The following is a 55,250-nucleotide window of genomic DNA, read 5'->3' as shown; positions in this document are numbered from 1 at the left end:
AGTTTTTTACGTACGCGTATTTCTGCACATAGTCGTAGAGCTTGAGCGGGCGTGCCGCGCCCGAGCTGGGCGCGGGCTGCATCTCGCTTGTGATTCCACCCCAGCTATTATGCGCGTAGTCTGTCTGATTACCCTTGGCGTCTCTGGCCCAGATCGGCTTTGCGCAATTCTGCGGTGTGTTGGGGCTCGTCGAGCAATCGGTCGGATAGCTCGTCGAGGTTGTGATGTCCGCCAGGCTCGAGCCGGACTTAGCGATGAGCTTCTCCTGCGTGACCATGCGGCGCACGTTGCTATACTGCGCTTGATATTTGTTCCCTTCGGGAAGCGTGGCCTCAACAAGCGCTGCGCCATAATGAATACCGGTGCAGTCCGGCGTCGTCTCGGAATAATGGTATTGGGCGAAGCAGCCGCCAAGGAACCGGTATTCGGTAGTACGGTTGTTAGCGTCCGTGACCGAATAGGGGGATGACATCACAAAGCTGTATGTGCTGACCTTGTTGTTGGGGTCCGTCACGGTGGCCGTGAAGGTGGGCTCCAGGTCAACATACTGCTCGGGACTCCGCAGTGTGCTGCCATCGCCTGAGTACGAATAGCTCCAAACCGCGCCGTCGGCTAATGTCTGGGACACGACCTGCCATGGATAGGGGGTACCGGTGCTATAAGTGTTGGCGACTTTGCACGTGGTGTACCCAGGCGGCTTCACGCAAAAGCCGGCGGTTGGATATTCGTACGTGGTCACGCCGCTCAATCCATCGGTCACGCTGGTGAGCTTCGAGCTGGTATAGCCATAGGTGACGCTAAGGGTGGCACCGCTGCACGTGGAGGAGGACGAGACATAGGTGGCTGCCGTGTCGTAGCCGCAGGCTTTCGAAACTAGATTGCTGCCGTTATATTCGAATACGATGGCGGAGCCGGAGCTATCGATCACGACCTTGAGATAGTTTCCCGAATAGTAGAAATCCTGCCGCCGGCCGTTAGTGAACTGGATGTTAGCAACACGCTTCGATGACGAAGAGCCATTAGCCGACACGGATGTGCTAAACGTATAAACGTCTCCGTCCTTGTTCGTGTAGACATACGCTCCACTCGATAGGACGAGATCGCCTGCCATATTATCGTCGTTCGAGGGCAAAATTACCGTCCCGCCTTGATAAAAATTCGCTGCCGAACGCCCGATGTGCACGACCGGTCTTTTGTATGTTAAACACGATCCAGGGCTGCACTCTGTCCGGTTCGCTGCTGTCACGTAAATGTCGAAGTTATGGCTCGTCCGATATCCGAAGGCGGGATTATTCGGGTCTCGCTCTCCGCCCTGATGATAGCGTTCGAGCTTCAGGGCGCCGATCGCGAGGTCAACATCCGTTGACGTATAGGTGCCGTCGGAGAGATTCACTCCCGTTGGAGTCATCGTGTAGATCGCAGGCGGCACGATATCCTGAGCCGTCGCATGGCTACATAAGAGCGTGAGCGGGCTCGCACACGCTAACAGAAACAATCGATGGTTCTTCAAATTCGCCCCCTGATGTCTCGGATCGAAGCGGACAGATATCCGCAATCTAGATTTGTCCCGTTCGAAGGACTCAAGGTGACGGAGTGGGAGTCGGAGACGGCGTGGGGCACGTTGAGGGCGCCGATGTAGCCATGTCGTATCGCATTCGATTCCCGGCGCGATCAAAGCAGGTACCGGTCCGTTGCGTGTTGTTAGGACCACCGGTGATGGTGCTACCTGTCAGGCGACCCAGTTCGTCATAGGTGTACGTCACCGACTCGTTTCCAAGTTCGGAACCGGAGCTATTTGCGGCGGCGGCCACACACGCCAGCGTTACCGCTAGTAACGTCACCTCGCCAAACTTGCGCATGCGATAGTCCCCCGAATCGAAATTCTTCAGGACCGATTAAAGGGTTTGAAACCCTACATTGCAAGCGCAAGTTTGCACTTGGGCAAACTAAAATCTGTGTAAGAATTTATCTCCGCATTGCCTATTGGTCGGTGCAAGATAATTGAGCCCGAGGAGCACTTCTGTAGCGAACCTATAACGATAATTAGTCCGTTTGTTTGCGCTTACTTCCGGTAGGAAATCCAGCATCTCACGGCCACATCATGGAGCGCGCAATCTCAATCCCAATCTCCCTCTCAGAACATGCTGGCTCCGGCGCAATCGTCGCAGCGGTTCGATGGATCGAGAGCACGATGCTTGGGGCCACAGCCACCGGTGTCGCGTTGTCGCCGTTGCAGGCATCGGATACATGGTGATGGCAGGTCATCTGTCCTGCAAGCGCGGTATCATGGTGATCGCGGACAGCTTCATCCTATTTGGGGGTCTCCGCCTTGCACCATGATTGCTGGAGCGCGTAGTCGCCGTCTTTGAGAAGGTCTGATACGGAGCGCATTGCGTAACCGAGATACTCCTCGTCCATTACCGCTGCGCCGAAGCGGCCCTGCCAGAGGTGCACAGTCTGGCGATGGCGGGCGTTGATAAACCGGGTGTAATGGCGATGTGCCTCGGTAGATTGCGATTGTGGAAATGCCTTACCGCGCCAGATCATCGAACAGCCGGGATGCTCCCATCTGAAAATGGGTCAGCACCAGAGCGGCGGCGCAAAACATGGCCATCCGCCGATCCTCGCTTTGCCATGCCTTTCGTGGCTTCGGCATTCGGTAACCGAGCGCGTCGATTGTTCGCGCCACCGTTTCGGCGATTTCCTGACGGGTGCGTGCACCCGCGCTTGCGAAGCACGTCTTTACATCGCCGAGCGAATAGATCGCAATGTCGATGCCGCGGCTCGTGCACAGCGCAACGATGGCCTTGTACAAACGAAGGATCCGATCACTACGGTTGGCAACGCTCTTGGCCTCTTCGAGTAACAGCGTTTCCGGCGTGAAGCGCTCCAGCATCTTTTCAAGCTTGTGCAAGCAGATCGCGTTCTTGTCGCCGCGGGCGACGACGGTGCCCCAGTCATAGGGTGCGAATGGCCCCTCAAACGCGACATAGCCGAAGCCGCGCGAGGTGGCATGGAGCGCGAAGATTAGGGGGTTCTTCGCGATCATAGCTCGTCGGGTTGAGTGGTCGCGCGCTTGACCATGGCGCTGAGCGTCCGCAGTTTGCGCTGGGACTTCGCATCGGTTTTGTGCCGGAGCTTTTCATCAAGTTCCGCAGCGCGCGCCATGACTGCGGTTTCAATTTTTGCGTATAGCGCGGCGAACATATGACGTGGTTGCATGCCAAAGACGACCTGGAGCGCGAGCGCGGTTTCAAGTCGAGTTGTCTCGGCCAGCAATTCCATTTCGCTGAGCGTGGATTGCGAAAGGTCGAGAAGGTCGACCAGCTCGTCCTGGGTGAGGGCGGAACGGATACGATAGAACCGTATTAAATTTGGGTGCGGCATAAAGAGCTGGGTTAAGGTTTTCGGCCCAAGCGGCCGCTCCCTTCATCATCGCGTTAAGCGAGCGCTCGCAGGAGGCGGCACAATATCGGTCAGGCCGATATTTTTGCGCTTCGCGCAAGAAATCCCCGGCACCGCAATTTCGGCGTCATTATTGGCACATCGGCCGGCAATCCGTACCGCATCGCGAGACTGTCTATCTTCCCTCGTTCGCTTTGCGGGATCACGGACACACCGCGCGTCTTCGTCGTCTCGACCCCCAGCTTGCCGCGCACCATCCATCCCACGGCTTTTGCCGATAGCGGCAGCTCCCCACGTATCGCAGTCACGTCATTGTAAAGCACGGTGACATCGGCAAGCGTCAGATACGGAGTCGCTGCGTTTGCGAACATGCTGCTCAATATCCTGACCATCGTGGCCTCCGGTGAGGCGGCGCGTTTTGTTGACACACGCGCCTCGCTGGCCACGAGGTCGTCCGCGACGCTCCCGCGGATTCTCGGGTCGTCAATGAGCGACAGCAAGGCCAGCACAGTCTGGTTGGAACGTGGCGTGATGTCATCTATGAGGCGTGAGGGATTCGGCGCGACGGCGCTCCGAGCATAAAAACGCCATGCCAGCAGGCTGTTGCGAAGCGCCTGAGCCTCCGTCTTCATCGCGTCGGGCAGATGGATCGAAATATCCTTCCGCAACGTGCGGCCGCCGGTGTCGTGGGTGAGGAATCGGCTTTCCAGCGCATCGTCGGCAAAGCTCTCACGCATCGCAATGATCTTCGGGCCGAACACCTTGAAGGCTTGGGGATTCAGTTCCCGGTGGCGGTTCGTCATCGTTCGCAGCACCGGCAGCCCCTTCATCGTGCCGTTGTTTAGAATCTTGGTCAGATCGGCGGTCGCATCCGAGAAACGCAGATCGGCTTCGTCGAGAATCAGCGTGCCGCCAAAGGCATCGAGGAGGTGGAAGATCGGAGAGACGGTCGATGCCCCCGAGGCAAAGATCGGCTTGTATGAAATCGATCCGATGGCAAGCAGCGCTCGCGTCTTTCCCGATCCCGGCATGCCTTTGAACCTGAGGTAGCCCAGCTCGTTGAAGGCGTCATGCACCCACGTAAGCAGGACGTAGTGGGCGGCGATATCCTCGTACAGTTCCGGGAGATCGACATATCGATGGATATAGGATTTGATCTGCGCGAGGAGTTCTGGCTTTTCGAGAAGCGCGCCCACGTTTGACGGCAGCAGCACACATCCCGACGTCAGCAGATTGTTCCCGGGGGTGTACGGGACAAGCCGCTCACCAGTAGCCAGATCGACCTGGCTCTCGATTGCGACCGTTCCGTCGGGTGCGCGAACAGCGAGCGAGGTGGTTGCGGCGATGCTGTCATAGAGCAGTTCAATCAGCGTGCCGTCGGGGCACACGCGGGAAATCGTCGGCGTCGGGGCATCTGATTTATCGGGGGTCATATCCCCAGAATGAACGTGGGGGCCTTTTACCGGCAGGGGGCACACTATCGGTCCGGCGGATATTATGCCCACTGCCGATACGTCGGCAGACGATGGACACTGGGGATAACGCGATTCGCCTGAATCCGATTCACCGCGTAGGATTCACGTCGTTCCCCTCTTATGCTGCCCCCCTACCCCATCGACATCACAGGCGTTCCTAGTCGCTGCCAATTTGGCGAGCGATGCGGCGGTGTGTCGGAGGGACTTAGGGACGTAGGGGACGTATTTCGCCGGTTATGAAGTATTTTCTCTACTGCCGAAAATCGTCAGAATCCGAGGACCGTCAAGTGCTGTCGCTCGAATCCCAGCAGCAGGCAATGGAGCGCTCATTCGGATTGCGCGACGACATCCAGATCGTAGAGACCTTCGTGGAATCGCGGAGCGCAAAATCCCCTGGCCGACCGATTTTCGCTGAGATGCTCGCGCGCATCAAGAAGGGCGAAGCCGAAGGTATCGTGGCCTGGGCACCCGACCGTCTGGCGCGCAACTCGATCGACGGCGGACAGATCGTCTACCTGCTAGACTGCGGAGTGCTCCGCGATCTCAAATTCTCCACCTACACCTTCGAAAACAACTCGCAGGGCAAGTTCATGCTGTCGATCATGTTCGGCCAGTCGAAATACTATAGCGACGCTCTATCCGAGAACGTCAAACGCGGCAATCAGACCAAGCTCGAAAAAGGTTGGCGACCCAACCACGCGCCACTCGGCTATCTCAACTGCCCCGTCACGCGAACTATCCTGCCCGATCCTATCCATTTCTCCTTGGTGCGGCGGATATTCGAGCTCTTTTTAAGCGGTGCGTTTTCGCCGCGTCAGATCGCGACCATGGCGCGCGACGAATGGGGGTTCTTGACTCCGAGGAAGCGGCGGAGCGGCGGCAAGCCACTGGTGCTGGGCACGGTCTACAAGATGCTCGGGAATCGTTTTACAATGGGAGTATCCTTTGGAAAGGCGAGAGATATGTCGGTCAGCATCAACCAGTCGTCACCCGCGACGAGTTCGACCAGGTCCAGCGACTTCTGCGTCGTGAGGGCCGTGCGAGACCCTCACGCCATCACTTCGCGTTCACGGGCCTGATCCGCTGCGGGTCATGCGGCATGATGGTAACGGCCGAACAAAAGACCAATAAATACGGCTCCCGGTACGTCTATTATCATTGCTCCAGACAATCCCTGGGGCCAAAGTGCGTAGAGCCCGCTATCCAGCAGGGCGCTCTGGAGCAGCAGTTTGTTAGCTTCCTGTCCTCGCTCGTTATCGATCCTTGTATCGAGACATGGGCGCTCGAAACGCTTGCGAGCGAGGATGCTTCGAACCGGGAAACATTGGCGGCCCAGCAGCGGTCAGTTGCCGCGGCGATCGACGAAAACCTTGCGCAGCAGCGCGAGCTGACCGTGCTCCGTCTGCGCCGGATGCTGTCTGATACCGAGTTTGTCCTTGAAAAGAAGAGGCTCGAAACCGAGGGCACCACCCTCCGAAAAGCGCTCGCCCCGGCCGCCTTGGCAGATCGGTTCGAACTTTTGCGCGAAGTGATTTCGTTCAGCAGGTGTGCGGTGGATTGGTTTTTGCGCGGCGACAAAGCCGCTCAGCTCCTCATCGTCAAAACGGTCGGTTCGAACTTTTTTCTGAAGGGCAAAAAACTAAGCATCCAGGCCCTGAAACCATTCTCCGTAGACCCCTCTTTTGCCCTAATTCAACGTCGGTGCACTGTCGTAGAGGATGTTCGAACTTTTCGAACATCCGCGAGTCCTCGGGTTGATCGCCTTGTGAAGGACATATCGGAAAGTCTAAACGACCCTGATACCCTTGCCATGCTATCCAACATGAAAACTCTTCGCGATCGTTTTGAGCCGCAGCCATTGCCGCTTGGGGCAGCGGCTGCGTGATTAGCTGATAGACATGGAGGGTACGATCGGGCGCGCACGGAACGCCATGCTTGGTGTGCTCCACCACGACGCGCAGGTAACCTGAAGTGACGCAATTCACGTGGACGAAATTTCGCCAGCGTGATAAATGGAGAGCCAGATATCACCCAAGGAGCGTGCCATGAAGCCTCTTGTGCTCGCGTCAGCCTTCATGCTGCTACCTGCGGCGTCGGCACAGTATGTCAGCTCAGGACTGCTGGATTTCCCGCTAAAGCATAAGGATGTGGCAAAGATGAAGCCATATTCCGACAGAGCCTATACTCCCGCGTCGATAAACACTGTCTTAGATCACAACATGGGCGTGAACAGCAGCAACAACTATTACGACTATGGAACGTACGCCAAGGGTACGGCAAATGGGATAATCCAAGCGTTCAATGGTGAGAGCGTATCTGCATTCGATCCGAAGGAACCCAAAAAGCTACTGTCGAATGGAATTAAGGACGGAAACTGCATCAGAGGCTGGATCACTCTGAAGCTAGACAACAGCAGTAAGGGGATGACACGTGCGATAGCGGAATGTGGGGGTTATACGTCGTACGACGACCATCCCGGATATGATTACGAGGGAGCGGATGGTGTTCCGGTTTATGCAGCTGACACGGGTACGGTTCTAAATATAGAATATAATGGAAAGAAGAAGCAGCGCTGTATCATCCTCAATATGCCTGATTATTGCGACGACTGGGGCGCTGTTGGAATTCAACACAAGAGCGGATACATCACGCAGTATCTTCACATGAGGAACATCCAGGTCGCTGCGGGACAAGTCATCTCCCAGCCCGGAACTTTGATTGGCTATGTCAGCGGTAAGGCCCCATCTAAGTCATTAGGCCCCCATCTGCACTTTGAGGTTTTGATCAAATCTGGGAGCAAGTACTATTTTGTAGACCCATATGGTTGGACCGGCGGCAAGGGCATAAAGGACGAACTTACCGCCCGGTCAGGCGTAGGAGCAAAGCGGCTGTGGAGCGGGAAATGAGGTCAGTTTTGCGGGAGCGATAAAGCGCGCTCCCCGATTTTTCGAGGCAACGTACTGGGCAATGGGTCCCCATCTTCGTCATAGCCATCGATCCGGTCCATCTCCGTTGTGCTGAATACCGCGAGCGTGAGTTGCCGGTCGGTATGCGTGAGCCGGGGCGTCAAGAGCGATCTGCCTTGGCTATCATATGATTCGTAGCGGCTAAGTTGTGATCCTGGCAGCATCATGATTGTGGGGCTGTCCCGACGATAGTAGCGCACGTCGCCCGGACCCACGAAGACGACGAAATCTCCAACATCGACATCATAGGTTCCGGCTTCGACGCGATCGGCAACGCGTCTTAGGAGCAGGTCCACCAGGAAGCTCGAGGTGACGCCCCCGGGACCGGGGCGGGTGATGAGCACGTAACGCTCTCCAGACACTCGAATAGCACTTTCGCTCCAATAGAGCTCCCCCATCAGCTCTTCACTGTCGAGAATCATTCGTGCCGACATCAATGGATCAGTGGGATCCACGCCTTGAGTCAGCGTGGAGGTATTGGTGGATACGGGCACGTCACTCGGCACAATCTGGTTTGCAATTATTACCTCTCCATCACTCTGAGGTCCGCCAGAGGTGATAAAGAGCGACACGAGCGCTGCACCAAGGATTGCTAGCGCCGGGATCAGCCATGAACGATTCTGAGAGGACATTATGATGAGAATACCATTCTCGCGAACCTGTCGCCATCGGCGATGGGCTCAGCTCGCTGCCCCAGCTGACCACGCTTGGTTTGCGCTGCATGCTGTCCGATATCAGATTACTTCGGGATCGATTTGAGCCGGAGCCGTTGCACCATCTGGAAGAGGCCGCGTGACTAGCCGGTAAACATCGAGCACCCGGGTCGCGATCGGGCTCGCCTCTTCGCGCGAGAGGCGCTCGCCATAGACACGCTCGTAGCGGTCGATGAAATCGTCGAGACGGTCGTCCGGAAGGATCATGATGGCATCATTCTCGGACGCTCCGCATGAAGCGGCACGGCGTCATTTTACCGACCATGGAAATGAGCTCGGCCGGAACGGCATCGGCATGTTTGCCGGAATACGTCCCTAACGTCCCCCAAGTCCCCCGGCTCACGGCGAACCACCGGCCAGAGCGATATTGTGACGCCGTGTGAGACGCGACCGCCTGCCCCACACTGACTCTCGGACCCTCCCGCGCATTCGGGAGCGCCGCGATCATGCGGCTCTCCCGCCTTGCGCAGGAGGAAGTTATGAATGCCGAAGTACCTTCAAACACGCGGTTCGACGTATATCGCGCCGTCACCGACAGCATCATCGCCGCCATTGAAGCCGGGGTCGGTGAATTCGTCATGCCTTGGCACGGAGATGGCGTTGCTATCGCCAAGCCCCAAAATGCGCTGACCCAGATGGAATACCATGGGATCAACGTCATCGCGCTTTGGGCACAGGCGTATGTCAGCGGATATCGAAGCGGATTCTGGGCTTCGTACAAGCAGTGGCAAAATGCCGGCGCGCAGGTGGTAAAAGGCGCACAGGGCTCAACGATCGTCTTCTTCAAGAAGATCGATGGCGAGCCTGCGGAGGGCGAAGAGCCCTCGGCACGGCTCGTTGCCCGCGCCTCGCGGGTCTTCAACGCTGATCAGGTCGCAGGCTGGCAGCCGCCAGCACCTCCTAGACTATTTGGCGACGCTGAAACTGTGGAATCGGTCTAGACGTTCATCGCCGCGACCAAGGCTGTGGTCCATCGCGCCGGCAGCATTGCCTGCTATCACCTCGGCGACGTTTGTATCGAGATGCCCGATCGCGCCCGGTTCATCGGGTCGCCGACAATTTCGGCGACCGAGGCATACAGCGCCACGATACTTCATGAGCTGGTTCATTGGTCAGGTGCCAGGCATCGGCTCGCGCGCTTTGGCGATGGACTTCCCAAGGAGGAGCTTGCCGCCGAAGAGTTGGTGGCGGAGATCGGCGCGGCGTTCTTGTGCGCCGATCTCGGGGTGAGCAATCAGCCCCGCCCCGACCATGCCGCCTATGTCGCGCACTGGCTCCAGCTACTCAAGAACGACGCCCGAGCGATCTTCACCGCCTCAAGGCTAGCCAATCAGGCTGCCACCTATTTGCACGAGCTGGTGTCCGCAAACGAGTGGTAACCACACACAGCCTCCCCTCTCGGGGAGGCTGTTTTCTTGAATTGCGCGTCGCGGCACGGCCCGACGCGCATGGTTGCGCCCCCGCCGATAAAGTGACGCCGTGTGCGCCACGCACCGTCGGGTACACTGACAGCAGATCCTCGCGACCGGCCTGGAGCGCCGCCCCCCGTTTCGGCGCTCCACGCTGGCCGAGAGGAAATCCGTGTTCTTTGAACCTTCGGACGATCCGTCTCCGCGAGCCCCTGTCTCCACCCAAAGGCGGGTGGGTTAGGGTTCACAACGCCGCCTTTTGCTGCGGCAATCAGGAGCACGAACATGAAACTGGACCATATCGAACTGGAGCGGCTCTCCATATCGCCGCTCAACATGCGGGCGAAGAAGGCGCCCGACCTCGCAAACATCCTGCCGTCGGTTCGCGAGCGTGGCATTCTCGTGCCGCTGCTCGTTCGGCCCGGCGGGGAAACCGGCTGCTATGAGATCGTCGCGGGGCGTCGCCGATTTCTGGCAGCATCGGCGATTGCCGGGGAGACCGGGCAATTTGCCCCGCTCCCCTGCGCGATCATGGAAGAGGGCGACGATGCGGCCGCTTTGGAAGCCTCGCTCATCGAGAACTTCGCACGGCTCGACCCGGACGAGGTGACGCAATGGGAAACCTTCGTGCGCCTCATTCGGGACGGACGAAGCATCGAGGATATCGCCGCGACGTTCGGTATTACCGAACGGCTGGTTCGGCGCATTCTTGCGCTCGGCAATCTCCTTCCCCGCATCCGCAGCCTCTACCGGCAGGACAATGTCGATGACGCCACCGTGCGGCACCTGACCATGGCAACGAAGGCGCAGCAGAAGGAATGGCTGGCTTTGTATGACAGCCCCGACAACTATGCGCCGACGGGCCAGCGCCTCAAGGAATGGCTCTGCGGCGGCGAGCTCATCGCCACCAGGGTCGCCCTGTTCGATCTGGCCGACTACAAAGGTCCGATCGTAAGCGACCTGTTCGGCGAGGACAGCTACTTCGTCGATCCGCAGGCCTTCTGGACCCTGCAACGCGAAGCCATCGAGGCGAAGCGCCAAGGCTATCTGGAGGACGGCTGGGCCGGCGTCGAGCTGATCGAGCCGGGCGGATACTTCCAGAAGTGGGAGTATGAGAAGCGGAGCAAGGACCGGAAAGGGAGGATTTACATCGCCCTCTCCGCCCGCGGCGAAGTCGAAATCCATGATGGCTTCGTGCAACGCCGGGAGGCGTCGCGCCAGGAACGCAGCGAAAGTGGGACTAAGGTCAACCGGTCGGAAGTCACGAGCGCGCTACGCAACTATCTCGACCTACATCGCCACGCCGCGGTGCGGGCGAGGCTCGTAAATCAGCCCGGCCTGGCCCTTCGGTTGATGATCGCGCATGCGATCACGAATTCCGGTCTGTGGATGGTTAAGGTCGATCCGCAGCGGGCCGACAAGCCCGCTACTGCTGAAAGTATCGAGACTTCTCAGGGCGAGGCACTGTTCGACGAAAAGCGCCGGACAGCAATTGCCCTGCTCGGCCTCGATGCGGAAGCGCTGACCTTTGTAGATGCTGCGCGCCACGCCGGGACGATGCAGCTATACGAGCATCTGGCGGGTCTGTCCGACGAAGCGGTGCTGGAAATGGCCGCTGTCGTGATGGGCGAGACACTCGAGACGGGCAGCTCCGTCGTCGATGGGCTCGGCACCGTCCTTTCGGTCGATATGACCAGCCTGTGGCAGGCGGACGAGGCCTTCTTCGACCTCATCCGCGACAAGCAGGTGCTCGGCGCAATCGTCGCCGAGGTCGCCGGAACGGAAACCGCCAGTGCCAACGCAGGCGAGACGGGTAAGGTTCTCAAAGGCATCATCCGCGACTGCCTCACTGGCGACAGTGGCCGGAAGAAAGTCGAGCACTGGGTGCCGAAGTGGCTTCTCTTTCCGGCGGCGAGCTATCGGCCGCAGTCCGAAAAAGAAGCGGATGAGGGAGAGGCAGAAGGGACGGGAATCGAACAGGAAGCGGTGTGAAGACAACTCAGCAGGTGGCATCATGCCACCTGCTTTTTTATCCCGGTATGCGCGCCCGGAATATTCTGCCCCCGTGTCGCCCCGGCAATCAGCCCGCACACTGGCATAATGACCGTATCCTATTTCGCGGAAACCAATTTCCACAACCGCTTCACCCGGTTCGGGATCAAGCAGCCTGACCGCATGTCGCACTTCTACATCCTGGGGAAAACGGGTGTGGGCAAGAGCACCCTTATAGAGACGCTCGCAAGGCAGGACTTGGAAGCCGGACGAGGATTCTGCGTCATCGACCCGCATGGTGACCTGGCCGAGCGAATGCGGGATGCTGCGACGGCAACCGGGCGGCACTTCATCTATCTGGACGCCGCCGCACCTGACCAGCCATACGGGTATAATCCGCTGCGCCGGGTGCGAGATGACAAGATCCCGCTCGCGGTTTCGGGACTGCTCGACGCTATGAAGAAGCTCTGGGGCGACGCCTGGGGCGTTCGCATGGAGCATGTGCTGCGCAACAGCCTATATGCCCTGATCGAGCGCGATGGGTCGGTGCTTCCCGACATCCTGCGGATGTTTTCCGACAAAAGCTTTCGGCGCGGCGTGGTGCGAGGCATCCGCAACGATGTGGTGCGGAATTTCTGGCTCGACGAGTTCGAGAAATATCCCGATCGACAACGGGCCGAGGTCGTCGCCCCGATTCAGAATAAGCTCGGGGGTATGCTGACCGACCCCCGCCTATACCGCACCCTTGTAGCGCCAGAGATACCCATCAGCTTTCGAAGCCTGATGGACACGGGCGGCGCACTGATCATCAATCTCGCCAAGGGGCGCCTAGGTGAGGACAGTACGAATACCCTCGGGAGCATGTTGGTCGCAACGATCGGGCTCGCGGCGCTAAGCCGCGCTGAATCGCAGATCGCGGAGCGTCGCCCATTTTTCCTGTATGTCGACGAGTTCCAGACCTTTACCACGCTCGCCTTCGCCAACATGATGCCGGATATGCGCAAGGTTTCGCTGGGACTCATATTGGCGCACCAGTATCTGCATCAGCTCGACGACGAGGTGCGGCATTCGGTGCTGGGGAATGCCGGGACGCTCATATCGTTTCGCCTCGGGCCGGAGGATGCGAGCGTCATCTCACGTACGTTTCAGCCAGCGTTTGACGTACTAGACCTTCTCAATCTTCCCAACCATGATTTCTATATCAAACTGATGATCGACGGAACGCCGAGTAGGCCATTTAGCGCGCGCACTCTCGGGGAGCGCTTCGGAGGGATTTCCCACGGCGAGACTCTTAACTCTTGGGCGTTTGCCAACACGGAGGCGGGCAGATCACGAGCCACAACGGCAGCAGGTCCCAATAGAGCCTGTCTTTTTGTTCGCCCCGACACGGTTAAATTCGAACAGGCACCAAAGCGCCCATTGGGCCCAGAACAATGCTGATTTTGACTTGATCTAGCTTTCCAGCACGAGACCGGGCCAGCCTGACCACCTCAAATTGGGCGACAGGCTTTCAATTTGACCGCGCCCGAAGCGAACCACCTCCGGTGCCGCGTCTCTCTCCCACTCAGGCCCCACCTCGCCGTAGACTTGCTGATAAACTGCGTAGAAATTTCTTACTGCGGATGCGGCAATGGGTAGGGCAGATGAGCGCGGCCGATGATGGATGACGTGCCCGAATCTTTTTAAGCAAAAGTCAAAATACAATTCCGTATGCTCAATAAACGTGTGCCATAGCAAGTCTACCCGTTGATTAATCATGGCTAGCGGTAAAGTAGTTTCAAGAGTCAAAGAAAAGAAACGATCTAAATCTCTACCTGTTTCGATAGGATTCGAGCCACCGCTTCCAATATAGCGCTGAAGAGCCCATTCTGCGTCAGAAAAAATGCCAAATGCCATGAACTATTTCCAATCTACCAAGTCCAAGCGTCATCGCGGAAATTAGCCTTCATACTGCGCCATTGACGGGCCATTTTTACAAACATAACGACCATGATAAATATCAAGATCATTTCCGTAATTGGCAAATGTATTAGCAGTTTAATTGCAGATTCTTCTTTAGAATCAGCGCCTTCATAGTAAAGTGTCACCACAATCCCAACTGCTTGGGCTACACATGCCTTTTGAAACAAGCCTGATAGCTCATCAACCTGAGCTCTGATCCAGCTTTCGGATGAGCGGGCATGGATATAGACGCTCGCCACCCCCGTGTCGCGGTCATGGTTCCTAAAGGCCCAGACTTCGCCCTTGAACTGAAGGTCGAGCGCCCTGTCCTTTATCTCCTTCTGAATTGCCCGAACCTCTTTGAAGGGGGGCAACCACCAAATTAGAAGAGGCAGGAATAACCCAAACGCACATACTCCGACCAATATGGCGAACGAGACTTGGACGCTATGACTCACCAGCGCCCTCCAACACGACATCGCCTGTCCGGGCGGCTTCTATACGTGAAACCACCCACGTGAGCACGAGAGAGGTCCCAACCGTTATCACAGGCGCCCAGATATAGAATTGATCATGCCCCCAAAATCGAGCGAGCACACAGCCCCCGCCCGCAAGCAGAGACAAGAATATGGGCAGATACCCCATCCGGATGACCACGCCACGAGGGCGAAGCAGACAAAGCATAACGGGGCCAACCAATGACATCTGAGCGACTACAACTGCATAAACGAGGTCGAACAACGACACGCCAACATTCAGCACTAGCTGGAGAACTCCAATCGCCCCGGCCATTGCGACGAACAATACAAATACCCGCCCGGTAGTCAGTACCGCCAGATCATCTTGGTTAGGAGACCGATCTGGCCCCAAGGACAGCAGCGCCTTTACTCTCTTGGGAAACAGCAAATCCCAAGTCGATGCTTGGGAAGCCGCTAGCGCGTATCCATCAATGGTTGAGAGCATAGAGGCTGCGAACGCTGCTACGACGGCCAGCCCAATCCACGGCGCGCCTTGCAGTGCCTCGACCAATGCGTTGAGAATATTTGAATCGTTTATCGAACTGGCCGTGCCCACACCGGAAAGGGCGATGCCCAGCACGGTCCCGATAATTCCGGGGAAAAACAGTATCGACGCCATGGACAATCCGATCGCAGATCGCCGCGAGTCGCCCGGAGTAGCAGCGATATTCTGCCATGCAGACATGTCAACTACCTGCCAGAATAGGCTGAAGATCAAGTTCGCGGCTAGTGCGACTCCACCAAGCGCCATGAACGCGTCGTAAGCTCCTGTCGTCGCCGCGCGAGACTCAAAGAGTGCGTCCGTTCCCACCAAGGCAAGAAGGACGAATGCAGCGAAAATAAGCGCAAAAATTTTGATCGCGTTCTGTGCCAGGTTGATTAGGGCATTGCCGCGCAAGCCGCCAGAGCCTGTGTACAAGCTCGATATGAACACAAGGACGACTGGCAACAAGAAATAGGCAGTCGGGCTCACACCCGAGAAGTTCTTAAGGACGGTTGCGCCGACCACAGCCTCCCAACCAATAAGGACCGCGAAGCCGACCACCGAGGCAAATGCAGCCAGCCTAGCCGCACCCTCACCAAGCCGAGACCCAATAACCCCGTGCATGGTGCCAGCCGCGAGCAATGTTCGAAACTTCGCCGCATTTCAGTGCAAGGAAGAGAAATCCCGCGCACCAAATAACTTGCACTAAGATTGACCACCAGCCGATCTGAAACCCGAGCCACGTCTGGTATAGAAGTCCGTTGAGTGAGAACGAACTGGATAAGAGCAAACTTGCAACGAGCGAGGGGCGAATCTTTTGGTCGCCCCAATAAAAGGCCTGAATGGTTGGTTTAGCCGAACCAAATATCCAAGATAGGATCACGCACAGGAGAATCACGGCCGCAAAGACCGCTATTAGAGTACCTTCCGTCATGTTAGCCCCCATGTGCAAAGTCTATCCTCGGATGGAAACTCACGCAACATATGGGGCCAGCCCCATGCAAGCGGCTTGCTCATAGACGACAGTTACCGAGGCCGCGCTAGACAAGCCGCGGACATCGCGTGAGACCAAATTATGGCATATTGATGCGTGCAGGCGAGTCCTTTCCGTCGGCGGCGACGTGTGCGCGCAACGGGCCAAGTGCAATGTGGAGCGGGTCGGTGCACAGTTGCCCTGCTTTTTTCTAAGGAAATGACGCGTTGAGACGGGCTGCACTCCCCATTACGCCGGATTGGTTCCCGACCAGTATGTGGACGGCCGCGGCATTTTTCGCCAACGGACTTTGGTACTTTCCGACGGTCCAAAAACTGGTGGGGTTTCGGCACATCCGCGCTTCTAACAGCCCTGTCCGTAGCGACAGCAATTGCACTCCAATCCCGCAACCAACCCGCCCGTCGGCATCGGATGTCGGGTCGCGATCCCACCGCGTTGTTGAAGTCAATTTGGGAGTATCCTTTGCTGGGAGAGGCCGAAGCATCATGGGCCGTGAAGGAAAGTCAGATTCTGCTCGGAAACCTCGCCTCCGCCCGGGAACAGCCAAGCCTCGGCGTGTCGATAATTACAACCGAACTAGGAACGATTGCGTTCGGCGATAGCGTTGAGGGTCGAATTGATCGCTGCATCTCATGGGCGCTTGCCCGCGCTGAAACAGAGGCTCCTTACAGGCTCCTCGCGGAGGTACGAGATCCCATCGGCTTTGGAACTCTTCAAATTAAGCCCGATCTTAGACATACCTTGGCATTTGCCATCATATTGTTGCGGGCGGGCAGGGAGCATGGGCGCACTGACGGATACGTCTCGCTTGCCCTGCGTTCGCAGCAAGAAGATGGCGGCTGGTTGCCAGCGGACCCTAAATCCGACAGTGCCGTATTTACCACACTCTACGGTCTTGAGTGCCTTCTGCTCGCGGATAGGAACCCTGTCATTATCGACCGAGGGTTGAAATTGACGGATGCTCGAACTGACGCTTTCGGTTGGCTGGAGAAGGAACGTGATTCAGCTGGACTCTGGTCTACAGGGGTTTTCCGTGATCGCCCGTGGGACCGAATAATCGCAACTGGTTGGGTGCTCCATCGGCTTTCCGCGTTCCCAGAGGATCTTCCACAAAACGTACACTCATATCTTCACAAAGCCACGGACAGTTTAGTTCGCCTGGCAACAAGCTCACAGACCTGGGCCGGCATCCCCGAGGCCCAGCGCTTTCGCCTGGAATCCCGAGCGGCGGGGGCGGTCGGGCGGATCGCCCGGGCCAACCTACTCCCAGAGCACTTGCTAGAAGCGAGCCAACGCTATCTCAGTGCTTGGAATGCGGCATTGCCATCACTATTCAACCGCTTGCGGCCAGAAGACGTAGATGTTTCGACCGCCACATTCGCAGTGTGGGCGTGTTCCAGCGTAGCTGAGATGCGCAAGGCGGGAAGGTCTATTAGTTGACGATCTGGGCTCAGCATCCATCTCCTGTCGAGCAGCAACGGCTCCCAATTCTCGGACACTACCGGCGACTATCTGCTCCGCGACCCGTGGCCACCGGCCGGCGAGCGTCGCCGCGAGCAGTATAAGCGAAGGTCTCATCGGTCAGTCCTTCGGCTGAAAAAGCGAATAACCGCTCTGCTGCCGCGAGTTGCGCACTGGATCGGGTGCCGCAGTTGTCACGAATGCGGGCAATCCTGCACATCGCGCTCCCACTTGCATTCCGTCGCTTGGCTGCCACCCCCGGCTTGGGTATCTAACGCGCAGATATACGACCTTCCCATCACAGCGGGATTTGCTAAGGAAGCCTCGCGTCAGTTGGCGGGCAAAATGAGAGCGCGGAGACAAAATAGAGACAGAACGCTAGGCACGGTACGCTAAGCGCTTGTAATGCGGGTATAGTACAATGGTAGTACAGCAGCCTTCCAAGCTGAATACACGGGTTCGATTCCCGTTACCCGCTCCAGCCCGCTGATATGGACACCGCCATCACCCCCCTGGCACTCTATGTGCACTGGCCGTTCTGCGTGTCGAAATGCCCCTATTGCGACTTCAACAGTCATGTCCGCGAGAGCGTGGACCAGGAGGCGTGGCGCGCCGCAATGCTCGCGGACCTGGCGCATGAGGTTGGCAAACTGCCTGGGCGCAAGCTCGGCTCGATATTCTTTGGCGGCGGCACCCCTTCGCTGATGCCGCCCGAGACCGTCGCAGCGGTGATCGAGGCCGCGGAGCGTTCCTGGGGCTTCGAGCCCGGCATCGAAATCACGCTGGAGGCAAATCCCTCCTCGGTCGAAGCAGCACGCTTCGGCGATCTCGCCGCCGCGGGCGTCAATCGCGTTTCGCTTGGCCTGCAGGCGCTCGACGACGAGGCGCTGCGTTTTCTCGGCCGGGCGCACGGCGTGACCGAGGGCCTGGGCGCGCTCGATACCGCCCAGCGCCACTTCGCCCGCGTCAGTTTCGATCTGATCTATGCCCGCCCCGATCAAACCCAGGCGGCGTGGGAAGCCGAGCTGACGCGCGCGATCAGCTTCGGCACCGAGCATCTCTCGCTCTATCAGCTTACCATCGAGCCGGGCACGCGGTTCGCGACGCTGTTGGAAAAGGGGGAGCTCGCCGCTTTTGACCCCGATGCCGGCGCCGACCTATTCGAAGCGACACGGGCGTTGACCACCGCAGCCGGGCTGCCCGCCTATGAAGTTTCGAACCACGCCCGCCCCGGCGCCGAGAGCCGCCACAACCTGACCTATTGGCGCTATGGCGACTATGCGGGTATCGGGCCCGGGGCGCATGGACGCCGCGGCGGCATGGCCACCGTGCGCCACAAAAAACCGGAAAACTGGATGTCGGCAGTCGCGCGCAACGCGCACGGCATCGCAATCGAGGACCCGCTCGACACGCACGGCCGCGGCGTCGAAGCGCTGCTGATGGGCCTGCGCCTGGCAGAGGGCATAGACCTTGCGCGCATCCCCGGTGCGCCCATCGACCAGCGGGCGCTCGACAGAATCATCCCGCTCGGCCTGATCGTCAGCGAAGGCACCCGCCTGCGCGTCACCGACGCCGGCATGCCCGTGCTCGAAGCAATCCTGCGCGAAATCGTGGCGGCTTAATTCCCCCGGAAGTTCGCGGGGGCGGGGGATACCGTCGCGGTCGTTCCGCCGCGCACTTCCTGGACCTCCAGCGCACGCTCCGCGATTCCATTGCGGCCGAAGCGAAACGCGCCGTCGAGGCCCGAAAACCCGTCACGCTCAGTCAGCCGTGCTTCGGGAAATGCATCGCCCGGCCGCCAATCGCGCGCGATCCGGATGGTCAACAGCACGGCATCATATCCCATGGTGGACATGCGATACGGCGCCGCACCGAAACGCGCACGATATTTGGTCGCATATTGCCGATAGTAGCTGTCGGGCACGCTCGCGAACCATGCGCCGTTGAGCGATGCGTTCGCGCCGATCCCCGAATCCGTGTTCCACAGCTCGGTCCCCAGGATCCGTGCGGTCCTGCCGCTCGCGGAGCGGCGGATCACGGGCACGGCCGCCACAGCGCTGCCGCCGGAGCCGGCGATCAGCACAGCCTGATAAGGGACCCGGCCCAGCTTGGTGATCGCGCTGGTCATCGATCCGGGCCTGCTGTCGAAGGTCTCCATCGCGAGCACCTTGCCGCCTGCTTCCTCGACTGCGCGCAGCAATGCGGTAGAGGCGCGCTCGCCGTAAAGCCCGCTGGGGATAAGTCCCGCGAAATCCGAAATCCCGGAGATGCGCGCATGGGCGACCACGCGCTCGATCGACTGGGTGGGCGAGTAGCCAAGCAGATAGGTGCCGCCCCCGGCGACGCTGGTATCGTTCGAGAAGCTGAGCACGGGCACGCGCGCCCTCCGCGCGATCGGCGCGACTTCGCGCGCATCTTCGGCAAGCAGCGGCCCCAGGATCAGCGTATTGCCCTCGGCGATCGCTTGGCTCGCGGCATTTGCCGCGCCACCGGCGGTGTCATAGGTGGTGATGCGCACCACATCGCTCTTGGTGTCCAGGATTGCGAGCTGGGTGGCATTGGCCAGCGACTTGCCGACTCCCGCATTGGGGCCGGTCAGCGGCACGAGCAACGCGACGCGGTGGCGCTCGGCATCCTGCGGGAGCCCGGGCGCGATCGGGCGAATCACCGGGCGCTCACGCGGCGCCTCCACCACCGGCGGGCGCTCCACCTCCGGAATGATGCGCGGCCCGGTCGAGCAGGCGGCGAGCAATGCCGCCATCCCCAGCGCCGCCGCGCGGAGCATTCCCGAAACCTTCCGTTGCGGTTCTACTGCACCGTCTGCCATGACTCTCCCCGATGAACTCTGTACTTGCGCCCGGCCTCTATATCGTCGCCACTCCGATCGGCAATCTCGGTGACCTGTCGCCGCGCGCGTCTCAAATACTCCTGAACGCCCATGTGGTTGCTGTCGAGGACAGTCGCGTGACAGCGGGCCTTTTTCGGCACCTCGGCGCCAAGGGCAGGATGACGCCCTATCACGATCACAATGCCGATTCGGTCCGCCCCGGGCTCATCGCCCGGATGGGAAGCGAAGTCGTGGCGCTCGTGTCGGACGCGGGGACGCCACTGATCTCCGATCCTGGCTTCAAGCTGGTTCGCGATGCCCGTGCCGCCGGCCATGCGGTGACCACGATCCCCGGCCCCTGCGCAGCCATCGCCGCGCTGACGCTGGCCGGATTGCCCACTGACCGCTTCCTGTTCCTGGGCTTCCTGCCAAGCAAGCAACAGGCCCGCGCCGAATCGATCGCCGAAATCGCCGGCGTCCGCGCGACACTGGTCCTTTATGAGTCGGGTCCGCGCCTCTCCGCCTCTCTCGCCGCGCTCGCCGAGGGGCTAGGCGACCGCGAGGCCGCCGTCGCACGCGAGATTACCAAGCGGTTCGAGGAATGCGTGACCGGCAGCCTGACCCAATTGTCGGAGCGCTATGCCGATGCGCCGCCCAAGGGCGAGATCGTCATCGTCGTCGCCCCGCCCGGCGATGCGCCACCCGCCAGCGCCGAGGATGGGGACGCGGCGCTCGCCGAAGCCCTCACCCGCCTCCCCGCCTCCAAGGCCGCGGGCGAGGTGGCGAAGAAGCTCGGTCTCGACCGCAAGGCGCTCTACGCCCGCGCGATGGCGATGAAGGGCGAATGAGAGACCGTCGCGCCGCCGAGCTGAGCGGTCGCGACGGCGAACGCCGGGCCGCCTGGTGGCTTTGGCTCAAGGGCTGGAAGATTCTCGATCGACGCGTCCGCACCCCTGCCGGCGAAGTTGATCTGGTCGTCCGCAAGGGCAATCTCGTCGCATTCGTCGAAGTGAAGACTCGCGCCACCCAGGCGGGGCTGGACTTCGCGATCGACGAGCGCCGCCTCTCCCGCGTCGCCGCGGCCGCCGAATATCTCATGCCGCGTTATGCCGGGCCAGGGGACGACATCCGAGTCGACGTGATCCTCATTGCCCCACGCGCGCTCCCTCGCCATATCGAAAACGCCTGGATAGGGTGACTTTCGCTCGGTACATCCCATCTTCCGCTCATGCTGAGCTTGTCGAAGCACCTTGCTTGGCCCTAGGCGCGCATCACGAACTGCCCTTCGACAAGCTCAGGGCGAGCGGAGATTGGGAAATTGACTAAGCCGCTTACCGTCGCCGTGCAGATGGACCCGCTGGAGTCGATCAACATCGCCGGCGATTCGAGCTTTGCGCTGATGCTCTCGGCGCAGGCGAGGGGGCACCGGCTGTTCCATTATGCCGCCGAGGAATTGAACTACCGCGACGGCCGCGTCTGGGCGAAGGCGCATCCCGTGACGGTCCAGCGCGTGGAGGGCGACCACTTCAGCTTCCGCGAACCCGTCAGGCTCGATCTGGGCGAAGAGACCGATGTCGTGCTGATGCGGCAGGACCCGCCCTTCGATCTCGGCTACATCACCGCGACGCATCTGCTCGAACGGATCGCGGGCAAGACTTTGGTGGTCAACGATCCTGCCAGCGTCCGCAACGCGCCCGAGAAGGTCTTCGTCCTCGATTACCCGCAGTTCATGCCGCCCACGCTCATCACGCGCAGTCTCGACGAGGCCCGCGCCTTCCTGGCGGAACATGGCGAGATCGTCATCAAGCCGCTGCATGGGAATGGCGGCAAGGCGATCTTCAAGGTGGGCAGCGACGGCGCGAATCTCTCCGCGCTGATCGAAGTCTTCAACACCGCCTGGCGCGAGCCGCACATGATCCAGGCGTTCCTCCCCAGCGTGGCAGAGGGGGACAAGCGCATCGTGCTGGTCGATGGCGACGTCGCTGGCGCAATCAATCGCATCCCGGGCGCGGGCGAGATTCGCTCGAACCTCGCGGTCGGCGGTTCGGCCGTGAAGACCGAACTGACGCCGCGCGAACGGGAAATCTGCGACCTCCTCGGCCCCGAGCTCAAGAAGCGCGGACTGCTCTTCGTCGGCATCGACGTGATCGGCGGCGAATGGCTTACAGAGATCAACGTCACCTCCCCCACCGGGATCATTGCGATCGACCGGTTCAACGGCACCGATACCGCCGCCATGATCTGGCAGGCGATCGAACGCCGCGTCGCAGAGCGGGGCTGAGGCAAGCGCCATGTGGGATGCCGCGAACTGGGGCTATTGGGGCGTCTTCCTGCTGATGGTGCTGGAAAACGTGATCCCGCCCGTCCCTTCCGAAGCGATCATGAGCATGGGCGGCATCGCGGTCGCCAAGGGCGAAATGAACTTCTTCGTGCTGATCCTGGTCGGCACGCTCGGCACCGTAATCGGCAATCTCATGTGGTGGGAAATCGGCCGGCGCCTGGGCTACAAGCGCCTCAAGCCGCTGATCGATCGCTGGGGCCGCTGGCTGACGATGGACTGGAACGAAGTCGAGCGGCTCAAAAGCTATTTCGACAAATGGGGCGGGCCTACGGTGCTTATCTTCCGCTTTATGCCCATAGGCCGCACGCTCATTTCGATTCCCGCGGGGCTGATGCACATGCCCTTCTGGCGCTTCGTGGGCTACACCACCGTGGGCAGTATCATCTGGAACGTGATCCTCGTCAGCGTAGGCTACGGCCTCGGCAAGGGCGTCGAGGATATCGAGCATTGGGTCGCGCCGGTGGTCACCGCGATCGTCGTGTCGATCATCCTGCTCTATCTGTGGCGGGTCTTCACCTGGAAGCCGCGGTCGTAGCCCGATCGAGCTCATCCGCGATCATCGCGGCGAGGGCTCCATCCGCCCTACGACCTCTGCAAGTCCCCTTCGCGGCGCCGGATCGATCGCGCAGAGCGTCCCGAAAAAGCTGCCGTCCACAAGCACGATAGGGATCGAGATATAGCTTTCGAAACCATACATTGCCGGCGTGTGGTGCTTGCGCCAGAGCGGATCGGCGCTGACTTCATCGATGAAAACGCATCGCCCGCTCGCGCGGATTTCGTCGCAGATCGTCGTCTTGATCTTGAGTTCGTCGCCCGGCTTCAGGCCAAACTCGATCCTGTCGAGCAGCTGGCACACGACCCAGCGATCTGCCGTGACGCGCGCGATGGCGGCGAAGCCCATGCCCGTGAGCGCGCAGACTTCCGCCAGCATCGCCTCGACTTCGGGAATGCTCTGAACCGCGGCGATATCGTCGGCAAAATCGTGCGCGGTCATGGCTCTACACTGAAATCTGCCCGCGTCATGCCCTTGGGTGCGCGTTGCGATAGACGTCGAGCAAATGCGCGGCATCCACCGCAGTATAGACTTGAGTCGAGCTGAGGCTGGCATGGCCCAGCAATTCCTGCAGCGCACGCAGGTCCGCCCCGCGCCCCAGCAGGTGGGTCGCGAAGCTGTGGCGCAGCGCGTGCGGCGTGGTGCGCTCCGACAGTCCGAGAACCGCCCGCGCCGAGCGCACAGACTTGCGGATCGCGCCTGGCGGCAAGGGCCCTCCCTTCGCCCCGCGAAACAGCGGCGCGTCGCCCGGCAGCGCATAGGGGCTTGCCGCGGCATATGCCTCGATCGCCGCGCGCACTTGAGGCAGTAGCGGCACGACGCGGGTCTTGTCGCGCTTGCCCGTCACTCTCAGCGTTGCGCCGAGCGGCAGGACCGCTCCCCTAAGCCCCACGGCTTCGCCGATGCGCAGCCCGGCGCCATAGAGGAGCAGCAACACTGCCCAGTCGCGCGCCGCGATCCAGGGCTCGCTGGCTTCCTCGGCAGCCAGCTCGGCCAGCGCCACTGCCTCATGCGGCGCGATCGGGCGCGGCACGCCCCGCTTGACGCGCGGCCCGCGCAGCCGCGGCAGTTCCGCGCCGTCCTCGCCCACGAACCCCAGAAACCCGCGCACCGCCGATAATTCCCGCGCGGCCGATGCATTGCCGATCCCGTCGCCGCGCCGCTGCGCCAGGAACGCGCGCAGATCGGCGGCGCTGATCGCGGCTAGCGCCTCGCGAGTCACTTCCCCACCCCAATGCCCCTGCAGGAAAGCCACCAGCCGCTCCGCCGTCGCCGCATAGGCCCGCACGGTATGCGCCGAACGCCGCCGGTCGCGCGTGAGATGCTGGGCGTATTCCAAGACCAGCGACACTCTTAATTCCTCCCCCTAGAAGGGGGAGGATAGCGAAGCTTGGCAGCTTGCTGCCTAGCACAGCTTGGAGAGGGCGAGCGGCGCGGATGCGCCGCGCGACTGCTACGCAGTCGCACCCCTCTCCCTCCCACTGCCTTCGGCAGCGGGCCCCTCCCTCCCCCGCAAGGGGGGAGGGAATTCAGCATATCGTCTGGCCGGTCTTCGCCCAATCCGCCATGAATCCCTCGATGCCCTTGTCGGTAAGCACGTGCTTGACCAGCAGGCGGATCACAGCCGGCGGCGCGGTCATCACGTCGGTGCCGATCCGTGCGGCTTCGAGCACATGGATCGGGTGCCGCACGCTGGCGACCAGGATCTCGGTCGCGAAATCGTAATTGTCATAGATCAGCCGAATGTCGCTGATCAGCTGCATCCCGTCGAAGCCATTATCGTCGTGCCGGCCGACGAAGGGCGAGACGAAAGTCGCTCCTGCCTTGGCCGCAAGCAATGCCTGGTTCGCCGAGAAGCAGAGCGTCACATTGACCATCGTGCCGTCATTGGTCAGCGCCTTGCAAGTCTTCAGGCCGTCGAGCGTCAGCGGCACCTTGACCGCGACATTGTCGGCGATTTTTCGCAGGATCTCCGCCTCTTTCATCATCGTCGCGTGATCGAGCGCGACCACCTCGGCCGAGACCGGTCCCTCAACGATCCCGCAAATCTCCTTCACCACTTCCAGGAAATTGCGCCCCGACTTGCTGATCAAGGATGGATTGGTGGTCACTCCGTCGAGCAAGCCGGCATCGGCGAGATCACGGATATCGGCAGTGTCTGCGGTGTCGGCGAAGAACTTCATGGGAGCAAAACCTCAAGGGGGCCTGATCCTGTCCGCCTAGCCGCTTCCGCCGATACGGGCAAACCGTGAACGTGCGGCGCCGCGTACCAGCATTAGCCGCGCCTGGCCCGCGCCCAGCTTGCTCACGGTAACGCGATAGTCGCCCGCATTCAGCCGAAAGCGGACGATCTTTCGGATGCCGGAGCAGCGCGGCCCGCGATTTTCCGAAGCCATGCGCAGCGGCTTGCCCCGCGCCGGCGCCACGTCGATCCATCCGTCGCGGTCGAGCGCGATTCCGAACACGCCCGGCTTGCGTATCGTCACGCGGGTCTCGACCTTGCCGTCGCGCGCGCTGAGTGCCGTCGCATGGCGCGTGTCGAGGCCTTCCGCGGTCCGCTTCCAACCCGTCAGCCCCGCCGGCAAAACTATTTGCGGAGCACATTGCGGCGCGGCCATCGCAAGCGCGAACAGGCTCAAAAGCATGGGTATCCTCCTCTGCGAGTCGCATCGTTCTTTATTTGTTCCGTAAGTCTTTTGCAACAAAACTCGATTGATGATGTTAGGGCGGGTCATGCTTCGATTTGCGCTCCCCCTTCTCCTGCTCGCCGCCCCCGTCGCCGCGCAGCAGGTGGACGAGCAATTATGGCTCCAGGCCAACGGCTCGATCGCGCTTGGCGATCGCGAGAAAGTGACGCTGGAGGCGATCGGGCGCTTCAGTGATCGGGCGGCGGGCTTCGCGCATGCCGAAACCGGGATGCTGTTCACGAAGACCTCAAGCGGGGGCGTCGAGCTCTCGATCGGCTATCGCCACGTCGAGGATTGGAACCAGGGCGCGCGGCTGGCCAACGAGGAACGGCTGCGGCAAATGGTCCTCGTGCCGTTCGGCCGAGGCTTTTCGGGGCGCCTGCGCCTGGAGCAGCGGTTCAGCAGCGCCGGCAGCGAGATCGCCGTGCGTCTGCGGCCCCGGCTCGGACTCGACACGCCGCTGAACGGCAAGGGCCTCAAGCTCTTCGTGAGCCAGGAGCATTTCTTGAATTTGAACACCACGCGCTGGGGCCCGCGCGGCGGCTATGAGCGGATGCGCAATGCCGCCAGCCTGTCGTTCGCCCTGAGCGACAAGCTGCGCGCCGAACTTGGGTATCTCAATCAATACCGCTTCGGTCGCGACGGGCGCCGCGACCAGATGGATCACGCCGCCACCTTCACGCTTTCATTCAACGTCGCCAGCCTGAGCGACAGCGGCGATTAGGGCGCGACGAGCATCACCTTGGCCCTGGCCTGCTTCAAATTGGTTAGCGCCAGCCTGTAGGTCCCCGGAGCAAGACTGAACCGCACGATCTTCCTGACCGTTGAACAGGGCTGCGCATCCGCGTGCTTCACTGATTTGAGCGGCGAACTCGCGCCCGTTGGCAGCACGTCGATCCAGCCCGGCTGATCGAGCGCAATGCCGTACAGGCCCGCGGTCTCGATACGGAAATCGGCCCCGGCTGTTCCTCCCGAGACGGTGAGCATGAAAGCGTGCCCGGGTACGAACCCGCTGCCTTCGTGCTTCCAGCCGGAAAGCGGCGCGGGCAGGGCCGCGTCGATCGCGGTGCAAACGGGCGCGGTCTGGGCAAGCAGCAAGGCGGCGATCAGCATTTCTGGATTCTCCCGATGCCGTGGACGATACGGGATTCCGCTTGCCGCACAAATCCCCATATGAGGGCGAAATGACTCGCGCCCGCGTCCTCGTCCTGAATTCCGCGCTCGGCCCGCTCGACTATCGCGTTCCGGCGGGAATGACGGTCGAGCCCGGCTCGATCGTCGTTGCGCCGTTGGGCCCGCGCCAGCTGGCAGGCGTGGTCTGGGAAGCCGATCGCATGCCTTCGGAGGCGGAGGTCGGAGACAATCGGCTTCGCCCCCTTCTCGGCGTATCCGATGCGCCGCCGATTCCCGCCCCGGTCCGCCGCCTCGTCGAATGGACCGCCAATTATTATCTGAGCCCCCCCGCCGCCGTTTTGGCCATGGCGGTGCGCACCTCGGCATTCGAGAGCGCGCCGACGATCACGGAATATCGCGCGACCGGCATTGTCCCGGACCGTCTCACGCCGCAGCGGGCCCAGGCGCTGGAACGCATCGGCGACCGCCAGGGACTGGTCCGCGAACTGGCGACCATCGCCGACGTGTCCGATGCCGTGATCCGCGGCCTGTGCAAGATCGGGGCGATCGAGTCGGTGGTGGTCGATACCGACACGCCCTATCCGCTGCCCGATCCCCGCTTCGCCCCGCCCCATCTTTCGCCCGAACAGGCCGATGCCTCCAGCATTCTGCGCCAGTCGGTCGGGGCGGGCGCATTCCAGACCTTCCTGCTCGATGGAGTCACCGGATCGGGCAAGACCGAAGTCTATTTCGAGGCCGTCGCCGCCGCGCTGGCGGACGGCAAGCAAACGCTCGTCCTCCTCCCCGAAATCGCGCTCACCGAGCCTTTCCTCACGCGCTTCGCCAAGCGCTTCGGCTGCGAGCCCGTCGCCTGGCATTCGGGCCTGCGCAGTTCGCAGCGGCGCAGGGCATGGCGCGCAATCGCCAGCGGCCAGGCGATGGTTACGGTAGGGGCGCGCTCGGCGCTGTTCCTGCCCTATCCCAATCTCGGTTTGATCATCGTCGATGAGGCGCACGAGACCAGCTTCAAGCAGGAGGAAGGCGTCCATTATCACGCGCGCGATGTCGCGGTGATGCGCGGCTTTTTCGAGGAATGCACCGTCATCCTCGCCTCGGCCACACCTGCAATCGAGACGCGTCACCAGGTCGAGCTCGGCCGCTACGAAGAGCTGAGGCTGCCTGATCGGTACGGCGCGGCGGAGATGCCGCATATCCAAGCGATCGACTTGATCCAGGAGCCGCCCGAGCGCGGCCGCTGGCTCTCACCCCGCCTGGTCAATGCAATCGAAGAGACGCTCGCGCGCGGCGAGCAATCGCTGCTGTTCCTAAACCGCCGCGGTTACGCCCCGCTCACGCTCTGCCGGCATTGCGGCCACCGTTTCCAATGCCCGAACTGCACTGCGTGGATGGTTGAGCACCGGCTGATCCGCCGCCTCTCCTGTCACCATTGCGGCCACACCCAATCCACTCCCGAAACCTGCCCGGAATGCCAATCGGAGGACACGCTCGTCGCCTGCGGCCCCGGGGTCGAGCGCATTGCCGACGAAGTGAAGGCGCTGTTCCCCGATGCGCGCGCGGCGGTGGTCACGTCCGACACGATCTGGTCGCCCGCCCGCGCGGCGGAATTCGTCCAGCGCATGGAGCATGGAGACATCGACATCGTCGTCGGCACGCAGCTGGTGACTAAGGGCTATCACTTCCCCAATCTCACGCTCGTCGGCGTGGTCGATGCCGATCTCGGGCTCGACGGCGGCGATCTGCGCGCGTCGGAACGCACCTTCCAGCAGATCATGCAGGTCTCCGGCCGGGCCGGCCGCGGCGAGAAGCCGGGCACCGTCTATATCCAGACCCACGCCCCCGACGCACAGGTGATGCAGGCACTCGTCTCGGGCGACGCCGAGGCCTTCTACGCCGCCGAGACCGAAGCCCGCCGCGAGGCCGGCGCCCCGCCTTATGGCCGCTATGCCGCGATTATCGTCTCGTCCGAAGACAAGGCCGCCGCGGAAGAAACCGCCCGCATGATCGGCCGCGGCGCTCCGCAGCGCGACGAAATGCATGTCTACGGCCCCGCCCCCGCGCCGCTCGCGATGCTGCGCGGGCGTCACCGCTTCCGCCTGCTCGTGCATGCCCGCCGCGCCTTCGATGTGCAGGACATGATTCGCGAATGGCTCGGCGGGCTTTCCTGGGGACCGAAGGTCCGCGTCGCGGTGGATGTCGATCCCTATAGCTTCGTCTAGCAAAAGCTGGATATGATCGCGCTGCTGCGGGCGGATAGCGAGCGAGGGGAACAATCATGGTTTTTCGGAAGCTGCTCGCGGCGCTGCTGTCGGCCCTGCCCGCGACTACGCACGCCGACTGGCATGAGGCGAGCAGCGCCCATTTCCTGATCTATTCCGAGCAATCGCCCGATCGGCTGAAGGAGTTCGCCACCAATCTCGAACGCTTCGATCGCGGCTTCCGCCGGCTGCGCAACTTGCCCGACGAGCCGGTGAGCAAGGCCGGCCGCGTGATCGTATATGTCCTTAACAGCGCACAGGATGTCTCCAAACTGGCGCGTAGCGACAATGCCGCCGGCTTCTACTTGCCCCGCGCGGGCGGGCCGGTCGCGATCGTGCCGCGCTATGCGAGTTCGACCATGCGCAGTGCGCTGCCCCCCATGGCGGTGCTGCTCCACGAGTATGCACATCATCTTATGTGGACCACCGCGCCCGACACTGCCTACCCGGCCTGGCTGATCGAGGGTTCGGCCGAGTTCAACGCGACTGCGCGCTTCGAAGCCGACGGTACGGTCGTCTTCGGCGAACCGCCGATATATCGGGCAGGCAGCCTGATGTCGCGCAACCCCCTCCCCCTCGACAAGCTGCTCGGGGCAGACACGCTGAAGCTCGACGACGAGGAACTCGGAGGCTTGTATGCCCAGGGCTGGCTGCTCACCCATTATCTCGCGATCGGGGCACCCGAGCGGAAGGGACAGCTCACCCGCTACATCGATGCGATCAACGAGGGCAAGCCGCCCATGACAGCCGCTGCGGCGTTCGGCGACTTGCGCAAGCTCCACTCCGAGCTCGAACGCTACAAGATAGGCCGCCTGAGCGCTCTGGCGCTGAAGGGCGATCAGCTGCCCGTCGCTCCGATCACGATACGCAAGCTAGGTGCGGGCGCGCAGGCCACGATGGACATTCGTATTCGGGTGAAGGTCGGCGTCCCCGCAAAGGATGTGACTGCGGTCTATGCCGAAGCCATCCGGGCGGCGGCCCCGTTCCCGAATGATTCCGAAGCCCAGTCGGTATTGGCCGAGGCCGCGTTTGCTGCCCGCGATCTTCCCGCCACGCTGACTGCCGTGGATCGGGCGATCGGCGCCGATCCCAATGCGATCGACGCCCATATTCGCAAGGCCAAGGCTCTCTTCACCATGGCGGCCCGCGCGCAGGATCGCACTCCCGCTACCTGGAGCGCCGTCCGCAAGGCCGTCGCGGCTGCGAACCGGCTGGATCCTGACCATCCCGAACCCCTGATGCTATTCTACCGCAGCTATTTGCAGGCCCGCCAGAAACCGACGGAAAACGCAATGAAGGGGTTCGAACACGCGTTCCTCATGGCGCCCTTCGATTCGACGCTGCGCTTCAACGTCGCCACGATGCTCTTGCGCAACGGCGATCGGGACAGTGCTCGCAAACTGCTGGCGCCGCTCGCCTTCGCCCCCCATGGCCGGGGTTTCGCGCAACGTGCCGCGAAGCTCGTGGCTCAGATCGATTCGGGCAAGGCCAACGACGCATTGGCTGAGCTTGAGCGCGCCGAGGGGGGTGGACCCTAGGCGGCGGGAGGGCCTACTCCATAGTTTGTATATCGCTTGTCAGGCGGCCGAACCCTTCTATTATGCCGTGCATATCAGGGGAAAAACCATGTATCGCAGATTCTTACCGGCCGCGCTCCTGCTCGCGCCCACGCTCGCACACGCCGAATGGCATGAGGCTAGCTCCAAGCATTTTGTAGTCTATGCCGATGAAGATCCGGGCAAGCTCAAGGCCTATACCGAGCGACTGGAGCGCTTCGATCTGACGCTGCGCTTCATCACCGGCACGCCGGACAAGCCGCTCAGCCCGCAGCTGCGCGTCCATGTTTTCTTCGTGGAAAACATTGATGCGATCCACAAGCTGTATGGGCGTAGTGGCGTCGGCGGCTTCTATATCCCGCGCTCCAGCGGCCCGGTTGCGTTCGTGCCCAAGAACAGCGGCAACGGTAAGCTCGACGGCCAGACCATCCTGCAGCATGAATATGGTCACAGCTTCATGTATTCGACCTGGCCCAGCGCCGTTTTCCCCAAATGGTTCAGCGAAGGCTTTGCCGAATTCGTCGGATCGGCGTTTTACCGTCCTAATGGCGAACTCATCATGGGCAAGGCGCCGGATTATCGCGCTTATGGTCTGGATCGCGTCGGAGCCATGCCAGCGGAGCGCTTGCTCTCCCTTACGCCAAAGGATGAGGGCCTCGACTCGCAAACGCTCTATGGCCGCGGCTTTCTGCTCACCCATTATTCGTTCTTGGGCGGCAACACGAAGCCGCTCGTCGAGTATATCGGCACGTTGAACGCCGGTAAGGGGATCGATGAAGCGAACAAGGCTTGGGGCAATCTCGCCACGCTTGACGCCAAGCTCAATTCCTACGGCAAACGGCCGACGCTTCAGACCATCGCGGTTACGCCGGACAAGGTGCCCGTCGGCGAGGTCAAGGTCCGCAAGCTCACCCCGGGCGAAGCCGCGACAATGAAAGCGCGCATTTATTCGACGCGTGGCGTGGACGAGAAGCGCGCCGCCGAAGTCGTCGGCTGGGCTCGCACCACTTCGGCCGCCTATCCGAACGACCAGGGCGCGCAGGATGAGCTCGCCGAGGCCGAATTCGATGCCAAGAACTATGCGGCAGCCGAAGCGGCAGCGGATCGCGCTTTGGCCGCGGACCCGAGCTCGATCCATGCGCTTCGCTACAAGGGCATGGCGCAGATGGAGATCGCCCAGGCCGAGAAGAACAAGGATCCGGCACGCTGGCGCACGATCCGCAGCTGGTTCATCAAGGCCAACAAGCTCGATCCCAATTACCCCGAGCCGCTCATTCTTTATTATGACAGTTTCGAAGCGGCGGAACAGCCGGCGACCAAGGCTGCGCAAGACGGGCTGATCGGTGCCTATGTGCTCGCGCCCTATGACGACGGCTTGCGGATCAAGGCAGGCAAGGTGCTCCTCCAGCAGGGCAATATAAAGGCCGCGCGCGTCGCGATCGAGAAGATCGCTTATGGTCCGCACTCGGGCAAGGAGAACCCCGCGCTCAAGGTCGTACAGGCGCTCGACGCTAGCGGCCCCGAGGCCGCGCTCAAGGTGATCGCCGAGCAGGAAGCCGAGCAGAAAAAGAAGGCCGACGAGGCCAAGGCCAAGAAAAAAGCGGCCTGAGCGCCACGGGCGGTTCGGGCGCGTGAAGCTCGCTTGAACCGCCCCGCTTTTTATCCGAAAGCTCGGGCCTAGCGGAGGTTCGAGTTCGATGCGCCGGTTGCTGATCCTGTTGATGCTGGTGCTCGGCTGGGCGGCCCCCGCGCGCGCGGACGATATCTCCGCCTCCGGCCGCGGCGTCGTTCGCATCGTCACGATCGCGGTGGTGGGGGACGAAGTCGTCGGCTTCGGCCATGGCAGCGGCTTCGCTGTCTCGCCAAACCGAATCGTCACCAATGCGCATGTCGTCGAGCTTGCGTCGCGCTATCCCGACAATGTCGTGATCGGGGTGGTGCCGTCCGAAGGGGACAAGTCCTTCCAGGGCAAGCTGATCAAGATCGACACCGATCGCGATCTGGCCTTGATCGAATTCACCGGTGTGCGCCTGGCCCCGCTGACGCTTTTCACCGGTTCGGCGAATGACGGCGATTCGGTGATCGCGCTCGGCTATCCCGGCAATGTCGACATGGCGACGGTCCGCTCGGCGGGCGATTTCATCAAGCCTCAATCCCCGGTCCGCTCGCAGGGTGGCTTCGCGGGCATGCGAATGCTCCAGGGCACCAGCGTGCTCCTCCACACCGCCAGCATTGCGCGCGGAAATTCGGGCGGGCCACTGCTCGATCGCTGCGGCCGCGTATTGGGGGTGAACTCGGCCATCACGCGTGGCGATGAAGGTGATTCGAGCTTCGCCTTCGCGATCGCCGGCAAGGAGTTGCTGGCTTTCCTGGCCGAGGCCAAGCAGCCGATCGCCCAGGTCTCGGTGCCCTGCACCAGCGTCGAGGAGCAGATGGCGCTGGAACGCAATGCCGAGGAAAAGGCGCGCGCGGAAGCCGAAGCGCTTGCCCGCTCCAATGCCGCTCGCACCGAAGCCGAACGGCAGGACGCGATCGCCCAGGCGCGCGCGCGGAGCGAATCGGCGCGGGAGAATTACATGGCTGGGGCCGCGCTGCTCCTGGTCCTTGGCGCGCTTGCGCTGGGCGGGGGCGGGCTGCTGCTGTCGCGCGGGCGGCAACGCGAAGCGATTTGGGTAGCCGCCGGCGGCGGGCTGCTGATGCTCGGCGCCATTGCGCTCTTCTTCAGCCGGCCCGGTTTCGATGAATCCAAGGTGATGCCGGTGCCCAAGACGGCAAGCAGCGATTTGCCCGCCGAGGCGCCGCAGGGCCGAATGGTCTGCACGCTGGTGCCCGAGCGCAGCCGCGTGACGGTCACTTCGACGGACAAGGTCGATCTCGATCTGGGTGCCGACGGCTGCATCAATGGCCGCACGCAATATGCCGAGGCGGGCTCGCATTGGCAGCGCATCCTGGTCCCCGATCAGGAGCAGACCGTATCCGTGCTCGATTACGACCCGGCCGGGCGGACCTATACCCACACGCGCTATCTGCTTTCGTCGGAACAGATGTCGAAGGCGCGCTCGCTGCGGAAGGGCGTGCCCCTCAAGACCTGCTCGCCCGATCAGGCCAGGCGCGCCGAGCTTGCCACCCAGCAACAAGCACTCCGCGCGGCCCTGCCCGCCGTGTATAACGAGAAGCTGGTCTATCGCTGTGCGGCTGCGCAGGAAGGGCCGCCGGCCGCGGCCGCGGCCGCGGCGAAGTAATCCAGACGCTCCCGCTTCCGTGCGGGAGAAGGAATTAGCTGGCCCGATCCACCCTCGCCGCAAAGCATCCGCGCCGCGCATTATGGACATGCAGATACGCCACGGTCGCATCCGCGAAGAATCGGGCGATCAGCGCCTCGAGATCCGTGCCTTCGATCACGTCCGCGTCGGTCATCATGCCCGCCCCGTCGAATGCGCGAACAGACAGCAGCCGGCTTGAGAGCTGTTCGGGGATCACGCCCGCGAACCGCGCAGGCTCCCCCGCTCCCTCGCGCACGAAGATCGCATGGGCGCTGCGATAGGGCGTCTCCACCGGAAGATGCTCGTGATTGACCAATAGCACGGCCTCGCCCGGCTCGGCATCTTCGAGCGTCACCCGGCACGGAAACCCCGGCTTCGCATCGGCGATCATTCGTACTGCCTGCCGCTCCGCCAGCGCCTGGTCCGAAAGGCCGAACAGATGCGCGAATGGGGCGGGCTCCAGCCCCGCGATCACGAAGCTCATTCCGCCACTCCCTCGCGCTTGCGCAACACGCGCTTGCGATCGATCCCATAGGCATAGCCGCCCATGCTCCCGTCCCCCCGCTGCGCTCGATGACAGGGGATGAGCACCGCCACGTGATTCGCCCCGCATGCCGTGCCCGCCGCGCGCACCGCTTTGGGGTTGCCCGCCTGCGCCGCCAGTTGCGCATAGCTGCGCGTCTCGCCTGCCGGGATCGCTCTGAGCGCGTTCCAGACGGCCTCCTGGAATGCCGTGCCCTGAACGTCCACGGGCAGATCGGTGTCGCGCCCGGGGGACTCGACTTCGCTTACCACCCGCGTCGCAAGCGCGGTCAGGGCCGTCCCGCCCTGCACGATTTCCGCCGCTGGAAATCGCCGCGCCAGCGCCAGCGAATCCTCGTCGAAAGCCACTCGGCACAGCCCCTTGTCGGTCGCGGCGATCAGCAACGGCCCCAGGCTGGTCTCCGCCACTGTCCAGCGGATCGTCACGCCCGCGCCGCCGCGCTTCCACACGCTCGGCGTCATCCCCAGCCGCGCATTGGCGGTCTCGTAAAATCGGCTCGGGGCCGAATAGCCCGCCTCATAGATCGCTCCGGTCACGCTGGCCTCCTCGGTGAGTGCCTGGGCCGCACGACGCGCCCTGAGGCCACGAGCATAAGCCGCCGGCGTCACGCCGGTCGCGCGCTTGAACAGCCGGTGAAAATGGTGCGGCGCATAGCCTACCGCGACCGCCACCTCGTCCAGCGACACGCTTTCCTCAGCGGCCTCGATCAACGCCACGGCCCGCGCCACCGCCACTCGGTCGCGCCCGACTTCGTCAGGCTTGCAGCGCAGGCACGCGCGATAGCCCGCGGCGAGCGCCGCTTCGGCATCCGCATAGAATACCACATGCTCGCGCTTCGGCCGCCGCGCCGGGCAGCTCGGCTTGCAATAGATCCGCGTGGTGGTCACCGCCCCGATCACGCGCCCGTCATAGGCGCGGTCGCGTGCCTCGAACGCCGCCCAGGCCACATCGGCGCTTAGGATTTGCTTGCTCATGCTGCGGGTATACGCGCACCCGCCGCCGGCTCCATCCCGCACCTTGCGTTCAAAGCATGCGTACGGCAGCAAAGGCCATGCGCCTGCTCCTCCTCACTCCGTTCCTCCTCGCCGCCGCGCCGATGCTGGGCCAGGATACGCTCCCGCCTCCGCCAGACTTGCGCTTCGACGTGCCTGCCGACGCGGGTCCGCAGCAGGTCCAGCTGCGCGGCGGCAATTATGCACCCGGCGAAGGCGTCCCGCTTCACGTCCATCCCGGCGTCGAGATGGCCTATGTCGTGGCAGGCACGATCGAGTTCCGCATCGGCGATCAGGTGATGATCAAGCACGCCGGCGACAGCACCCTGATCCCGCGCGGCACGCCGCACTCGGCAAAAAGCCTCGGGCCGGAGACCGCACGCGTGGTCAGCGCCTTCGTCATCGACCAGGGCAAACCACTGCGCGTGCCGGTGGGCGAGGATGGGAAGCCGCTCCCCGCACCTTGACATAAGTCAGCCTCTCTGCCATATACCGGCCATCGAGGCATCATGCAGCGTGATGGAGCGAACAGCTCCGGCTCTGCCTCGGTCCAATTTCCGGCTTCCCTTATCACGCGGGTCGTCATTTTTGACACCACGCTCCGCGCGCGCTCCTTTTGCCGTGCGCGTCAGCCGATTCACAAGGTTACACAATGCAATTCAAGCATCTCGGTCTCTCTGAGGCCGTCCTCTCCGCGCTCGCCGCGAAGGGCTACACCGAAGCCACGCCGATCCAAGAGCAGTCGATCCCGTCGCTGCTCGAAGGCCGCGATCTGCTCGGCATCGCGCAGACCGGCACCGGCAAGACCGCCGCGTTCATGGCGCCGTCGATCGACCGCCTGATTGCTAGCGGAAACCGCGCCCAGCCCCGCGGCTGCCGCATGCTCGTCCTGGCGCCCACCCGCGAACTGGCCAGCCAGATCGCCGAGAGCGCGCGCAATTATTCGAAGGGCACCAAGCTCAGCGTGATGACCTGCTTCGGCGGCACTTCGGTGCACAAGAACAAGGTCGATCTCGCCCGCGGCGTCGATATCCTCGTCGCCACGCCGGGCCGCCTGGTCGATCTGATCGAACAGCATTACGCGATCCTGCTCGGCATCGAGATCCTCGTGCTCGACGAAGCCGATCAGATGATGGATCTGGGCTTCATCCATGCCCTCAAGCGGATCGTTCGCGAGCTGCCGACCAAGCGCCAGACGCTCTTCTTCTCGGCCACCATGCCGAAGTCGATCCGTGATCTCGCGACTCAGTTCATCCGCAATCCGGTCGAAGTGAAGGTCACCCCCGAAGCGACCACTGCCGAGCGCGTCGAGCAGCGCGTCACTTTCGTCCAGCAGGCCGAAAAGCAGTCGCTCCTCACCATCGCTCTCCGCGATCCGGCGATCGAGCGCGCGTTGATCTTCACCCGCACCAAGCACGGCGCCGACCGCGTCGTGAAGCTGCTCGCAGGCAGCGGCATCGCTTCGAATGCGATCCACGGCAACAAGTCGCAGCCGCAGCGCGAGCGTGCGCTCGGCGAGTTCAAGGCCGGCAAGGTTAAGGTCCTGATCGCCACCGATATCGCCGCGCGCGGCATCGACGTGTCGGGCGTCAGCCATGTCTTCAACTTCGAGTTGCCCAACGTCCCCGATCAATATGTCCACCGCATCGGCCGCACCGCGCGCGCCGGCGCGACCGGCCTGGCGATCAGCTATTGCGCCGAGGACGAGCGTCCGTATCTGCGCGATATCGAGAAGCTCACGCGCCAGAAGGTGACTGTCGTGCCGCTTCCCGAGAGCTTCCTGGCCGAATCCGCCAAGATCAAGTCGAGCCGCTCGCCGATGCCGGTCAGCCGCGATGAGGCGAACGGCCGCAACGGCCGCGCGATGCAGCATCAGCGTGGTCCGCGGGCCAACCCGACTCGCCGTGAAGGTCAGCCGCATGGTGACCGTCGTCCCGCACAGGGCGAACGCCGCGACGGCGCCCCTCGCTCTGATGCCCCGCGCGGCGATGCACCCCGCAACTATGCCCGCCCCAAGAGCAAGTTCCACGCCCGGCCCGCCCGCCCCGCCGGAGCCGGCGGCGCGCGCCCCCGCTGAGCGCAAGCCGCTCGAGAAAACAGGAAAGGCCGGTGGTTCGTCCCACCGGCCTTTTCATTGCGCGATCCTCCCCGCCGGGAAGCCTAATTCCGCCGCCGCGCCTGCGCGTCCTCACGCCCGGCGATCAGTTGCGATGCGCGTGATGCGCCCTCGCCGCCTTCGCTCGCGCCATATTGCGAGGCTTGACGGTACAGCGCCAGCGCGCCCTCATAATCGCCGCGCTGTTCGGCGCACAGGCCACGGTTGAACAGCAGCGACGGGTGCGCCTGCACTTCGCCCTGCATCGCATCCCAGCCCGCACAGGCTCCGCGCTGGTCTCGCTTGGTCCGCTTGATCAAATCCTTGAAGCGTTTGGCCTGGTCCTTCGAAAGCCCCTTGGCGCCCTCGCGAACGCGAATGTCATAAGTGCGAACACTCGGTGCGATATCGTAGCGCACGCTGCTCGCAATCTGCTGGATCGCCGCCTGAATGGTCTCCTCTACACTGCGATTCGGATTGCCGCCTTCGCACCAGCTGGTCTCCTCGCGGAACGGCTTGGATCCGGAATAGACCACGCGCCCGTCTTCATTCCGCACCATCCGCAGATCGGCCCGCAGGTTCACCATGCGGCTGCGGCAGCGCACTTCGACCTCGGCTTCCTTGATGCATTTGCGGTCCTTGTCCCGCTCGACGCAGCGCACTTCCTTCTTCTTGAAGGGGTTCTCTTCGACTCCGGTGACCACCGCGCCCGAAAGGGAGGCATCGGCATTGTTGCGTCCCGTGCGTCCGCCCAGCAGCTGGAAGTGCGTATCGCTCATCGCCCGTTCGATCGCGTTCGCCAGCGCGATTCCGTCCTGCCCGTCGAACCGGTCGATCGAGAGCGAATGGAGCATGCTTGCTTCGCGATAGCGCGCGGGAAATTCGCCCGTGAGCCGCAGCACTTCGGCATGCGCCAGACCCGCCACCGTCGCGGTGATCGCCATTGCGGCCATCCAGGTCCTGATACTCGCCATCCGCTCCCTCCGGGTTGCTCCTCTCGCAAACCATCATGACGCTGCCGTAATGTCCAGTCACGACGTTTTCGCTGCATGTCGGTTGGGTTCCGGACTCGGGTTGCATCGCAGCACCCGCGATGCTAACCGCGCCGCGACCCATCGGGGCTGCCCTTGCGGCGTGCCCCTTATCTCATATGGGACGACATTTTTCAGACCTCCAAGAGGAACTCGATCGCGTGGAGAATTCCGGCGGTATTCAAGCCAGCCTAAGCGGACGCTACGCGACCGCCCTGTTCGAGCTGGCGCGCGAATCGAATGCGCTGCCTCAGGTCGAGGCCAGCCTCGCCAAGGTGCGGCAGGCATTGGCCGAATCGGCGGACTTCAGGGCTCTGGTCTCCAGCCCGCTGGTTTCGCGCGGCGCCGCGGCGAAGGCGATCGCGGGGGTGGTTGCGAGCCTCCATCTCGATTCGACGACGGCGAAGTTCCTCGGCGTGCTCGCGGATAATCGCCGCCTCGGGAAGCTGGGCCAGATCATCGCTGCCTTCCGCACGCTCGCGGCGGCGCATCGCGGCGAGACGACGGCGCTGGTCACTTCCGCGCATCCCCTCACTTCCGATCAGGTGGACACGCTCAAGCAGCAGCTTCGCGCCCGCGTCGGCCGTGACGTTTCGGTCGATCTCTCGGTCGATCCCTCGCTTCTTGGCGGGCTGGTCGTGAAGATCGGCAGCCAGATGATCGATTCGTCGATCAAGACCCGTCTCAATTCCCTCGCCCACGCGATGAAAGGCTGAAGGCTAGAATCATGGATATCCGCGCCGCAGAAATCTCGAAGGTCATCAAGGACCAGATCGCCAATTTCGGCACCGAGGCCCAGGTCTCGGAGACCGGCCAGGTGCTCAGCGTCGGTGATGGCATCGCGCGCATCCACGGGCTGGACAATGTCCAGGCCGGCGAGATGGTCGAATTCTCGAACGGCATCCAGGGCATGGCGCTCAACCTCGAGGCCGATAATGTCGGCGTCGTGATCTTCGGCTCGGATGCGCAGATCAAGGAAGGCGACACCGTCCGCCGTACCGGCACGATCGTCGACGTTCCCGTCGGCAAGGGTCTGCTCGGCCGCGTCGTGGACGGCCTCGGCAATCCGATCGACGGCAAGGGGCCGATCGTCGCCGAGAAGCGCAGCCGCGTCGAAATGAAGGCGCCGGGCATCATCCCACGCCAGTCGGTGTTCGAGCCCATGCAGTCGGGCCTCAAGGCCATCGACGCGCTCGTCCCCGTCGGGCGCGGCCAGCGCGAGCTGATCATCGGCGATCGCCAGACCGGCAAGTCCGCCGTCGCGGTCGACACATTCCTCAACCAGAAGGCCGCGCATGCCGGCACGGACGAGAAAGCCAAGCTCTACTGCGTCTATGTCGCGGTCGGCCAGAAGCGCTCGACGGTGGCGCAGCTCGTCAAGACGCTCGAAGAGAATGGCGCGATGGAATATTCCATCGTCATCGCCGCGACCGCTTCGGAGCCCGCGCCGCTCCAGTTCCTCGCGCCTTATACCGGCACCGCGATGGGCGAGTATTTCCGCGACAACGGCATGCACGCTTTGATCGTGTTCGACGATCTCTCGAAGCAGGCGGTCGCCTATCGCCAGATGTCGCTGCTGCTGCGCCGCCCGCCGGGCCGAGAAGCCTATCCCGGCGACGTCTTCTATCTCCACTCGCGCCTTCTGGAGCGCGCCGCCAAGATGTCGGACGCGAATGGCGGCGGCTCGCTGACCGCGCTGCCGATCATCGAAACCCAGGCGGGCGACGTGTCGGCGTACATTCCGACCAACGTGATCTCGATCACCGACGGCCAGATCTTCCTCGAAACCGATCTGTTCTTCGCGGGCATCCGTCCCGCGATCAACGTCGGCCTGTCGGTCAGCCGCGTCGGGTCGGCCGCGCAGACCAAGGCGATGAAGAAGGTCGCCGGCTCGATCAAGCTCGAGCTCGCCCAGTATCGCGAAATGGCCGCGTTCGCGCAGTTCGGATCGGATCTCGACGCCTCGACCCAGAAGCTCCTGAACCGCGGCGCACGCCTGACCGAATTGCTCAAGCAGCCCCAGTTCGCGCCGTTGCCCTTCGAAGAGCAGACCGTGTCGATCTTCGCGGGTACACAGGGCTTCCTCGACGCGGTCGCGGTGCAGGACGTTGTTCGCTACGAGCAGGCGATGCTCGCCGACATGCGCGCCAACCACGCCGGCGTGCTGAGCGCGATTCGCGAGAGCAAGGATCTCAAGGACGATGTCCGCGCCGAGCTCAAGGAAGCGCTCGAAGCATTCGCCAAGACGTTCGCGTAAATAAATTCCCTCTCCCCTTCAGGGGAGAGGGTTAGGGAGAGGGGCGCTCCGGCACGTTGTCGGCAGCCCCTCTCCCCAGCCCTCTCCCCGCAAGCGGAGAGAGGGAGCAAAAGGAAGAAAGCGTTGGCCTCTCTCAAGGCGCTCAAACTCCGGATCGGGTCGGTTAAATCGACCCAGAAGATCACCAAGGCGATGAAGATGGTCGCCGCCGCGAAGCTGCGCCGCGCGCAGGAAGCGGCGGAAGCCGGGCGCCCCTATGCCCAGCGCCTCGAAAGCGTCGTTGCGAGCCTGGCTTCCAAGGTAACTGTCAGCGAATCCAGTCCCAAGCTGCTCGCCGGCACCGGCAAGGATCAGGTCCACCTGCTCGTCGTCGCCACGTCGGACAAGGGCCTGGCCGGGGCGTTCAACACCAACATCGCCCGCCTGGCGCGCAAGCACGCCCGCGACCTCACCATCGCCGGCAAGACGGTCAAGATCTACACGATCGGCCGCAAGGGCCGCGCCGTGCTCAACCGCGAATTCCGCGTCAACATGATCCACGGCATCGAGCCGGGCGATCTCGGCCGCCTCACCTTTGCGGACGCACGCGGCTATGCCGACGATATCATCGCGCGCTTCAACGCGGGCGAGTTCGATATCGCCACGCTCTTCTACTCGAACTTCAAGTCGGTCCTGACGCAAGAGCCGACCGCGCAGCAGATCGTCCCCGTCGCGCCGCCGGTTGCTGGCGCCACCGGCGACGTCACGTCCTCGGGCGCGGCCGTCACCTATGAGCCCGACGAGGAATCGATCCTCGCCGATCTGCTCCCCAGCAACGTCGCGATCCAGCTCTACCGCGCGATGCGCGAGAATGCCGCGTCGGAGCAGGGCAGCAAGATGACCGCGATGGACAACGCCACGCGCAATGCGGGCGATCTGATCAAGCGCCTCTCGATTCAGTATAACCGCGCCCGTCAGGCCGCGATCACCACCGAGCTGGTCGAAATCATCTCCGGCGCCGAAGCGTTAAAGTGACCAAGCGCAGAGTGATCCTGCTGATACTGGTTTTGATTGTTGCCGCTGCTGTTTGGGTTTTGAACAGTGAATGGCTGAAAATTGATGGATGTCTCGACGGCGGCGGCCGCTGGGACCATGTGACGAAAAGCTGCCAGCTCGCTCCTGGCGCAAAGATTTAGAAGGCAAGGAAACAAAGATGGCCACCGCAGCCCCCACCACCGAAAAGCCCGCCCGCAAGCCGCGCGCCCCCAAGGCAGAAGCGACTCTCGGCGCAGTGCCCGCGACGACGGCAAGCGTCGGCCGCATCAGCCAGGTCATCGGCGCCGTCGTCGACGTCTCGTTCGACGGCGAGCTCCCGGCGATCCTCTCGGCGCTCGAGACCGATAATAACGGCACCCGGCTCGTCCTCGAGGTCGCCCAGCATCTCGGCGAGTCGACCGTCCGCACCATCGCAATGGACACCACCGAGGGTCTGACCCGCGGCCAGGCGGTCACCGACACCGGCTCGCAGATTCGCGTCCCCGTCGGCCCCAAGACGCTCGGCCGCATCCTCAACGTCATCGGCGAGCCGATCGACGAGCGCGGCCCCGTAGGAGCCGAAAGCACGATGCCGATCCATGCCGAGGCGCCTTTGTTCGTCGATCAGTCGACCGAAAGCTCGATCCTAGTCACCGGCATCAAGGTCATCGACCTGCTCGCGCCTTATGCAAAGGGCGGCAAGATCGGCCTGTTCGGCGGTGCAGGCGTCGGCAAGACCGTGCTGATCCAGGAACTGATCAACAACATCGCCAAGGGCCATGGCGGCACTTCGGTGTTCGCAGGCGTCGGCGAGCGTACCCGCGAGGGCAACGATCTCTATCACGAGTTCCTCGACGCCGGCGTCATCGCCAAGGATGCAGACGGCAATCCGCAGTCGGAAGGTTCGAAGGTCGCCTTGGTATTCGGCCAGATGAACGAGCCTCCCGGCGCGCGCGCTCGCGTCGCGCTCTCGGGCTTGACGATCGCCGAATATTTCCGCGACGTCGAAGGCCAGGACGTTCTGTTCTTCGTCGACAACATCTTCCGCTTCACGCAGGCGGGCGCCGAAGTGTCGGCGCTGCTCGGGCGCATCCCCTCGGCCGTGGGCTATCAGCCGACGCTGTCTACCGACATGGGCGCGCTCCAGGAACGCATCACGTCGACCAACAAGGGCTCGATCACCTCAGTGCAGGCCGTGTACGTCCCCGCCGACGACATGACCGATCCGGCCCCGGCCACGTCGTTCGCCCATTTGGACGCCACGACGGTTCTCAACCGCGCGATCTCGGAGCTGGGCATCTACCCGGCAGTCGATCCGCTCGATTCGTCGAGCCGCGTGCTCGAGCCGCGCATCGTTGGCCAGGAGCATTACGACACTGCCCGCCGCGTTCAGGAGACGCTGCAGAAGTACAAGTCGCTCCAGGACATCATCGCGATCCTCGGCATGGACGAGCTTTCCGAAGAGGATAAGCTGACCGTCAGCCGCGCCCGCAAGATCCAGCGCTTCCTGTCGCAGCCGTTTCACGTCGCCGAAGTCTTCACCGGCATCCCCGGCGCGTTCGTCCAGATCGAGGATACGATCAAGTCGTTCAAGGCAGTGGTGAGCGGCGAATACGATCACCTGCCCGAGAGCGCCTTCTACATGGTCGGCGGCATCGACCAAGCAGTCGCCAAGGCCGCCAAGATGGCCGAGGACGCATAAGCCGATGTTCGGCCGGATGGCTCTCGCGAGCGCGGCGCTGCTTCTTCCTGGGGTGGCGTCTGCGCAGAACCAGGCGAAGCCGATCGAAGAGGTCACCGCCGATCTCGCTTATGGTTATTGCCCGCTCTATCTTGGCGGGCAGTTCGCCATCACGGGCAATCCGGTGCTCAAGGCGTTCGGCTTTGGTGAGAAAATCTCCACGCAGCAGCATGCGCGCGGCGAGATCAAGGCGGTCGGCGCCAAGCGTCCTGATGGGGAGCTTAATTTCGGTGGCGTGAAGGATCAGGTGTGCCAGGTGATGATGGCAGGTCCAAAGCGCGCCGCGGCCTGGGATATGCTGCACAAGAACATGGCGTTCCTGGGCTTCGACTTCAAAGCCAACCCCACGAATACGGGAGTCCGCAATGGCGCCAAGGTCGAGACCTATAAGGCGCTGGTCGGAAAACAATTTCTCTACGTCCAGCTCATCGAGGCAACGATCACGGGGATTCCGACCGTGATTGCGCAAATATTCGTAATGGATCAATAAGATGGCCCTGCATTTCGAGCTCGTGACCCCAGAGCGCCTCATCCGCTCCGAAGATGTCCATATGGTCGTCGTCCCCGGCACCGAGGGCGATTTCGGCGTGCTCGAAGGGCATGCTCCGCTGATGTCCACTGTCCGCGACGGCAATCTCGAGATCTACAAAAGCTCGATGAGCGAGTCTCCGGAGACAATCCGCATCGAAGGCGGATTCGCGGAAGTCAACGAGCGCGGCCTGACCGTGCTGGCCGAGCGGGCGGAGTAAATCTACTCCCGCTCACACTGAGCCTGTCGAAGGGCCTTCTTCTTCGTCAGAGAAGCCATCGACAAGCTCAGGCTGAGCGGATGGGGAAACTACCCGCTATCTCACTTCTTCCGCCGATACGTCCACCGCGACGGCTTGCTCCCGTCGGCAAGCGAAATCTCGGCCATCAGCAGCTCGCCCTCGCGCCAGTACCGAACCACCTGCGGATAATCGTGCGTGCGGTTCTCGAAGCGGATCGACATCGCGGGCTGCGCGCCCACCGCATAAAAGTCCGCGGCCTTCTGCTTGGGCGGTTTGGAATGGAATACCAGTCGGCCGGGCTCGACCGTCATCCGCATCGGCTCCACCGTGAAAAAGCGCTCGTGACGCACTCGCGTCCGCCCCTGCATCACGCCCTTCACCATAGGCGACCATGTCTCGCAGGTTTGGCGATCGGTCGTGACCTTGGACGTTTCAGTACACCACTCACCGATCAGCCAGCTCAGATCAGGCTCCGGTTCCGGCGCCAGGAGCAAGGCAAAAGCGGCGATCATTTGCATGTTCTCGGCCTCCCATCGGAAACCGGCAACTTATCCTATTGCCCGGTCCGCCGCCACACGCCCGCGAGCAGCTTCGCCGCCACCGCCGGCATGCCGGGCCGCACGAACAACCAGTCGCGGATCGCCGGGCCTTTCGCCGCGCCGATCACGCGCTTGTACCCGCTGTCGCCCGCGCCCCAATCGACGTGCGTCATGCCGTCCTCCAGCGCGCGGACCAGGTTGCGGTAATAGAGCAATTTCCCCGGCGAATGCTTGGCGAAGGCGGGGTCGTAGCTGTTGGCGATCGCATATTTTAGCGCGCCCGCGTTAAGATCGAACGAGAAGGCCGCGGGGGCGCCCTCGACGCGCAGCATTGCCGCCCACATCATCTCCGCGAGCTTCGGGTCGGCCGCCGCCTCGCGCCAGAACGCGCCATGCCCGGTGCGGGTGAATTTGGCGTCCGAGCCGTCGGTCCGCGCCGCGATCCAGCTCTTCTCCTCGACCGAAGCGAGCGCATCGAACGCCGCTTCGTCCCAGTCCTGACCCGAGACAAAAGACCAGTCGAGCGCGCCGTGTCCGCCCAGATGCTTTTCGTGGAAGCGGTTCTTGCGCAGTGTCGAGTTGCGCGGCCAGCCCCCCTCCTCGTTCCGGCTCGCGTTCATGTCGAGCAGATAGGAATCGGCTACGAACCGGTCGAGCACCGCCCAGCCTCTGGCCCGCGCGGTTTCCTTCAGCAATTCCACGGCCGGATCGCCGTCATAGACCGGCCCGATCCGAAGCGCGCGCACTTCACGCGCCAGCCGCGGCAGCAGCGCCTCCACTGCCTCGACGCCCGCATCCTCGGCCAGGGGAAAGCTGCGGAAAGGCCAATAGCAGCCCGGAACTTCGGCCAGCCCCAGCCAGCCCGGCCCCTTGACCACAAGCGGGAGGGCTACAACGCCTTCGCCCTCGCGCGACACGGTCAGCGTTCGCGCTGAACCGCCATATGCCCTCAGCGCCGCCGCGAACCAGCCATAGCGCAGGAAGCGATGGGACGGGGCTGCCCTTTCGGCAACGGAGTCGATGGCTGCCGCCAGTCCCTCGACACAGTCCACCGCGTGCGCTGGCGGTAGGCGCGTGAATTCATCCAGCGGCATCGGTTTCGACATAAGCGCGGGTGTAGCGCCTACCTCTTACCAACAGGTTTGAACCGCGCCATAAGGCGTGCATGTTCCCCAGCCCCTACCTCTCCACGGTATCCGACACGATCCAGGCCGCGATCGCCCCGGTGTTCCTGCTCGCGGGCATCGGGGCGTTCCTCAACGTGATGGTCGGCCGCCTTTCTCGCATCGTCGACCGCGCGCGCGATATCGAGCAGCTTCACCCCCGTTCGACCGGTCCCGAGCACGACCGCCACGTCTGGGAGTTGCGCATCATCGACCAGCGCATCTCGGTTATCAACAACGCCATCTTCCTGTGCGTAGCCAGCGCGCTCGCGGTCTGCATCGTCGTGGCCTTGATGTTCGTCTCGCGCCTCGCCAATCTTCACGTCGGGCTATGGGTGGCGGTGACATTCATCCTTTCGATGCTGCTCCTGATGGCCGGACTGATCTATTTCCTGATCGAGGTCCGCATCTCGTTGAAGGCGATCCACGTCCGCAAGGAGCTGCTGGAGCTCGATTCCAAATGAGCCCGGTGATCGAGAAGCGCCTGCTCCAGGCATTGCTCGCGGTCGCTATGGTGCTGCCGATCACTGCCGCGGTCTCTGGCATCGTCTATGGCCCCGAGTTTCTCGACCGTCACGGTGCGCTGGCGCGCGATCTCGACAGCCACTTTCGCTACATCAACGGCCTCTTCTTCGGCATCCTCTGCTGGTATGCGAGCTGCATTCCGGCGATCGAGCGGCATGGTCCGCGGCTACGCCTGCTGGGCAGTCTGGTCATCTTCGGCGGATTGATGCGCGCGCTTTCCTGGGGTCTGGTCGGCCCGCCGTCCCTCGGCCACAAGATCGGGCTCGGCATCGAGCTGGTGATCGTGCCCATCGTCCTGCTCTGGCAGGCGAGGCTGGCGCGCCGCTTCACTTGATCGCGCGCGGGCCCAGATCGACCGGTGCGCTGGCCCGGTAACTCGGCGGCACGCGAGCCTTCGCGGCTTGCTCGTAGGCATAGCCGGCCTCAAGCAGCCGCCCGTCCGAATAAGGCAGCCCGATGAACGAAAGCCCCACCGGCAGCCCGTCGACCATCCCCATCGGCACCGTCAGATGCGGATAGCCCGCAACGGCCGGCAGCTCGCTCGCGGAAGGCCCGGTGAACTGATCGCCATGCGCGGGATCGCTGAGCCAGGGCGTACCATAGGTCGGCGTGACGAGGATGTGGACGCGGTTCTGCGCCATCATCGCGTTGATCCCGTCCCTGCTCGCCAGCCGCAGCGATTTCTCACGCGCCGCGATATAGGCCGGATCGTCCAGCCCCTTCATCTTCTCTGCGTCGACGAAGATCTCCTGGCCAAAGAAGGGCATCTCCGCCGCCTTGTTGGCCTCGTTGAACGCGATCACATCGGCGAGCGTACGCGTCTTCACGCTCGGCGGCGTGGTCGCGAGATAGGCGTTGAGATCGGCCTTGAGCTCGGCCTTGAGCACCAGGAACTCGGCATCGCCCAGCCCTTCCAATTTGGGCATCTTCGCTTCCGTCACAATTGCCCCGGCCGCGCGCAGCTTGTCGAGCGCCGCTTCGAACACCGCGGCGAGATCCGCGTCCATTTCGGGCTTCCAATAGCCGATATGCGCGCCCTTGAGCGCGGCCGGAGAGAGCGTTGCGGCATAATCGCGGACATGCAGATACGCGTCCCGCGTCGCCGCATCGGCGGGATCGGTCCCGATCATCGCCGAGAACAGGATCGCCACGTCCTTCACCGTGCGGCCCATCGGTCCTGGCGTATCCTGGCTATGGCTGATCGGCACCACGTGCGTTCGGCTCACCAGCCCCAAAGTCGGCTTGAGCCCGACCAGCCCATTCATCGCCGAGGGGCACACCACCGAACCGTCGGTCTCGGTCCCAAGCGCCACCGCGGCGAGGTCTGCCGCCACCGCCGCGCCCGAACCGCTCGACGATCCGCAAGACGTCCGGTCGAGCGCATAGGGGTTGCGCACCAGCCCGCCGACCGCACTCCATCCGCTCATCGACTTGGTCGAGCGGATATTGGCCCATTCGCTCAGATTGGTCTTGCCGAGGATTACCGCGCCCTGCGCGCGCAGCAGCGCCACCACCGGCGCATCGCGCTTCGTCCAGTTATCCTTGAGCGCGAGGCTCCCTGCCGTGGTCGGCAACTCGCGCGTCTCGATATTGTCCTTGATCAGCACCGGAATGCCGTCGAGCGGCCCGAGAAGCTTGCCCGCATTGCGCCTTTTGTCGCTGGCGACGGCCTGCTCCAGCCAATCGGGGCTGATCGCGATCACCGCCCGAAGCGTCGGTCCGCGCCTGTCCATCTGCGTGATCCGATCGACATAACATTCGGCCAGTGTCGCACTGCTCATCTGGTCGGCCGCCCTCATTGCCTGGAGTTCGGTAATCGACTTCTCGAAGATGAAATTGCAAGCCGGCGGCTCGTGGCCGATATCCGCCTGCGCAACTGCCGGCGCGCCTGTCATCAGTCCCGCCAAGATCAAACGCAGCATCGCCATCCCCTTGCCTGTTCTGGCCGAGGCTAGGCGAACGCCGTCCCCAGCACCAGCCCGCCCGCCGCGCTCACCGCCAGCAGCTTGAGCACGCCCAGTTTGAAGCGGAACAGCAGCACCGCCGCCAGCGCCGCGAGCAGCCCCGCGCGCCAGTCGAAACTGATCCACTCGGGCAGCAGCGTATGCACCGGCCCCGCATCAAGCTTGCCGACCCGCGCGAACAGCACCTGCAGCGCGAACCACAGCGACAAATTGGCGATCACGCCCACCACCGCCGCCGTCAGCGCCGCCAGTCCGCCCTTCAGCCGCCTGGCCGATTGCAGCCGGTCGATCCACGGCGCGAAAGCGAATATCCACAGGAAGCACGGCGCAAAGGTCACCCAGGTCGTCAGCAGCGCGCCCGCGATGCCGCCGCCCCACGAACCCAGCACCCCGCCTTCGCGAAAGCCGGCCAGGAAGCCGACGAATTGCGTCACCAGGATCAGCGGCCCGGGCGTAGTCTCCGCAAGCCCCAGCCCGTCGGCCATCTCGCCCGCGCTCAGCCAGTGATGCGTGCTGACAGCCTCCTGCGCCATATAAGCGAGCACCGCATATGCCCCGCCGAACGTCACCACCGCGAGCTGCGAAAAGAACAGCCCTACGCGCCACAGCACATGCTCCTGCCCGAGCAGAACGAGCACCAGCACCATCGGCGCGGCCCACACTGCGAGCCAGGCTGCCACGGTCGCCAACGTCTTCCACACACGCGGCCGCGGACCCACGTGCGCTTCCGCCTGGTCCTTCAGCCCGAGCCATTGGGGCGGCGCCAGCGCCCCGATCACTCCGGCGCCGAGCACGACCAAGGGGAATGGCGCGGAGAACAGGAAGAGCGCGAGGAAAGCCGCAAAAGCCATCCCCCGCTTGAATCCCGTGGTCAGCGCCCTCCCCCCGACGCGGATCAGCGCCTGGACGACGATAGCGATCACCGCCGCCTTCACCCCAAGGAATAAAGCCGCGAACCAGCCGAGCTGCGCCGCGCTGACATAAGCCAGCGCCAGCCCCAGCATCACCAGCGCGCCGGGCACGACGAACAACAGCCCCGCCGCCAGCCCGCCTTTCACGCCGTGCAGCTTCCAGCCGATATAGGTCGCGAGCTGCTGCGCCTCCGGGCCGGGCAGCAAGTGGCAGAAATTGAGCGCGTGGAGGAAATGCTCCTCGCCGATCCATTTCCGCTCGTCCACCAGCTCGCGGTGCATCAGCGCGATTTGCCCCGCCGGACCGCCAAAGCTCAGCCAGCCGATGCGCGCCGATACGCGGACGAGTTCGCCAAAGCTGGGCACGGTCGCGGGTTCTGACATGTTCCCTCCTGTCAGCCCTTTGTCGCAGCGTGCCGCGATATTGCGAAGAACCCTCATGCTTCTTGCCGGGCAAGGCCAGCTATCGCCACGCTTCGCTTGCGGGCCGAGGAGAGAATTGTGTCCACAGGATTCACAGCAGAAATATATTTTTACGTTCCGTATTTCTCCTCTTGCCTTCCAAAAAGGCTAGGAAGGTCCACGCGTCGCCGCGTTGCAGCATGATTTGACCTGCCATGAGACGAGTCATTTTAGCGACGAAGCGTTGGCCGTATTAACCATTTAGCATCTTGTGCCCGGACTCGGTTTGGCACAATCTGTAGTGGTTGCACTGAGGGGCAAGCTCAAGCACTGGTATACCCAGCGCCGCATAGCCATATGCGGAACCGGGAATGCTGTGCCCGGCTTCGGCAAGATGGACACTTTTTGTTCTCACCGCGCCGGCCTATGCTGGCCTGTCCCCCGAGTCGAACGGAAGCCTCCCCGGAACCGGAGGCGTGTGATTGGCATATGGGGCGAGAGTCATGGAATTCAGGGACACCGACAGCGTGAGCGAAACCGTCACCGAAACGCCCGTCATCGCGGCCAAGGTCACAGCCGAAAGCGCCCCTAAGCCCGCCCGGGCGAAGAAGGCCAAGAGCGATTCGCACACTGTCGACGTTCAGCTCTTTGCCGTCGATGTCGATCACTCGCGCGATGCGCTGCTCACCGAATTCGGCAAGGAGACGCTCAGGGACCGTTATCTGCTGCCAGGTGAGAACTTCCAGGACCTCTTCGTCCGCGTCGCCTCGGCCTATGCCGACGATCAGGCTCACGCCCAGCGCATCTACGATTACATTTCTCGGCTGTGGTTCATGCCCGCCACTCCCGTACTTTCGAACGGCGGCACCGGGCGCGGGCTGCCGATCTCGTGCTTCCTCAATTCGGTGCCAGACAGCCTGGGAGGCATTGTCGATACCTGGAACGAGAATGTCTGGCTCGCCTCGCGCGGCGGCGGCATCGGTACCTATTGGGGCAATGTCCGCGGCATCGGCGAGCCGGTCGGCCTGAACGGCAAGACCAGCGGCATCATCCCCTTCGTCAGGGTGATGGATTCGCTCACCCTCGCGATTTCGCAGGGGTCGCTCCGCCGCGGTTCGGCCGCATGCTATCTCGACGTCTCGCATCCCGAGATCGAGGAATTCCTCGAGATCCGCAAACCCTCGGGCGACTTCAACCGCAAGGCATTGAACCTGCACCACGGCGTGCTGATCCCCGACGCCTTCATGGAAGCGGTGCGCGACGGCGCCGAATGGATTCTACGCAGCCCCAAGGACCAGTCCGAGCGCGGCAAGGTCGATGCCCGCGCGCTCTTCCAGAAGCTCGTCGAGACCCGGCTGGCGACCGGTGAACCCTATATCGTCTTCGCCGATCACGTGAATTCGAACATGCCCAAGCATCATCGCGATCTGGGCCTAAAGGTCTCGACTTCGAATCTCTGCTCCGAAATCACCTTGCCCACCGGCAAGGACCATCTCGGCAACGATCGCACCGCGGTCTGCTGCCTCTCCTCGCTCAACCTCGAAAATTGGGACGAGTGGAAGGACGAGAAGGGCTTCATCGAAGACGTGATGCGCTTCCTCGACAATGTGCTGCAGGATTATATCGACCGCGCCGAGCCCGGCATGGAAAAGGCCGCTTACTCCGCGATGCGCGAGCGCTCGGTCGGCTTGGGCGTGATGGGCTATCACAGCTTCCTACAGGCCCGCGGCCTCGCTTTCGAAGGCGCGATGGCGAAGTCGTGGAACCTGCGGATGTTCAAGCACATCAAGGCGCAGGTGGACGAAGCCTCGATGCAGCTAGCAGTCGAGCGCGGCCCCTGCCCCGACGCCGCGGACATGGGCGTGATGGAGCGCTTCAGCTGCAAGATGGCGATCGCGCCGACTGCCAGCATCAGCATCATCTGCGGTGGCACCAGCGCGTGCATCGAGCCGATCCCGGCGAACGTCTATACGCACAAGACGCTCTCGGGCAGCTTCTCGATCCGCAATCCCTATCTGGAAAAGCTGCTGATCGAAAAGTCTAAGAACAGCGATAATGTCTGGAATTCGATCCTCGAGCAGGGCGGCTCGGTCCAGCACCTGGACTTCCTCACCGCCGAGGAAAAGGACTGCTACAAGACCAGCTTCGAGATCGATCAGCGCTGGCTGCTCGAACTCGCCGCGGACCGCACGCCCTATATCGACCAGTCCGCCTCGCTCAACCTGTTCATCCCTGCGGACGTCGAGAAATGGGACCTGCTGATGCTCCACTTCCGCGCCTGGGAGCTGGGCATCAAGTCGCTTTACTATCTCCGCTCCAAATCGGTGCAGCGCGCGGGCTTCGCGGGCGGCGTGGAGGCGGACAACACGATCGACTTGCGCGAGATCCAGGTGGAGAGCCGGGATTACGACGAATGCCTGGCGTGCCAGTGAGGTGGCGGACCTAGCTTGCCCTGACTTCCAAAACTCCCTCTCCCCTTGTGGGAGAGGGAAGGGCCCCGCCGCCGAAGGCGGTGGGAAGGGTGAGGGGGTCGTTCGGCAACCCTACCGAAGGGGGAATGCGGAAGGCCTGACCAAGCGCCAGCTGCTGCCCGCCATCACACCGACGATTTCGCGTGCCCGCCGCAAGAACGCCAGCGAACCTGAAAAGGCCATGTGGGCGGCGCTCCGTCGTGGCCTGCCGCAGGCCGGCTTCCGCCGCGAGGTGCCGCTCGGCCCCTACCATGCCGATTTCTGCTCGCACGCGGCCAAGCTGATCGTCGAGATCGATGGTGCCACGCACGCGGATAGCCGCGCGCATGATGAAGCTCGTACGCGCTTCCTGAACGTGGAAGGGTACCGTGTTCTTCGTTTCTGGAACAACGATGTCATGACGAATGCGGCGGGTGTGATCGCGGCGATCGAGGCTGCTCTTCCTTCTCCCCTTGTGGGAGAAGGTGGCGCAAAGCGCCGGATGAGGGGGAGTCGTCAAGGATGACAATGGCCCCTCTCCCTTCCGCACCTTCGGCGCTCCCTCCCTCTCCCACAAGGGGAGAGGGAAGAGATAGCTCAGCCCGCTTCCTCCTCGAAGCTCACCGCCACATCGGCGTTAGCGCTCAACCGCACCGTCTCGCCTTCGACGCCCGCGATCAGGCCGCTCGAGATATAATGGTGGTGCCCTTCGTGCGAGCCCTCCCCGCTGTCCTTCTTGGTCAGCTTGATGCGGCCGTCCTCGACGCCGTCGACGGTGCCCACATGGACGCCGTCGGCGCCGATGACTTCCATATGCTCGCGGATCGCGCTGGTATCGGCCATTTGGTATCTCCTTATCGGGGTTCGAGCGCACAACGCCCGGCCCCGCGAAACGATGCAGGAAGGATTGCCCCATGAAGCACGCCCGCACGACGCTCGCCCTCGCCACGCTCACGCTGCTCGCCGCCTGCGCCACCCAGGTCCAGGCTGGGGTCGAGCCCGCCGCGCCGGGCTTTCTGTTCGGGCTGTGGCACGGCTTCATCTTCCCGGTCGCCTGGTTCCTCAGCCTGGTGATGCCCGAAGTCGCGGTCTATGCGGTGCCCAACAATGGCGGCTGGTATGATTTCGGCTATTTCGTCGGGATCATGTTCTTCGGCGTCGGCGCGCATGGCGGCGGCCGCAAGGTGATCTACCGCGACCGCGTCGTCCGCGAGAAGCGCGACCGCGTGATCGACCACGAATGACCAGGAGCCTCGCCTTGATGGCCGGTGTGGCCGCTACGGCAGGCGCCGCGGGCCTTACCACGCTCGTGCGCCCCGCGCTCACTCGCCGCGCGCTGCGCATCGCCGATAGCGAGCCCGCAACCTATGCGCTGCGCATCCTCGGCATGATGCTCTTCGCGCTCGGCCTGTTCCTCGGCGGCTTCGTGGTGATGTTCACGGTCGCGGGAGGCACTCTATGAGCGCCGATACAAATGCGCGCGACGGCTATTATCCGGTCGGCCAGCATCGCTATGGCCTTACGCTGGTCGCGTTTATCGCCGGAACGGTTCTGATTGCATGGCTGGCGCGACATTTCCTGGGCGATACCCGAGGCCGGTACGCAGTCAACCTAGTCACTGCCCTGTTCTGGATGGGGATTACGACGCGCATGATCCTTCGCCCATCCCGAGAGCGTGAACGCCTTGCAGACGGCAGCTCGCTCCGCTCGCTCCGCTCGATCCGCATTCAGGGAATCGTGCTGCTGATCATCTCGACAATTTTCGCCACCTTCACTTTCCAGTCCTTGGTCTCGGAGTAACCCCCAATGTCCCTCACCGAAGCCCGCAAGCAGTACAAGCCCTTCGAATATCCCTGGGCCTATGAGTTCTGGAAGCGCCAGCAGCAGATCCACTGGATGCCGGAGGAAGTGCCGCTCGGCGAGGATTGCCGCGATTGGGCGCAGAAGCTCACCGATCAGGAGCGCAATCTGCTCACCCAGATCTTCCGCTTCTTCACCCAGGCCGATGTGGAAGTGCAGGATTGCTACCACGAGAAATACGGCCGGGTGTTCAAGCCGACCGAGATCAAGATGATGCTCGCCGCCTTCTCCAACATGGAGACGGTGCACATCGCGGCATATAGCCATCTGCTCGATACGATCGGCATGCCCGAGAGCGAATATGGCATGTTCCTCGAATATGCCGAGATGAAGGACAAGCACGACTATCTGCAGCGCTTCACCGTCGATACCGACGAGGATATCGCGCGCACGCTGGCGATGTTCGGCGGCTTTACCGAGGGCCTCCAGCTCTTCGCCAGCTTCGCGATGCTGATGAACTTCCCGCGCTTCAACAAGATGAAGGGCATGGGCCAGATCGTCAGCTGGTCGGTCCGCGACGAGAGCCTCCATTGCGAAGGCATCATCCGCCTGTTCCACGCCTTCACCAAGGAGCGCGGCTGCCTGACCAAGGCGGTCAAGGACGACATCGCCGACGTGTGCCAGACGACGATCCGCCTGGAGGACGCGTTCATCGACCTCGCCTTCGAGATGGGGCCGGTCAACGGCATGAGCCCGAAGGACATCAAGAAGTACATCCGCTACATCGCCGACTGGCGCATGGGCCAGCTGGGCCTGAAGCCGATCTACATGATCGACGAGCACCCCATCCCCTGGCTCACCCCGCTCCTCAACGGCGTCGAGCACGCCAACTTCTTCGAAACCCGCGCGACGGAATATTCCAAGGCGGCCACCCGCGGCCAGTGGAACGACGTCTGGGACAGCTTCGACAAGCGCCAGAAGGCGAAGGTGCGGGGTGCGGCGAACGAGGACATGGGCGTGGCGGACGCGGACATGTTCGCGCGGGCGGACGTCGCGGCGGAGTAACTCCTGTGATTGT

Annotated in this window: 56 protein-coding genes, 1 tRNA gene and 1 pseudogene; 35 read left to right on the top strand and 23 right to left on the bottom strand. The window is 62.7% G+C overall.

All coding sequences use genetic code 11. The features are described from left to right. From VF617_RS01395 to VF617_RS01380, 4 genes and pseudogenes are all read right to left on the bottom strand, one after another. Positions 1–1,510, bottom strand: a pseudogene (locus VF617_RS01395) (hypothetical protein); the annotation flags it as partial. A gap of 1,020 nt (positions 1,511–2,530) precedes the next feature. Beyond that, positions 2,531–3,049 carry a hypothetical protein gene (locus VF617_RS01390; protein ID WP_331013067.1) on the bottom strand — a complete coding sequence of 173 codons (519 nt, stop codon included), beginning with the start codon at positions 3,047–3,049 and terminating at the stop codon, positions 2,531–2,533. Beyond that, positions 3,046–3,387, bottom strand: coding sequence for a hypothetical protein (locus VF617_RS01385; RefSeq protein WP_331013066.1), 342 nt, complete (start codon positions 3,385–3,387; stop codon positions 3,046–3,048). The genes VF617_RS01390 and VF617_RS01385 overlap by 4 nt, the downstream gene beginning before the upstream one ends. 89 nt (positions 3,388–3,476) lie before the next feature. Continuing rightward, a complete protein-coding gene (locus VF617_RS01380; protein ID WP_331013065.1) occupies positions 3,477–4,838 on the bottom strand; it encodes a hypothetical protein in 1,362 nt (453 codons plus the stop codon). A 278-nt stretch (positions 4,839–5,116) separates the two neighbouring features. Here VF617_RS01380 and VF617_RS01375 point away from each other — a divergent pair, with 278 nt between their 5' ends. From VF617_RS01375 to VF617_RS01365, 3 genes are all read left to right on the top strand, one after another. Continuing rightward, entirely contained in the window at positions 5,117–5,959 is an 843-nt protein-coding gene (locus VF617_RS01375) for a recombinase family protein (protein WP_331013064.1), read from the top strand. 23 nt (positions 5,960–5,982) lie between these two features. Further along, on the top strand, positions 5,983–6,765 hold the full coding sequence (locus VF617_RS01370; protein ID WP_331013063.1) for a hypothetical protein: 783 nt from the start codon (positions 5,983–5,985) through the stop codon (positions 6,763–6,765). Between the two features lie 160 nt (positions 6,766–6,925). After that, on the top strand, positions 6,926–7,786 hold the full coding sequence (locus tag VF617_RS01365; protein ID WP_331013062.1) for a M23 family metallopeptidase: 861 nt from the start codon (positions 6,926–6,928) through the stop codon (positions 7,784–7,786). Positions 7,787–7,788: 2 nt separating this feature from the next. Here the strand turns inward: VF617_RS01365 and VF617_RS01360 are convergent, their stop codons facing one another. Beyond that, the gene (locus VF617_RS01360; protein ID WP_331013061.1) at positions 7,789–8,340 is read right to left on the bottom strand and encodes a hypothetical protein; all 552 of its coding nucleotides are present in this window, start codon (positions 8,338–8,340) and stop codon (positions 7,789–7,791) included. Between the two features lie 240 nt (positions 8,341–8,580). Continuing rightward, the gene (locus tag VF617_RS01355) at positions 8,581–8,766 is read right to left on the bottom strand and encodes a hypothetical protein (protein ID WP_331013060.1); all 186 of its coding nucleotides are present in this window, start codon (positions 8,764–8,766) and stop codon (positions 8,581–8,583) included. Between the two features lie 272 nt (positions 8,767–9,038). Between VF617_RS01355 and VF617_RS01350 the strand changes: the two genes are divergently transcribed. From VF617_RS01350 to VF617_RS01335, 4 genes are all read left to right on the top strand, one after another. Continuing rightward, positions 9,039–9,500 carry an ArdC family protein gene (locus VF617_RS01350; protein WP_331013059.1) on the top strand — a complete coding sequence of 154 codons (462 nt, stop codon included), beginning with the start codon at positions 9,039–9,041 and terminating at the stop codon, positions 9,498–9,500. Positions 9,501–9,506: 6 nt separating this feature from the next. Next, positions 9,507–9,938, top strand: a complete 432-nt coding sequence (locus VF617_RS01345) for a zincin-like metallopeptidase domain-containing protein (RefSeq protein ID WP_331013069.1) — start codon at positions 9,507–9,509, stop codon at positions 9,936–9,938. Positions 9,939–10,253: 315 nt separating this feature from the next. Then, positions 10,254–11,960, top strand: coding sequence for a ParB/RepB/Spo0J family partition protein (locus tag VF617_RS01340; protein ID WP_331013058.1), 1,707 nt, complete (start codon positions 10,254–10,256; stop codon positions 11,958–11,960). A gap of 108 nt (positions 11,961–12,068) precedes the next feature. Beyond that, positions 12,069–13,400: a type IV secretory system conjugative DNA transfer family protein gene (locus VF617_RS01335; protein ID WP_331013057.1), complete on the top strand. Its 1,332-nt coding sequence runs from the start codon at positions 12,069–12,071 to the stop codon at positions 13,398–13,400. A 12-nt stretch (positions 13,401–13,412) separates the two neighbouring features. Here the strand turns inward: VF617_RS01335 and VF617_RS01330 are convergent, their stop codons facing one another. The 3 genes from VF617_RS01330 to VF617_RS01320 are packed head-to-tail and all read right to left on the bottom strand — an operon-like array spanning position 13,413 to position 15,527. After that, positions 13,413–13,856, bottom strand: coding sequence for a hypothetical protein (locus tag VF617_RS01330; RefSeq protein ID WP_331013056.1), 444 nt, complete (start codon positions 13,854–13,856; stop codon positions 13,413–13,415). 14 nt (positions 13,857–13,870) lie between these two features. Then, positions 13,871–14,359, bottom strand: coding sequence for a hypothetical protein (locus VF617_RS01325; protein ID WP_331013055.1), 489 nt, complete (start codon positions 14,357–14,359; stop codon positions 13,871–13,873). Beyond that, positions 14,349–15,527: a hypothetical protein gene (locus tag VF617_RS01320; protein ID WP_331013054.1), complete on the bottom strand. Its 1,179-nt coding sequence runs from the start codon at positions 15,525–15,527 to the stop codon at positions 14,349–14,351. The genes VF617_RS01325 and VF617_RS01320 overlap by 11 nt, the downstream gene beginning before the upstream one ends. A gap of 2,238 nt (positions 15,528–17,765) precedes the next feature. Here VF617_RS01320 and VF617_RS01315 point away from each other — a divergent pair. Next, positions 17,766–17,839, top strand: a tRNA-Gly gene (locus VF617_RS01315). Between the two features lie 10 nt (positions 17,840–17,849). Beyond that, on the top strand, positions 17,850–18,980 hold the full coding sequence (gene hemW / locus VF617_RS01310) for a radical SAM family heme chaperone HemW (protein ID WP_331013053.1): 1,131 nt from the start codon (positions 17,850–17,852) through the stop codon (positions 18,978–18,980). Here hemW and VF617_RS01305 read toward each other — a convergent pair. After that, positions 18,977–20,185: a penicillin-binding protein activator gene (locus VF617_RS01305; protein WP_331013052.1), complete on the bottom strand. Its 1,209-nt coding sequence runs from the start codon at positions 20,183–20,185 to the stop codon at positions 18,977–18,979. The genes hemW and VF617_RS01305 overlap by 4 nt on opposite strands. Positions 20,186–20,196: 11 nt before the next feature. On the opposite strand from VF617_RS01305, the gene rsmI reads away from it, so the two are divergent. The 4 genes from rsmI (at position 20,197) to VF617_RS01285 (ending at position 23,061) form a co-directional block, all read left to right on the top strand. Beyond that, positions 20,197–21,033, top strand: a complete 837-nt coding sequence (rsmI, locus tag VF617_RS01300; RefSeq protein WP_331013051.1) for a 16S rRNA (cytidine(1402)-2'-O)-methyltransferase — start codon at positions 20,197–20,199, stop codon at positions 21,031–21,033. Next, positions 21,030–21,383: a YraN family protein gene (locus VF617_RS01295; RefSeq protein ID WP_331013050.1), complete on the top strand. Its 354-nt coding sequence runs from the start codon at positions 21,030–21,032 to the stop codon at positions 21,381–21,383. Before rsmI ends, VF617_RS01295 begins: the two co-directional genes overlap by 4 nt. Before the next feature lie 120 nt (positions 21,384–21,503). Beyond that, positions 21,504–22,466: a glutathione synthase gene (gene gshB / locus VF617_RS01290; RefSeq protein WP_331013049.1), complete on the top strand. Its 963-nt coding sequence runs from the start codon at positions 21,504–21,506 to the stop codon at positions 22,464–22,466. 10 nt (positions 22,467–22,476) lie between these two features. Beyond that, positions 22,477–23,061, top strand: a complete 585-nt coding sequence (locus tag VF617_RS01285; RefSeq protein ID WP_331013048.1) for a DedA family protein — start codon at positions 22,477–22,479, stop codon at positions 23,059–23,061. A 21-nt stretch (positions 23,062–23,082) separates the two neighbouring features. On the opposite strand, the gene VF617_RS01280 is transcribed toward VF617_RS01285, so the two are convergent. The 4 genes from VF617_RS01280 to VF617_RS01265 form a co-directional block, all read right to left on the bottom strand. Beyond that, on the bottom strand, positions 23,083–23,520 hold the full coding sequence (locus tag VF617_RS01280) for a GAF domain-containing protein (RefSeq protein WP_331013047.1): 438 nt from the start codon (positions 23,518–23,520) through the stop codon (positions 23,083–23,085). 25 nt (positions 23,521–23,545) lie between these two features. Beyond that, positions 23,546–24,430 carry a tyrosine recombinase XerC gene (locus VF617_RS01275; protein WP_331013046.1) on the bottom strand — a complete coding sequence of 295 codons (885 nt, stop codon included), beginning with the start codon at positions 24,428–24,430 and terminating at the stop codon, positions 23,546–23,548. Positions 24,431–24,608: 178 nt separating this feature from the next. Continuing rightward, entirely contained in the window at positions 24,609–25,262 is a 654-nt protein-coding gene (gene fsa / locus VF617_RS01270) for a fructose-6-phosphate aldolase (protein WP_331013045.1), read from the bottom strand. 36 nt (positions 25,263–25,298) lie between these two features. Next, entirely contained in the window at positions 25,299–25,724 is a 426-nt protein-coding gene (locus VF617_RS01265; RefSeq protein ID WP_331013044.1) for a hypothetical protein, read from the bottom strand. An 88-nt stretch (positions 25,725–25,812) separates the two neighbouring features. Here VF617_RS01265 and VF617_RS01260 point away from each other — a divergent pair, with 88 nt between their 5' ends. Further along, positions 25,813–26,490, top strand: a complete 678-nt coding sequence (locus VF617_RS01260) for a DUF2490 domain-containing protein (protein ID WP_331013043.1) — start codon at positions 25,813–25,815, stop codon at positions 26,488–26,490. Here VF617_RS01260 and VF617_RS01255 read toward each other — a convergent pair. Beyond that, positions 26,487–26,879: a hypothetical protein gene (locus tag VF617_RS01255; protein WP_331013042.1), complete on the bottom strand. Its 393-nt coding sequence runs from the start codon at positions 26,877–26,879 to the stop codon at positions 26,487–26,489. The two genes, VF617_RS01260 and VF617_RS01255, sit on opposite strands and share 4 nt — an antisense overlap. A 71-nt stretch (positions 26,880–26,950) precedes the next feature. On the opposite strand from VF617_RS01255, the gene VF617_RS01250 reads away from it, so the two are divergent. The 4 genes from VF617_RS01250 to VF617_RS01235 all read left to right on the top strand — a co-directional run bounded on the left by VF617_RS01250 (position 26,951) and on the right by VF617_RS01235 (position 33,953). Then, complete coding sequence (locus tag VF617_RS01250) at positions 26,951–29,116, top strand: primosomal protein N' (RefSeq protein WP_331013041.1); 2,166 nt, start codon at positions 26,951–26,953, stop codon at positions 29,114–29,116. A 56-nt stretch (positions 29,117–29,172) separates the two neighbouring features. Further along, positions 29,173–30,693 (top strand): hypothetical protein, encoded by a 1,521-nt coding sequence (locus VF617_RS01245; RefSeq protein WP_331013040.1) that lies wholly within the window; start codon positions 29,173–29,175, stop codon positions 30,691–30,693. An 88-nt stretch (positions 30,694–30,781) separates the two neighbouring features. Continuing rightward, entirely contained in the window at positions 30,782–32,320 is a 1,539-nt protein-coding gene (locus VF617_RS01240) for a hypothetical protein (RefSeq protein WP_331013039.1), read from the top strand. 88 nt (positions 32,321–32,408) lie between these two features. Next, positions 32,409–33,953 carry a S1C family serine protease gene (locus VF617_RS01235; RefSeq protein WP_331013038.1) on the top strand — a complete coding sequence of 515 codons (1,545 nt, stop codon included), beginning with the start codon at positions 32,409–32,411 and terminating at the stop codon, positions 33,951–33,953. A gap of 34 nt (positions 33,954–33,987) precedes the next feature. Here VF617_RS01235 and VF617_RS01230 read toward each other — a convergent pair whose 3' ends face one another. Together VF617_RS01230 and ada are read right to left on the bottom strand one after the other, a co-directional pair. Beyond that, positions 33,988–34,458, bottom strand: coding sequence for a DUF1203 domain-containing protein (locus tag VF617_RS01230; RefSeq protein ID WP_331013037.1), 471 nt, complete (start codon positions 34,456–34,458; stop codon positions 33,988–33,990). Further along, entirely contained in the window at positions 34,455–35,492 is a 1,038-nt protein-coding gene (gene ada, locus VF617_RS01225; RefSeq protein WP_331013036.1) for a bifunctional DNA-binding transcriptional regulator/O6-methylguanine-DNA methyltransferase Ada, read from the bottom strand. Before ada ends, VF617_RS01230 begins: the two co-directional genes overlap by 4 nt. A gap of 56 nt (positions 35,493–35,548) precedes the next feature. Here ada and VF617_RS01220 point away from each other — a divergent pair, with 56 nt between their 5' ends. Then, positions 35,549–35,977: a cupin domain-containing protein gene (locus VF617_RS01220; RefSeq protein ID WP_331013035.1), complete on the top strand. Its 429-nt coding sequence runs from the start codon at positions 35,549–35,551 to the stop codon at positions 35,975–35,977. Positions 35,978–36,162: 185 nt separating this feature from the next. Next, positions 36,163–37,587: a DEAD/DEAH box helicase gene (locus VF617_RS01215; protein ID WP_331013034.1), complete on the top strand. Its 1,425-nt coding sequence runs from the start codon at positions 36,163–36,165 to the stop codon at positions 37,585–37,587. Positions 37,588–37,670: 83 nt separating this feature from the next. Here VF617_RS01215 and VF617_RS01210 read toward each other — a convergent pair whose 3' ends face one another. Continuing rightward, positions 37,671–38,579, bottom strand: a complete 909-nt coding sequence (locus tag VF617_RS01210; protein WP_331013033.1) for a tetratricopeptide repeat protein — start codon at positions 38,577–38,579, stop codon at positions 37,671–37,673. A 218-nt stretch (positions 38,580–38,797) separates the two neighbouring features. Here VF617_RS01210 and VF617_RS01205 point away from each other — a divergent pair, with 218 nt between their 5' ends. From VF617_RS01205 to VF617_RS01175, 7 genes are all read left to right on the top strand, one after another. Beyond that, entirely contained in the window at positions 38,798–39,352 is a 555-nt protein-coding gene (locus tag VF617_RS01205) for a F0F1 ATP synthase subunit delta (protein WP_331013032.1), read from the top strand. 11 nt (positions 39,353–39,363) lie between these two features. After that, entirely contained in the window at positions 39,364–40,893 is a 1,530-nt protein-coding gene (gene atpA / locus VF617_RS01200) for a F0F1 ATP synthase subunit alpha (RefSeq protein ID WP_331013031.1), read from the top strand. Positions 40,894–41,016: 123 nt separating this feature from the next. Further along, positions 41,017–41,907, top strand: a complete 891-nt coding sequence (locus VF617_RS01195; RefSeq protein ID WP_331013030.1) for a F0F1 ATP synthase subunit gamma — start codon at positions 41,017–41,019, stop codon at positions 41,905–41,907. Continuing rightward, entirely contained in the window at positions 41,904–42,068 is a 165-nt protein-coding gene (locus VF617_RS01190) for a hypothetical protein (protein WP_331013029.1), read from the top strand. The genes VF617_RS01195 and VF617_RS01190 overlap by 4 nt, the downstream gene beginning before the upstream one ends. Positions 42,069–42,085: 17 nt before the next feature. Next, positions 42,086–43,609: a F0F1 ATP synthase subunit beta gene (gene atpD, locus VF617_RS01185; RefSeq protein ID WP_331013028.1), complete on the top strand. Its 1,524-nt coding sequence runs from the start codon at positions 42,086–42,088 to the stop codon at positions 43,607–43,609. A 4-nt stretch (positions 43,610–43,613) separates the two neighbouring features. Further along, positions 43,614–44,138, top strand: a complete 525-nt coding sequence (locus VF617_RS01180) for a hypothetical protein (protein ID WP_331013027.1) — start codon at positions 43,614–43,616, stop codon at positions 44,136–44,138. A gap of 1 nt (position 44,139) precedes the next feature. After that, the gene (locus tag VF617_RS01175; RefSeq protein WP_331013026.1) at positions 44,140–44,397 is read left to right on the top strand and encodes an ATP synthase F1 subunit epsilon; all 258 of its coding nucleotides are present in this window, start codon (positions 44,140–44,142) and stop codon (positions 44,395–44,397) included. A 101-nt stretch (positions 44,398–44,498) separates the two neighbouring features. On the opposite strand, the gene VF617_RS01170 is transcribed toward VF617_RS01175, so the two are convergent. Further along, complete coding sequence (locus tag VF617_RS01170) at positions 44,499–44,930, bottom strand: DUF6265 family protein (protein WP_331013025.1); 432 nt, start codon at positions 44,928–44,930, stop codon at positions 44,499–44,501. 41 nt (positions 44,931–44,971) lie between these two features. After that, entirely contained in the window at positions 44,972–46,051 is a 1,080-nt protein-coding gene (locus VF617_RS01165; RefSeq protein ID WP_331013024.1) for a GNAT family N-acetyltransferase, read from the bottom strand. A gap of 71 nt (positions 46,052–46,122) precedes the next feature. Here VF617_RS01165 and VF617_RS01160 point away from each other — a divergent pair, with 71 nt between their 5' ends. Then, positions 46,123–46,584 carry a DUF2721 domain-containing protein gene (locus tag VF617_RS01160; protein WP_331013023.1) on the top strand — a complete coding sequence of 154 codons (462 nt, stop codon included), beginning with the start codon at positions 46,123–46,125 and terminating at the stop codon, positions 46,582–46,584. Next, the gene (locus VF617_RS01155; protein WP_331013022.1) at positions 46,581–46,979 is read left to right on the top strand and encodes a DUF4345 domain-containing protein; all 399 of its coding nucleotides are present in this window, start codon (positions 46,581–46,583) and stop codon (positions 46,977–46,979) included. Before VF617_RS01160 ends, VF617_RS01155 begins: the two co-directional genes overlap by 4 nt. On the opposite strand, the gene VF617_RS01150 is transcribed toward VF617_RS01155, so the two are convergent. Then, complete coding sequence (locus tag VF617_RS01150) at positions 46,972–48,573, bottom strand: amidase (protein WP_331013021.1); 1,602 nt, start codon at positions 48,571–48,573, stop codon at positions 46,972–46,974. The genes VF617_RS01155 and VF617_RS01150 overlap by 8 nt on opposite strands. Before the next feature lie 23 nt (positions 48,574–48,596). Beyond that, positions 48,597–49,904 carry a chromate efflux transporter gene (gene chrA, locus VF617_RS01145; RefSeq protein ID WP_331013020.1) on the bottom strand — a complete coding sequence of 436 codons (1,308 nt, stop codon included), beginning with the start codon at positions 49,902–49,904 and terminating at the stop codon, positions 48,597–48,599. A 521-nt stretch (positions 49,905–50,425) separates the two neighbouring features. Between chrA and VF617_RS01140 the strand changes: the two genes are divergently transcribed. Both VF617_RS01140 and VF617_RS01135 read left to right on the top strand, forming a co-directional pair. After that, positions 50,426–52,354, top strand: a complete 1,929-nt coding sequence (locus VF617_RS01140; protein WP_331013019.1) for a ribonucleoside-diphosphate reductase subunit alpha — start codon at positions 50,426–50,428, stop codon at positions 52,352–52,354. A gap of 220 nt (positions 52,355–52,574) precedes the next feature. Beyond that, on the top strand, positions 52,575–52,898 hold the full coding sequence (locus VF617_RS01135) for an endonuclease domain-containing protein (protein ID WP_414713928.1): 324 nt from the start codon (positions 52,575–52,577) through the stop codon (positions 52,896–52,898). A 71-nt stretch (positions 52,899–52,969) separates the two neighbouring features. Here VF617_RS01135 and VF617_RS01130 read toward each other — a convergent pair whose 3' ends face one another. Next, positions 52,970–53,215 (bottom strand): DUF2171 domain-containing protein, encoded by a 246-nt coding sequence (locus VF617_RS01130; RefSeq protein ID WP_331013018.1) that lies wholly within the window; start codon positions 53,213–53,215, stop codon positions 52,970–52,972. A gap of 71 nt (positions 53,216–53,286) precedes the next feature. Between VF617_RS01130 and VF617_RS01125 the strand changes: the two genes are divergently transcribed. Genes VF617_RS01125 through VF617_RS01110 form a run of 4 tightly spaced genes read left to right on the top strand, consistent with a single transcriptional unit; the run spans position 53,287 to position 55,237 of the window. Continuing rightward, the gene (locus VF617_RS01125) at positions 53,287–53,616 is read left to right on the top strand and encodes a hypothetical protein (protein ID WP_331013017.1); all 330 of its coding nucleotides are present in this window, start codon (positions 53,287–53,289) and stop codon (positions 53,614–53,616) included. Continuing rightward, positions 53,613–53,834 carry a hypothetical protein gene (locus tag VF617_RS01120; RefSeq protein WP_331013016.1) on the top strand — a complete coding sequence of 74 codons (222 nt, stop codon included), beginning with the start codon at positions 53,613–53,615 and terminating at the stop codon, positions 53,832–53,834. Before VF617_RS01125 ends, VF617_RS01120 begins: the two co-directional genes overlap by 4 nt. After that, complete coding sequence (locus VF617_RS01115) at positions 53,831–54,172, top strand: hypothetical protein (protein WP_331013015.1); 342 nt, start codon at positions 53,831–53,833, stop codon at positions 54,170–54,172. The genes VF617_RS01120 and VF617_RS01115 overlap by 4 nt, the downstream gene beginning before the upstream one ends. A gap of 6 nt (positions 54,173–54,178) precedes the next feature. Next, positions 54,179–55,237 (top strand): ribonucleotide-diphosphate reductase subunit beta, encoded by a 1,059-nt coding sequence (locus tag VF617_RS01110; RefSeq protein ID WP_331013014.1) that lies wholly within the window; start codon positions 54,179–54,181, stop codon positions 55,235–55,237. Positions 55,238–55,250 lie beyond the last annotated feature (13 nt).

Source organism: Sphingomonas sp. (assembly GCF_036388215.1).
Taxonomy (GTDB): Bacteria; Pseudomonadota; Alphaproteobacteria; order Sphingomonadales; family Sphingomonadaceae; genus Sphingomonas.
This window is presented reverse-complemented; position numbering and strand designations above follow the sequence as displayed.

Bases quoted from the DNA above. Each gene is read 5' to 3' on its own strand.
- VF617_RS01265 (WP_331013044.1), bottom strand. From the start codon at position 25,724: ATGCTTTTGAGCCTGTTCGCGCTTGCGATGGCCGCGCCGCAATGTGCT.
- VF617_RS01175 (WP_331013026.1), top strand. From the start codon at position 44,140: ATGGCCCTGCATTTCGAGCTCGTGACCCCAGAGCGCCTCATCCGCTCC.
- VF617_RS01120 (WP_331013016.1), top strand. From the start codon at position 53,613: ATGACCAGGAGCCTCGCCTTGATGGCCGGTGTGGCCGCTACGGCAGGC.
- VF617_RS01165 (WP_331013024.1), bottom strand. From the start codon at position 46,051: ATGCCGCTGGATGAATTCACGCGCCTACCGCCAGCGCACGCGGTGGAC.
- VF617_RS01350 (WP_331013059.1), top strand. From the start codon at position 9,039: ATGAATGCCGAAGTACCTTCAAACACGCGGTTCGACGTATATCGCGCC.
- VF617_RS01335 (WP_331013057.1), top strand. From the start codon at position 12,069: ATGACCGTATCCTATTTCGCGGAAACCAATTTCCACAACCGCTTCACC.
- VF617_RS01220 (WP_331013035.1), top strand. From the start codon at position 35,549: ATGCGTACGGCAGCAAAGGCCATGCGCCTGCTCCTCCTCACTCCGTTC.
- VF617_RS01305 (WP_331013052.1), bottom strand. From the start codon at position 20,185: ATGGCAGACGGTGCAGTAGAACCGCAACGGAAGGTTTCGGGAATGCTC.
- VF617_RS01375 (WP_331013064.1), top strand. From the start codon at position 5,117: ATGAAGTATTTTCTCTACTGCCGAAAATCGTCAGAATCCGAGGACCGT.
- VF617_RS01115 (WP_331013015.1), top strand. From the start codon at position 53,831: ATGAGCGCCGATACAAATGCGCGCGACGGCTATTATCCGGTCGGCCAG.
- rsmI (WP_331013051.1), top strand. From the start codon at position 20,197: ATGAACTCTGTACTTGCGCCCGGCCTCTATATCGTCGCCACTCCGATC.
- chrA (WP_331013020.1), bottom strand. From the start codon at position 49,904: ATGTCAGAACCCGCGACCGTGCCCAGCTTTGGCGAACTCGTCCGCGTA.
- atpD (WP_331013028.1), top strand. From the start codon at position 42,086: ATGGCCACCGCAGCCCCCACCACCGAAAAGCCCGCCCGCAAGCCGCGC.
- VF617_RS01235 (WP_331013038.1), top strand. From the start codon at position 32,409: ATGCGCCGGTTGCTGATCCTGTTGATGCTGGTGCTCGGCTGGGCGGCC.
- VF617_RS01250 (WP_331013041.1), top strand. From the start codon at position 26,951: ATGACTCGCGCCCGCGTCCTCGTCCTGAATTCCGCGCTCGGCCCGCTC.
- VF617_RS01285 (WP_331013048.1), top strand. From the start codon at position 22,477: ATGTGGGATGCCGCGAACTGGGGCTATTGGGGCGTCTTCCTGCTGATG.
- VF617_RS01255 (WP_331013042.1), bottom strand. From the start codon at position 26,879: ATGCTGATCGCCGCCTTGCTGCTTGCCCAGACCGCGCCCGTTTGCACC.
- VF617_RS01230 (WP_331013037.1), bottom strand. From the start codon at position 34,458: ATGAGCTTCGTGATCGCGGGGCTGGAGCCCGCCCCATTCGCGCATCTG.
- VF617_RS01140 (WP_331013019.1), top strand. From the start codon at position 50,426: ATGGAATTCAGGGACACCGACAGCGTGAGCGAAACCGTCACCGAAACG.
- VF617_RS01150 (WP_331013021.1), bottom strand. From the start codon at position 48,573: ATGGCGATGCTGCGTTTGATCTTGGCGGGACTGATGACAGGCGCGCCG.
- fsa (WP_331013045.1), bottom strand. From the start codon at position 25,262: ATGAAGTTCTTCGCCGACACCGCAGACACTGCCGATATCCGTGATCTC.
- VF617_RS01320 (WP_331013054.1), bottom strand. From the start codon at position 15,527: ATGCACGGGGTTATTGGGTCTCGGCTTGGTGAGGGTGCGGCTAGGCTG.
- VF617_RS01260 (WP_331013043.1), top strand. From the start codon at position 25,813: ATGCTTCGATTTGCGCTCCCCCTTCTCCTGCTCGCCGCCCCCGTCGCC.
- VF617_RS01135 (WP_414713928.1), top strand. From the start codon at position 52,575: ATGTGGGCGGCGCTCCGTCGTGGCCTGCCGCAGGCCGGCTTCCGCCGC.
- atpA (WP_331013031.1), top strand. From the start codon at position 39,364: ATGGATATCCGCGCCGCAGAAATCTCGAAGGTCATCAAGGACCAGATC.
- VF617_RS01215 (WP_331013034.1), top strand. From the start codon at position 36,163: ATGCAATTCAAGCATCTCGGTCTCTCTGAGGCCGTCCTCTCCGCGCTC.
- hemW (WP_331013053.1), top strand. From the start codon at position 17,850: ATGGACACCGCCATCACCCCCCTGGCACTCTATGTGCACTGGCCGTTC.
- VF617_RS01355 (WP_331013060.1), bottom strand. From the start codon at position 8,766: ATGATCCTTCCGGACGACCGTCTCGACGATTTCATCGACCGCTACGAG.
- VF617_RS01330 (WP_331013056.1), bottom strand. From the start codon at position 13,856: ATGGCATTTGGCATTTTTTCTGACGCAGAATGGGCTCTTCAGCGCTAT.
- VF617_RS01245 (WP_331013040.1), top strand. From the start codon at position 29,173: ATGGTTTTTCGGAAGCTGCTCGCGGCGCTGCTGTCGGCCCTGCCCGCG.
- VF617_RS01110 (WP_331013014.1), top strand. From the start codon at position 54,179: ATGTCCCTCACCGAAGCCCGCAAGCAGTACAAGCCCTTCGAATATCCC.
- VF617_RS01280 (WP_331013047.1), bottom strand. From the start codon at position 23,520: ATGACCGCGCACGATTTTGCCGACGATATCGCCGCGGTTCAGAGCATT.
- VF617_RS01160 (WP_331013023.1), top strand. From the start codon at position 46,123: ATGTTCCCCAGCCCCTACCTCTCCACGGTATCCGACACGATCCAGGCC.
- VF617_RS01125 (WP_331013017.1), top strand. From the start codon at position 53,287: ATGAAGCACGCCCGCACGACGCTCGCCCTCGCCACGCTCACGCTGCTC.
- VF617_RS01295 (WP_331013050.1), top strand. From the start codon at position 21,030: ATGAGAGACCGTCGCGCCGCCGAGCTGAGCGGTCGCGACGGCGAACGC.
- VF617_RS01380 (WP_331013065.1), bottom strand. From the start codon at position 4,838: ATGACCCCCGATAAATCAGATGCCCCGACGCCGACGATTTCCCGCGTG.
- VF617_RS01385 (WP_331013066.1), bottom strand. From the start codon at position 3,387: ATGCCGCACCCAAATTTAATACGGTTCTATCGTATCCGTTCCGCCCTC.
- VF617_RS01240 (WP_331013039.1), top strand. From the start codon at position 30,782: ATGTATCGCAGATTCTTACCGGCCGCGCTCCTGCTCGCGCCCACGCTC.
- VF617_RS01340 (WP_331013058.1), top strand. From the start codon at position 10,254: ATGAAACTGGACCATATCGAACTGGAGCGGCTCTCCATATCGCCGCTC.
- VF617_RS01170 (WP_331013025.1), bottom strand. From the start codon at position 44,930: ATGATCGCCGCTTTTGCCTTGCTCCTGGCGCCGGAACCGGAGCCTGAT.
- VF617_RS01210 (WP_331013033.1), bottom strand. From the start codon at position 38,579: ATGGCGAGTATCAGGACCTGGATGGCCGCAATGGCGATCACCGCGACG.
- VF617_RS01390 (WP_331013067.1), bottom strand. From the start codon at position 3,049: ATGATCGCGAAGAACCCCCTAATCTTCGCGCTCCATGCCACCTCGCGC.
- VF617_RS01130 (WP_331013018.1), bottom strand. From the start codon at position 53,215: ATGGCCGATACCAGCGCGATCCGCGAGCATATGGAAGTCATCGGCGCC.
- ada (WP_331013036.1), bottom strand. From the start codon at position 35,492: ATGAGCAAGCAAATCCTAAGCGCCGATGTGGCCTGGGCGGCGTTCGAG.
- VF617_RS01370 (WP_331013063.1), top strand. From the start codon at position 5,983: ATGGTAACGGCCGAACAAAAGACCAATAAATACGGCTCCCGGTACGTC.
- VF617_RS01180 (WP_331013027.1), top strand. From the start codon at position 43,614: ATGTTCGGCCGGATGGCTCTCGCGAGCGCGGCGCTGCTTCTTCCTGGG.
- VF617_RS01155 (WP_331013022.1), top strand. From the start codon at position 46,581: ATGAGCCCGGTGATCGAGAAGCGCCTGCTCCAGGCATTGCTCGCGGTC.
- VF617_RS01365 (WP_331013062.1), top strand. From the start codon at position 6,926: ATGAAGCCTCTTGTGCTCGCGTCAGCCTTCATGCTGCTACCTGCGGCG.